This window comes from Streptomyces sp. AMJ-169, assembly GCF_055597585.1.
Map to the genome: position 1 here is coordinate 1 of NZ_JBVLTJ010000004.1, position 57,671 is coordinate 57,671.

The window sequence follows — 57,671 nt, forward strand, 5'->3', positions numbered from 1 at the left end:
GCCTTCAAGACCACAACCGGGTCTTGAAGGCCGACGTCACGCGAGCCCCCGAAATAACCAACAGCGTCCCAACTCTGGTCCCAGGGAACCCCGTTGGAACAGGTGACAGGCCCAGAGGGCGGCACATGAGAAGACCGCGCCCGGTCACGAGGGACCTGGCGCGGTCTGCCGTACGGCTCAAGCGGTGGGGCGCTGTGGCTCAACTACCCGCTGTAAACCCCCACTTCATACAGCGAGTACCCCCACTGAGTCCCCCGCTCCACCCCCTGCACGCGTACATACCGTGCCGGAGTGCTGGTGAAGCGGGCTGTGTCCAGGCCGCCGTCTCCGGCTGAAGTGGACCAGGCTGTCGTCCAGTTGGTGCCGTCGGTCGACAGTTCGATGCGGTAGGACTTGGCGTAGGCGCGTTCCCAGTCCAGGGTGACCCGGGTGATGCGGTGGGTCGAGCCCAGGTCCACCTGCCAGGACTGGGCGTCGCTCCAATCGCTGGCCCAGCGGGTCGAGTTGTCGCCGTCGATGGCCCGGGAGGGCTGGTAGCTGGTGAAGGGGTTGGACTCCGAGGAGGTGGCGGTCGCCGTGCCGGTGCGGGCGAGGTTGACGCCCGCCTGGTGGGACTCGGTCCGGCCCCAGGTGGTCAGGTAGGACTGGGCGCCCCGGAAGAGGTCGTCCACCGCGTCCTGGCCGCCCACCTTGCGGATGTCCTCGATCCAGTCGGGGATCATGCCGGAGTGGGCGGCGCCGTCGGTGTTGATGTCGAAGGTGCGCCGGCCGGTGGTCTGGCGGTCGATGACCGAGCCGCCGTCGACGCTGGTGAAGGGGTACGTCACCTTCGTCGCCGTGTCACCGCGCGGACCGGGGTGGTCGCCGACGCCGTTGAAGTCGGTGCCGAAGCCGTAGCCGACGCCGTACTTGTCGCGCAGGGCGTTCGTGCGGTTGGCCTCCTTCACGAACTCCTGGGAGCCGTGCATGTATTGGGCGACGAAACCGCCCAGCCCGTAGACGCGGTCGGTCCAGTTGAGGTCCATCCAGCTGTGCGAGGACAGGACGCCGGGGTAGGAGGCGGACTCGAAGATGTCGAGGACGCGGGCGGTCGCCTTGACGCTCATGTGGTCGACCTCGAGCATCATCTTGCGCTGCATCATCCCGCGCACGGCGTACTCGCCGAGTTCGGTCAACCCCCGTTTGTTGCACTGGGCGTTGTCGTCGTACGCGGGGACGTCGACGCCGTCCGGCAGTTCGTCCTCGGCCTTCGACGCCGCGCCGTTGATGGGGTTGTCGTGCATCGCGGTGGTGCACTTCTCGGTCTGCCAGAAGGTGCCCGTGGACAGGAACTGGCCGACGTTGATGGCCGTTCCGAGGCCGCCCTCGTCGAAGCGGACGCCGCACAGCGCGTTGTCGAACTTGTGGCAGAGGAACATCGAGCGCACGCCGAGCCCGTACAGCTCGTCCAGTCCCTTGTCGATGTCGGCCTTGCCGCACTGCGCGATGTCGAGGATCTGCTTGCAGCCGAACGGCTCGGACGTCTCGACGCCCAGGATGACCGCCAGCTTGCCCGCCTTGATGACCTCGCGGGCCTGCGCGCTGTCGGTGACGATGCGGAACCAGCCCTTGCCGGTGCCGCCGTACTGCTTGTCGATGTACGCCTGGAGGTCGTACGTCAGCTTCGCCTGGAGGCGGATCGACGTCATCTCGTCGCAGGAGCGGTCCTTGAAGAAGTACACCGAGCAGATCACGCCGTTGGTGACCAGGTCGTTGACCAGCACCCGCTGTCCGCCGCGCCAGGCGCGCTCGATCCAGGCGTAGTAGTTGGCCTGGTGCGTCATCGAGTCGTACGCCGGCCAGTCCTTGAACGTGGGCCAGCCGACCGGGTCGTGGCGGCCGTCGCCGCCGTGCGTGATGTAGTCGAAGATCGCGAGCGTGCCGTCGGGGTAGTGCTCGGGGCAGTCCTTGAGGGCGTCCGCTATCCCCGCGTCGGAGTAGACCTTGCCGCAGATCAGCCGGCCGCCGAACGCCTCGTTGGAGAAGAGGTGGTTGTGCGCGTCGACGAAGCCGCGCACCTCTCCGGCCGCGTTCGTGCCGGTGAACGGCTCGCCGGTCACGTTGATCTGCGCGTCCGGCGCGGGCCGGTTCGCCGGGTTCCACCAGTCGGCGGCGGCGGCCGAACTCGGCGCCGGGCCGAGGGACATGGTGAGCAGCAGCAGGAGCAGCGACAGCAAGGTCACGCTTCTGCGTCTGGGGTGCGCGGGTCGGGCCATGGTCACGTGGGTTGTGCCCCTCGGGTCGGCGGGATGGCGCGCGGTCGGGCGGGCAGCCGGGTTGCGGCGCTTCCCTCACCGTCTCCACGGGATGGTCACGACCGTCGCAAGATCTTGAGGGAGAGGATCGCGACAGGGCATACGGATAGTCAAGACACGGGAAAGCCACGGTGGCTTGAACTGCCTTGGGCGGAAGGGTTTTTGACCAACCGGGCCGCAGCCTCCCGGCCGTTCAGCCCCGGTAACTGCGCAGCTTCCGGTACAGCGTCGCCCGTCCGATTCCCAGCGCCACCGCCGCCCGCGCCTTGTTCCCCCCGTGCCTCTTCAACGCCGCCAGGATCGCGGTCCGTTCGGCGTCCTCCATCGGGCTCAGCGGCCGGTGCGCGGGCCCTTCCCGTACCGCGTCCGGCAGTTCCGCCCGCCGCACCGGTCCGGTGATCCGCCGCCGCTCGGCCACCGTCCTTACGACATGGGCGAGTTCGGTCACGTTCCCCGGCCAGGGGTACCGCTCCAGCGCCCGCAGCGCGTCCAGGCTCCAGGTGAGCGGCGGCTGTCCCGGGGCCGGACGCGGGGCGAGCGAGGTGAGCAACTCGGCGATGCCCTCGGGGCGTTCGCGCAGGGAGGGCCGGGTCACCGAGCGCGGGGCGAGGACGTCGAGGAGCCGCTGGAGGCAGGGGCCGGGGGGTGTGCCCGGGGTGTAGGTGACCAGCAGAGGGGCCGTGGGGCTGTGCTCCAGAAGGGAGTTGAGGACGGCGACGTCCGGCTGGGCGAGGCGTTCGGCGTGCCGGAGGATCAAGGGGTGACCGTCCGTCAGATCGTCCAGAACTCCCCCCAGTTCACCCTCCGCCGCGTCCACCGTCCGTGCGTCGGGGGCGAGTCGGCGGGCCAGCGTGGTCTTGCCGGTGCCGCGTTCGCCGGTGATGAGCAGCGGGGGGCGTGTCGAGCCAGGTGAGGGCGCCTGGTGCGGCGCGGGCGCCGGGTCCAGGACGGCGACGACTCCGACGGTCACCTCGTCGTGTCGTACCGGGATCAGCTCCACGTCCCGGGCGGCGAGGGTCAGGCGGCGGGCGCGGGGGTCGTGCAGGGCCGCGTGTTCGAGGTGGTGGAGGTCTTCGGGGGTGAGGGCGCGGGCGGCGAGGTCGTCGACGAGTCTGCTGTGGCCGCCGAACGCGGCGACCGGGCGGCCGGCGGCGCGGGCGGTCAAGTAGGCGTCGAGGAGGGCGTGTTCGGGGGTGGGCGTGCGGGTGGCCAGTTCCGTCTCGATGGCGGCGGCGGTCGCCTCGGCGAGGGCGGCGGCGGGGTGGGGCACGCGGCCGGCGCGCAGCCGGGTCGCCACCGTGACCGTGCCTGCCGGGCGCGCGCTGCCCCGCAGCCGCAGCGGGGCGCTGACCGCCGAGATCTCCTGCCAGGCGTCGAGGAAGTGTTCGGGGCCGTGCACCTCGGCGCGGCGGCCGGTGGCCAGGGCGAGGGCGGCGCTGTTGGGGCCGACGCGTTCTTCGGAGAGGTCGGTGACCGGGTGGGTCTGCTCGGGTCCGGTGGCCCACAGGACGCGCAGGCGGGCGTCGGTGAGGACGAGGGCCGCGTCCGCGTCGAGGGCGGGGGCGAGGCGTTCCAGGACCGGGCCCGCCGTCTCCAGCAGCGGTGGGCGGCCGGGGGGCGGCGGCGCGGCGGCCACGACGTCGTGCCGGACGCCGTGGAAGCGGGCTCTGCGCCAGGCCGAGGCGATGTCCTCGGGGACGTCCTCCGGCAGGGGGCGGCCGGCCAGGAAGCGGGCGCGGGCGTGGCTCAGGTGAGTGAGGGGCGGGGGGTGTTCTGCGGTCGTCATGGCGGGTCCACCGTATCGGGAGCGGTGTCTCAATCCGATACACCCATGACGCCCCGTCAAGGTCCACGATCTTGGAGGATCACCACCCCCACTTCCCCAGCAACCCCCGGAGCATCCCCGTGCACACCGTCGCCCCCGACGTCACCACCGACGTCCTGATCGTAGGCAGCGGCCCCGCGGGCGCCTCCGCCGCGCTGGCGCTGAGCACCTACGGCGTACCGAACATGGTCGTCACCCGCTACGCGAGCCTCGCGGACACCCCGCGCGCCCACATCACCAACCAGCGCACGATGGAGGCGCTGCGCGACCTCGGCGTCGAGCAGGACGTGATCGCGCGGGCGACCCCGCAGGCGCTGATGGGCAACACGACGTTCTGCACCAGCCTCGCGGGCGAGGAGCTGGGCCGGCTGCGGTCCTGGGGCAACGACCCCCTCGTCCAGGCGGCGCACGACCTCGCGAGCCCCACGCGGATGTGCGACATGCCGCAGCACCTGATGGAACCGCTGCTGGTGGACGCGGCGATCGCGCGCGGGACGGTGTTCCGGTACAGCACGGTCTACAAGTCGTTCACGCAGGACGCCGACGGCGTGACGGTCACCGTCGAGGACCGGGTGCGCGGCGACGAGTACACGATCCGCGCGAAGTACCTGATCGGCGCGGACGGCGGCCGTTCGAAGGTCGCCGAGGACGCGGGGCTGCCGACGGCCGGGCAGATGGGCGTGGCCGGCAGCATCAACATCGTCTTCGACGCGGACCTCACGCGGTACACCGCGTACCGCCCCTCGACCCTGTACTGGGTCCTCACCCCGGGCGCGACGGTCGGCGGCATCGGCGCGGGGCTCGTGCGGTGCGTGCGGCCGTGGCGCGAGTGGATGGTCGTGTGGGGCTACGACGTCTCGGCGGGCGCCCCCGACCTGACGTCTGAGTACGCCGAGTCGGTCGTACGCAAGCTCATCGGGGACGACGAGATCCCGGTGACGATCAGGTCGTCGTCGGCGTGGACGGTCAACGAGCTGTACGCGGAGCGGTATGCGAGCGGGCGGGTGTTCTGCGCGGGGGACGCCGTGCACCGGCATCCGCCGTCCAACGGGCTCGGTTCGAACACGTCGATCCAGGACTCCTACAACCTGGCGTGGAAGCTGAAGCTGGTCCTGGAGGGCGCCGCGGGCCCGGAGCTGCTGGACAGCTACACGGCCGAACGCGCGCCGGTCGGCCGGCAGATCGTGACCCGCGCCAACCGGTCGATCGGCGAGACCGCCCCCGTCTTCGCGGCCCTGGACCTGCTGACCCCGCAGACCCCGGAGCAGCTGCACGCCAACATCGCCTCCCGCAAGGACGTCGGCGCCGGCGACCGCCGGGCGGCGCTGCGGGACGCGATCCGCTTCAAGGCGTACGAGTTCAACGCGCACGGCGTCGACCTGAACCAGCGCTACGCCTCCGCCGCGGTCGTCCCGGACGGCACCCCCGACCCGGGCTTCGCGCGCGACCCGGAGCTGCACCACCAGCCGTCCTCACGGCCGGGCGCGAAGCTCCCGCACGCCTGGCTGACGCGGGGCACCGAGACGCTGTCGACGCTGGACCTGGTCGGCAAGGGCCGCTTCACCGTCGTCACCGGCATAGGGGGCGACGCGTGGGTGCGGGCGGCGCGGGCGCAGAAGACGGAGGTCGCCGCGGCGGTCGTCGGCCCGGGCCAGGAGTTCGAGGACCCGTACGGCGACTGGGCCCGGCTGCGGGAGATCGAGGACTCGGGTGTGCTGCTGGTGCGCCCGGACGGGTATGTGGCCTTCCGTCACCCCAGCGCGGCGGAGGACGCCGAAGGGCTGCTCTCCGAGGCGCTGGGCCGGATTCTCGGGCAGGTCTGAGGAGTCAGTCGTATGAACACGCAATCCACGCGCGGCCTCACCGAAGCGGTCGTCGACAGCTTCGCGGGGACGGCCGATCCCCGGTTGCGGGAGCTGCTGGGGACACTGACGCGGCATCTGCACGACTTCGTGCGGGAGACCGGGCTGACGCTCGAGGAGTGGGAGCGGGCGGTCGGCTTCCTCACGGCGACCGGGCAGGCGTGCACGGACACCCGGCAGGAGTTCATCCTCCTGTCGGACGTGCTGGGCGTGTCGATGCTGACGGAGACGCTCAACGCGACGGCGGGCGGCACCGAGTCGACGGTCCTGGGCCCGTTCCACATGACCGAGTCGCCGGTGCGTGAACTGGGCGCCGACATCGACCTGTTGGGCACCGGCGAGGCGTGCGTGGTGAGCGGCCGGGTGCTCTCGGCGGACGGCACCCCGCTGCCGGGCGCGGCCTTGGACGTGTGGCAGGCGAGCGCCGAGGGCTTCTACGACGTCCAGCAGCCGCAGGTGCAGCCGCCGGGCAACGGGCGGGGGCTGTTCACGGCGGACGGCGAGGGGCGGTTCTGGTTCCGCACGTGTGTGCCGGACGCGTACCCGATCCCGACGGACGGTCCCGTGGGCGCGCTGCTGAAGGCGACGGGGCGGCATCCGTACCGGCCGGCGCACATCCACTTCATCGCCTCCGCCGAAGGGCACACGCCGGTCACCACGCACATCTTCGTCGCGGGCGGCCGGTACCTGGACTCCGACGCGGTGTTCGCGGTCAAGGACAGCCTGGTGCAGGACTTCGCGCAGAGCAACGACCCTGAGCTGGCGAGGGAGTTCGGGATGTCCGCGCCGTTTCGGCACGCGCGGTTCGACCTCGTCCTCGGCGCGAGGTGAGCGGCGTGGAGTTCGTGCACGACATGCCGGGTTCGCGGGTGGTCCTGCGGCCCGGCGCGGCGCTGTCGGCGACGCCGGGCGAGGTCGGACGGCTGGGCCTGGAACGGGTGTTGGTGGTGAGCGGGCCGCGCGGCGCCGGGGTGGCCCGCGAGGTCGCGGACGCGCTGGGGCCGGCGTGCGTGGGGCTGCACGACGGGGCGCGGATGCACGTGCCGGCCGACGTCGCGGACCGCGCGGTGGAGCTGGCGCTCTCGCTGCGCGTCGACAGCTGTGTCGCGGTCGGCGGCGGCTCGGCGGTCGGCCTGGGCAAGATCCTCGCGCTGCGCCTGGGCCTGCCGCTGGTCGCGGTGCCGACGACGTACGCGGGCTCGGAGCTGACCCCGGTGTGGGGCCTGACGGAGCACGGCGTGAAGCGCACGGGCCGCGACCGCGCGGTGCTGCCGCGCAGTGTCGTGTACGACCCGGAGCTGACCGTCGGGATGCCGGTGGCGCTGTCGGTGACGAGCGGGGTGAACGCGATCGCGCACGCCGCCGAGGCGCTGTACGCGCCCGAGGTGTCGCCGCTGGTGCGGCTGACGGCACAGGAGGGGGTGCGGGCGATGGCGGGGGCGCTGGCGGACGTCGCCGCCGCCCCGGCCGATCTGGGGGCGCGGGGGCGGGCGCTGTACGGGGCGTGGCTGTGCGGGGCGGTGCTGGGGGCGACCCCGATGGGGCTGCACCACCGGCTGTGCCATGTGCTGGGCGGCGGTTTCGGTCTGCCGCACGCCGAGACGCACACCGTGCTGCTGCCGTATGTTCTCGCCTACAACTCCCCTGCCGCGCCGGACGCGCTGGCGCGGCTGGGGCGGGCGCTGGGGTCGGCGGAACCGGTCCTGGCGCTGTGGGAGCTGTGCGGACGGCTCGGGGCACCTCGGCACCTCGCCGGGCTCGGGCTGTCCGAGGGGGATGTGGAGCGGGCGACGGAACTGGCCGTGGGGACGGCCGGTCCGAACCCCCGTGAGGTGACCGCGGACGGTGTGCGGGGCGTGCTGATGAGCGCGCTGCGCGGGGACCGTCCCCGGGTGCCGTGAGCGGGTCCCGCTCGCTGACGTTTCGGATTTCTTTCTCAGGAAGGTGACACACATGGCCCTCGGACTGCTCCGGCTCCGACGGCAGAAGGAGGCCGCCGCTTCTGGCCTCAACGTCGCGCTGCCGCCCGGCGCGGGTTCGGCCGGCTGGACGGTCGTCGACCCCGTGGACCAGCCGATGGGCGGGGTCGACGTGACGATCACAGCGCTCGACTCGCATCAGGTGGCCGCGCGCGGCATCACCGATCCGTACGGCTACTTCATGGCCGTCCTGCCGCCCGGCCGCTACAGCATGCTCGCGATCGCCGAGGGGCTGAACCCGCACCGGGAGACGGTCGACGTGCTCGGCGGGGTCAGCCGCGATCCGGCGGTGGTACGGCTCCAGCCGGGCCGTCAGCTGCCGCTGCCGCCGCCCGGCAGCTGGGCGTTCGACCCGCCGCACACCGCGATCCGGTTCATCGCCAAGCATGTCGGGATGGCGCATGTGCACGGCCGTTTCGAGCGGTTCGACGGGGCGATACGGGTGTCCCCGGACATGTCCGAGTCGCTCGTGCAGGTCCGCATCCACGCGGCGAGCATCACGACCGGCAACCACACGCGGGACACGCATCTGCGGTCGGCGGACTTCCTGGACGTCGAGCGGTTCCCGTACATCGACTTCCAGAGCACCCGCTTCGCCTTCAAGGGCGGCAGCAAGTGGACCGTGCTCGGCTCGCTGAGCATGCACGGGGTGAGCCGCTCGGTGTCCCTGGACACCACGTATCTCGGTACGGTCAACGGCGGCTACGGCGAGGAGCTGCGCTGCGCGGCCCTCGCGACGGCGGAGCTGCACCGCGAGGACTACACCCTCAACTGGCGCTCGATGCTGGCGCGGGGGATCGCGGTGGTGGGGCCGACGGTGCAGCTGGAGCTGGACGTGCAGGCGATGTACCGGTCGCCGGACATGCCCACACCGCCGGAGTAGGCCCGCCGGACCGGGCGGCCCTGTCGGGCGGGGCCGCTCAGTTCACCGAGGTCTCCGGACCCGCGATGGGGTCCGCCCGGACCTCCGCGTGCGCCATGAAGTCGCTGACCATCCGCCCGAACAGGACGGCGAAGCGCTGCCGGTCCTCGGGCGACCAGTCGGCGAGGGCCTCGTCGATGATGCCGTGGCTGGCCGCGCGCACCCGGCGGGCCGCGTCCAGGCCCGCCTCGGTGAGGTGGACGCGCTGGGCGCGCCGGTCGGCGGGGTCGGGGGTGCGCACGAGGTAGCCGGCCCGCTCCAGCTGGCCGAGCTGCCGGGTGACGTGCGAGGCCTCCACGGAGAGGCGGGCGGCGAGCACGCCCGGGCGCTGCGGCTGCGGGTCGCTGGAGAGGTGCCGCAGGAGGATCGCCGCCGCGCGGTCGAGGCCGACGCCGCTGACGAGCATCAGCGCCTCGTGCATCCGGGTGCGCCCGGCGAGATGCGAGAGCCGGGTGAAGTGCCGCTCGATCTCGGCGACCGCAGGGGCGGCGTGGGCACGGCTGGAAGGCGACATGACCCCACTTTAGCATTTAGTTGCCTAACTTAAGCAATGCAAGTGCATCGATTCGGCCGGATGCACCCCCGCCGCACATCGGCCGCGTGTGGCTTATTGAATGATCGATTCATCCTCACTACCATGCGCCGATGGATTCATTCACCCATGCGCTACGCAGACGACTCCCCCTGTCGCTGCTGCTGGCCCTAGGGCTGACCCTCCCGTCGCTCCCCGCGGCAGCCGCCCCCACCCCCCTCCCCCAGGTCTGGCCGACCCCCCGGCACATGACGGCCGGCCAGGGCTCCACCCCCGTCCCCGACCGCGTCGTCGAGGTCGTCGGCGCCCACACCGACCCCGCCGCCCGCAAGGCCGTCGAAGCGGTCCTGCGCGCCGCGGGCGCCGGTCACATCGTCACCGTGACCGCAGGCCACCGTCCCCCGCCCGCCGCGCTGACCGTCTACGTCGGCGGCCCGGCCGAGAACCCTGACACCGCCGCCGCCCTGCGCCGCCTGCACGCCCCCACCCCCGCAGGGCTGCCCGCCGAGGGCTACGTCCTGGCCTCCGGGCACGGCACCGTCGCCCTGTCCGGCGCCGACGCGGCCGGCACCTTCTACGCCGCCCAGACCCTCCGCCAGCTGATCACCGGCAAGCGCGTCCCCGACGTCACCGTCCGCGACTGGCCCACGGCCAAGCTGCGCGGCGTCATCGAGGGCTTCTACGGCACCCCGTGGTCGCACGCCGAACGCCTGGCCCAGCTGGACTTCTACGGCCGTACCAAGCAGAACGTGTACGTGTACTCGCCGAAGAACGACGCCTATCTCCGGGCCCGTTGGCGCGACGAGTACCCGCCCGCCGCGCTGGCCCAGCTCAAAGAGCTGTCCGACCGGGCGCTCGCCAACCACGTCCGCTTCACCTACGCCCTCTCCCCCGGCCTGTCGGTCTGCTACTCCGCGCAGTCCGACATCGACGCGCTGGTGAAGAAGTTCGCCTCGCTGTACGCCATCGGGGTGCGGTCCTTCGCGATCCCGCTGGACGACATCAGCTACACCAAGTGGAACTGCGCCGCCGACGAGAAGCGGTTCGGCACCGGGGGCGGCGCGGCCGGCTCCGCCCAGGCCTACCTCCTGAACCAGGTCTGGGCGGCGTTCACGCCCGGCCGCTCGGGTCTGTCCCCGCTGGAGATGGTCCCCACCGAGTACTCCGACCTCGCCGACTCCCCGTACAAGAAGGCCCTGCGCGAGCAGCTGGACCCGGGCGTCGTCGTGGAGTGGACCGGCGTCGGCGTGATCGCCCCGACGATCACGGCGGCCCAGGCCCGGCAGGCGCGGACGGTGTACGGGCATCCGATCCTGATCTGGGACAACTACCCGGTGAACGACTACGTCACCACCCGCCTCCTGCTCGGCCCCTACGTCGGCCGTGAGCCAGGGGTCGCGGGCGAGGTGACCGGGGTGACCGCCAACCCGATGATCCAGGGCGAGGCCAGCAAGCTCGCGCTGTTCACGTCGGCGGCCTACCTCTGGAACCCGGAAAGCTACGACCCGGCGGCCGCGTTCACGGCGGCCGTGCAGGATCTCGGCGGCCCGGCGGCGAAGTGGCTGCGGATCTTCGCGGAGAACAACTACTCCTCCCGGCTGGACGCCACCGAGTCGCCCGCGCTGACGAAGCTGATCGCCGCGTTCCACACCGCCTACGAGCAGGACAAGGGCCTGGAGAAGGCGACGGCCGCGCTGCGCGGCTACTTCGCCGACATGGCCGCGACCCCGGCCCAGCTGCGCGCCCGCCTCGCCAACCCCGGTTTCCTGAAGGAGACTTCGGCCTGGCTGGACAAGCTCGGCGCCTACGGCCAGGCCGGTTCGACAGCTGTGGACCTGCTGCTCGCCAACAAGCGCGGGGACGCGGGCGCCGTGTCGACGTACTGGAACCGGCTCCAGGGCGAGCGCAAGGCGCTGGACGCGGTGCCGCAGCAGGTGTCGCCGGGGGTCATGGACCAGTTCCTGTACCGGACGGTCCTGGAGAACGCCCCCGACCCCGGCGTCGACGCCGCTTTCACGCCGACCGCCGTGTCGTTGAAGCCCGGTGGCTCGGCGACGGTGACGCTCACGCTGTCCGACGCGCGCTCCACCGCCGGACAGACCGTCGACTGGAAACTGAGCGCGCCCGATGGGGTCAGCGTCTCTCCGGCCAGTGGCAGCACGGTCGTTCCGGCCGGCGGGCACGCCACGGCGACGGTCGAGGTGACGGCCGCCCCGGACGCCTCCTTCGGGGTGCGGTCGGTGACGGTCTCCGGCGCGCTGAGCCGGGCCCTGCCGGTCCAAGTCACCGACGGCAGCGGCACGTATCGAGCGCTGACCGCCGACTTCAGCGGGGCGGCGGTGAGTTCGGTCGACCTCTCGGCCAAGCAGCACACCGACATCAAGGTGGGCGCCAACCCCGGTGAGGTCGTGGTCAGTTCGGACGGCCGCACCGCCTACGCGGCGAACCAGGGAGCCAACTCCGTCAGCGTCATCGACGTCCCCTCCGCGACGGTCACCGCCACCGTCCCGGTCGGCCGGGTCCCCTCCGGGCTCGCGCTGACGCCCGACGGCAAGACCCTCTGGGTCGCCAACTACACCGACGCGACCGTCCAGCCCGTCGACACCGCCACCCGCACGGCGGGCGCGACGGTCGCGGTCGGCAAGAACCCCGAGAACATGGCGATCACCCCGGACGGCGGCACGCTGTACGTCGCCGCCCTCGGCAGCAACACGGTCACCCCGGTCGACCTGACGACCCGCACGGCGGGCAAGGCGATCCCGGTCGGCCCGCGCCCCTTCAACGTCGTCGTCTCCCCCGACGGCAGGACGGCGTACGTCTCCAACTCCGGCGGCTCGACGGTCACCCCGATCGACACCGCCACGCACGAGACGAAGCCGACCCTGCTGGTCAAGGGCCAGGCGTACGGCCTCGCCCTCTCCCCCGACGGCCGCACCCTCTGGGTGAGCGCCAGCAACGGCGACACCGTCACCCCGGTCGACACCGTGACCGGCGCCCCGGGCACCCCGGTGACCGTCGGCAAGGCCGCGTTCGACGTGGCGTCCGACTGGAACGGCGGCACGGTGTACGTGACGACGGCCGACGCGAACCTGCTGGTCCCGGTGGACACGAAGACCGGCAGGGCGGGGACGGGGCTGGCGACGGGGGCGTATCCGCTGGCGGCGGTCATCACGGGGGTGCCGGTGAAGTAGACAGAGAAGCTCCCCCGGAAGAAACCTTCCGGGGGAGCCACCTTCAGTTCGCCCTAGCTGGCGGTCCGGCGGATCCGTCCCTCGTACCGCCGCTCCAGCTCCAGATTCCCCTCGAACCCCCCGGGCACGTTCGCCGACACGTACACCGGCGGACGGTCGCCGGAGGCGACCAGCTGGCCCGCCGCCTCGGCGACCGCCATCTGCACCAGCATCACCCCGGTCAGCGTGGACAGCGCGCACACCGCCCCGCCCCCCGGCAGCGGCAGCAGCGCGTCCCCGCGCGGCGCCGCGTTGTCGAGCACCACGTCCGCCAGGTCCGCCAGCTTCTTCCCGCTGGGGTGCTTGGCCGGGACGGTGTTGGTGTGCGCGAGGGAGGTCAGCGCGAGGAGCTTGTGCCCGCGCTCCTTCACCCGAAGGGCCATCTCCACGATCACGTTGTTGACGCCGGAGTTGGAGACGACGACGAACAGGTCCTGCGGCCGGGGCGCGGCGAGGTCGTACAGGCGCCCGGCGAGCCCCGGTTCGCGCTCCAGCAGCGGATCGTCGAGGCTGCTCGGGTCGGCCCCGCCGAAGAGGACGAGGTCGGCCATGCTGAGCCGGTTGGTCGGGACCAACCCGCCCGCGCGGCCGGCGAGTTCGAGGACGAGGGCCTGGGAGTGGCCGGTGCCGAACGCCTGGATGACGCCGTCGGCGCGGACGCAGTCGGCGATGAGCGCGGCGGCCCGGGTGACATCGGGGCCGGCGGTCTCGGTGAGGCGGGTGAGGACGGTGAGGCCCTCGTGCGCGAAGCGCGCGGCGGTCACCGGCTCGATCTCGTTGGCGGACTCGACGGTCACCTTGAACACTCCCCACTGGTGGATTGAACCACCCTGTAATACGAGATAGGTGAATCAATAAACCATAGACCCGGTGTCAGCGGCAATGAGCGGGTCCTGGTATTCATCCGACGCGCACAAAGGTGGCTGGTACCTTCTCCTCATGCCCACGACCGACGTCACCACGCTCATCCGCACCGAGCTGCCGAGACTGGCCGGCTCCCTGAGGAAGGTCGGCGAGCTGATCCTGGAAGATCCGGCCGCCGTCACCCATTGTTCGGCCGCCGAACTGGGCCGGCGCACCGGCACCTCGCAGGCGACGGTGACCCGTTTCTGCCGGGCCATCGGCCTGGACTCCTACCAGCACCTGCTGATCGCGCTGGCGCAGGAGCGCGGCCGGGACGAGGCCTCGGCGTGGGGCACCGCGGAGATCGGCCCGGACATCTCCCCGGACGACAGCCTGGAGCGGGTCGTGCAGGTGGTGGGCACCGCCGATCTGCGGGCCGTGCAGCAGACCGTGGACCGCATCGACCTGGACGCGGTGGAGCGGGCGGCCCAGGCGCTGGCGCGGGCCCGCCGGATCGACGTGTACGGCGTGGGCGGCAGCGGGGCGGTGGCGCAGGAGACGGAGACGCGGCTGTTCCGGATCGGCTGCGCGGTGCGCGCGTGGACCGAGGTGCACGGCGCGACGACGTCGGCGGCGCTGCTCACCCCGGCGGACGTGGCGATCGGGATCTCCCACTCGGGGACGACCCGGGAGACGCTGGAGCCGCTGGAACTGGCCAAGGAGCGCGGCGCGACGACGCTCGCGCTGACCTCCGACCCGCGCTCCCCGCTGGCCCGCGCGGCGGGCGTCCGCCTCATCTCGTCCACCTCGGAGACCAGCTTCCCCACCGGCATCATCGGCGCCCGCCACTCGGTCCTCGTCCTCATCGACTGCCTGTACGTCCGGGTCGCGCAGCTCACCTATCAGCGGGCGAGCGCGTCGCTGGCGCTGACCGACCACATCGCGGGACGGCACACGGTGAAGGCGCGGCGGCGGCGCTGAACCGCCCGTTCTGCATGAATGAGCCATCACAAGTACCCGCACATGGTTGATTGAACCATCCGGCGATGCCAGGATGAGGCACCTTTGATTCCCGTAGGAGCCCCATGCGTGTCCTCTCCGTCGCATCGACCGAGCTGTTCACCGGCACCGCCGATCATCCGCTCCAGGTGGTGGCCGTAGAGCTCGGGCACGAACCCGGCCGGTCCGTCCGGCTCTCCGTCACGGGCGGCGTCCGCAGCCCCGAGGCGGTCGACGTGACCGTCGGCGAGGACGGGACCGTACGCGCCGAGATATCCGTCGACGCCCAGGGCCTGGCCCCGGGCGAGCGGCGGCCGGTCACCGTGACCGCCGAGGACGCGGGCGCCGGGCGGCTCGTCCACCACTCGGCCGAGTTCACCGCCGCCGAGCCCGGCTGGACGATGTTCATGGTCAGCCACTTCCACTACGACCCGGTGTGGTGGAACACGCAGGCCGCCTACACCGAGACCTGGGACGTCGCCGACGACCCCGCCTCCAGCGGCCTTCCGGCCCGTACCTTCGACTCGCGCGGCCAGTCCGGGATGAGCCTGGTGCGCGCCCACTGCGACCTGGCCCGGCGCGACCCCGCCTACACGTTCGTGCTGGCGGAGGTCGACTACCTCAAGCCGTACTGGGACGCGTTCCCCGAAGAGCGGCCGTTCCTGCGGGAGTTGCTGCGCACCGGGCGCGTCGAGATCATGGGCGGCACCTACAACGAGCCGAACACGAACCTCACCGGCGCCGAGGCGACCGTACGCAACGCCCTGTACGGGGACGGGTTCCAGCGCGGGATCATGGGGGCGCGGGCCGACACCGCCTGGCAGCTGGACGCGTTCGGGCACGATCCGCAGTTCCCGGGGCTGATGGCGGACGCGGGGATCTCCTCCAGCTCCTGGGCGCGCGGCCCGTACCACCAGTGGGGGCCCGCGCTGTCCGTCTTCGGCGAGGAGCCGCGCGACCCCAGACGGATGCAGTTCCAGGCGGAGTTCAACTGGATCGCGCCGTCCGGGCGGGGGCTGCTGACGGCGTACATGGTCAACCACTACGGCGCCGGCTGGGCCATCGACAACGCGCCCACGCTGCCCGAGGCGGAGCAGGCCGCGCTCAAGCTGTTCAGGAGCCTGAGCAAGGTCGCGCTGACGAAGAACGTGCTGCTGCCGGTGGGCGGTGACTACGCGCCGCCGTGCCGCTGGGTGATGGGCATCCACCGGGACTGGAACGCCCGTTACGTGTGGCCGAGGTTCGTCAGCGCCGTCCCGCGCGACTTCTTCGCCGCCGTGCGCGCGGAGCTGGCGGCCGAGGGCCGGGTGGCGTCGCCGCAGACGCGGGACATGAACCCGGTCTACACCGGCAAGGACGTCTCCTACATCGACACCAAGCAGGCCCAGCGCTACGGCGAGGCCCTGCTGGCGGACGCGGAGGGCTGGGCGACGCTCGCGGCCCTGCTCGCCGGCCGCCCCTTCCCCGACGCGGCCCTCGACAAGGCGTGGCGCCAGCTGCTGTACGGGGCGCACCACGACGCGATCACCGGTTCGGAGTCGGACCAGGTGTACATCGACCTGATGACGGGCTGGCGGGAGCTGTACGACCTGTCGCGCGCCGTCCACACGGACGCGACCGAGGCGCTGGCCTCGCAGGTCGCCGCCCTCCCCGGGGACGCCCCCGACCTGATCGTCTTCAACTCCGCGACCTGGCAGCGCCGGGACGTCCTGACCGTCGCCGACCCCGGCCTGGTCCCGCTGGACCTCACCGGGCTGCCGCTGCCGGCCGTGCGGGAGGACGGCGAGCTGAAGGTCGTCGTCCCCGATGTGCCCGGGATGGGGCTCAAGGCGCTGTCGATGGCCGAGGGGTGCGTGACGGGGTGGACGCCGGGTGAGGGGAGCGTCGTCCGCAACGCGTTCTACGAAGTGACCGTCGATCCCGCGCGCGGGGGCGGCGTCAGCAGTCTGCGCCGGCTCGCCGAGGGCGGGCGGGAGCTGCTGCGGGCCGGGGACGTCGGCAATGAGCTGGTCGTGCAGGAGGAGTACCCGCGCCACCCCCGGTTCGGGGAGGGGCCGTGGCATCTCACGCCGACCGGTGTCACCGCCGCGCGCAGCCGCGATGTCACCGCTGACATCGATGTCGAGCACTCCCCGGCGGGGTCGCGTATCACCGTCCGGGGTGACCTGGGGCTCTTCCGCTACACGCAGCGGATCACGCTGTGGGAGGGCGTGGACCGGGTCGACGTGTCGACGACGCTCGACGGGTACGACGGCTCGGACCGGCTGATCCGGGTGCGGTGGCCGTCGGACGTGCGCGGCGGGCTGCCGGTGCACGAGGTCGCGGACGCGGTCGTCGGGCGCGGCTTCGGGTTCGTCGAGGTCGACAGCGAGGAGTTCCCCTGGACCCTCGACAACCCGGCCAACACCTGGTTCGGGCTGGGCTCGACGGCCCGGGTCGCGATCCAGGACGCGGCCGGGCTGCCGCTCGGGCTGCGCTCGGTCGGCGTCGCGGAACTCGTGTACACCGACTGGGACGTCGCCGGGCACCTGGGCACCCCGCTCGCGGCGGCGCTCGTGCGCGTGGGCGTGACGGCCACCTCGACGATCGCGGGCGGGCAGCGCTACGGCGACCTGGAGGTCGACTCCAACCTGCCGGACGTGCGGATCGCGGTCGGCGGGCCCGAGCGCAACGAGGTGGTCGCGCAGGCCCTCGGCCGGGACCCGGGCGCGGCGGGCGAACTGCGCCGCCAGCTGGCGGAGAAGGGGCTCGCGTCGGTGTGGGTCGCCCCGCGCGCGGCGCTGCGCGAGGAGTGGGTGCCCGGGGCCGACCTGCGTGACCTGGAGCGGCTGCCGCTGCTCGTCGTCGCGGGCCGGGACGCCGACGGGGACGCGGAGGCCGTGCAGGCCCTGATCGCGGACCTGGCCGACGGTGTCGTCCACGCGACCGGCGAGGTGCTGGCCGACGACGACGCCTGGGACGGGCGGGGGTTCGCCGTGCTGAACCGGGGGACGCCCGGGTGCGTGGTGACCTCCGCCGGTGATCTGTACATGTCCCTGATGCGGTCCTGCACGGGCTGGCCGTCCGGGATCTGGGTCGATCCGCCCCGGCGGACCGCGCCCGACGGCTCCGGGTTCCAGCTCCAGCGCTGGTCGCACACCTTCGAGTACGCGGTCGTCGCGGGCGAGGGCGACTGGCGGGCGCAGCGGCTGCCGCAGGCCGGGCACGCCTTCAACCGGCCGCTGACCGGGCGGTTGCGGCCCGGTGACGTCTGCGGGCCGCTGCCGCGCACGGCGACGCTGCTCGCCGTCGAGCCCGAGGGGCGGGTGCTGCTGGACGCGCTGAAACCGGCCGGTTCGCCGCTCGCGCGCGGCGGTTCACAGCCCACCGACCCCGGGCGCGGGGTCGTCGTCCGGATGCATGAGGTGGACGGGGCTCCGGTGCGGGCGCGGGTGACCGGGCCCGACCCCTGGGCGTCCGCCGTGCGGGCCGATGTGCTGGAGCGGGCGGGCGAGGAGCTGGCGCCCGACGGGGGTGTCGAGGTGGAGCTGGGCGGGTTCGAGGTGGCCACGGTCGTGGCAACGCCGTCGACCGCGCAGCCCGCCTGCGGCTCCGGGGTCGCCGCCGAGGAGCCCACGCAGCCGGTCGCGACCCGCTACTGGCTGCACAACTCGGGCCCGGCGCCGCGCGGGAACCTGCCGGTGACCGTGTACGTCTCCCCGACCGCGCTCACGGTGGAGGGGCCGGTCACCGCGACCGTGCGGGTCGCCTCGGAGCTGACCGACGCGGCCACCTGCGGGCGGGTCCGCCTCCGCGTCCCCTCCGGCTGGAGCGCCGAGCCCGCGATCCTCCCCTACACCCTCGCCGCCGGCGGCTACACCCTGTCCGAGGTGACGATCACCCCGGCCCCGGACGCGCCCCCCGGCCGCCACTGGCTCGCCGCGCAGCTCTCCTACGGGGGGCAGGTGTACGAGGACGTCGTCGCCCTCGACGTGCCGGGTGCGGTGCCTGAGGGTGAGCCGGACGGGCGGACCGGGCCGACTCTCGTGACCCGGCTGGGAGTTGAGCGGGTTTCCGTGCGGCGGGGTGAGCGGGTGACCGTGCCCGTCCAACTGCGCAACACCACGCGGGGGCTGGTCACGGGGCAGCTGTGGGCGGTGTCCGCGTGGGGGACGTGGGGCGGGGTCTCGCCGGGGCTGCAAGGGTTCGTGGTCGGTCCTGGGCAGGTGCTGGAGCGCGGGATCGAGGTGGACGCGGGGGCGGTGCCGGTGGGGTCGTACTGGCTGATGGCCAAGGTGGGGTGGCACGGGTGTGTCGCTTATACCGAGGCTGTGGTGCTGGAGGTGACGGAGTGAGCGGAGTCGTTCACGGGGCTCAGGGGAGAGGTGGGGCGCACTCCGGGGAGCCGGGCTCAGGGGAGCCGCACTGCGGGGAGCCGCACTCCGGGGAGCCGGGCTCAGGGGAGCCGCACTCCGGGGGGTTGCGCTCCGGGGAGTTGCACGTCCACCCGCCCTCACCCGGCCACGCCGCCACCGTCGCCGGCGACCCCGTCCCCCTCGCGCGGGTCGACGCCGTGCTGGCCGCCGTTCCCGCGCGGGACCCGGAGGGGCGACCCGAGGGGATCGCGCGAGCGGAGCGGCAGCGACGGCGGTGGGCTACCCAGGTGGTCGTCGTGGACGAGCTGGCGCGGCGGGAGTGCGCGGCGCGGGGGGTGCCGGTGCCCGAGCCGCCGCCGGGTGCCGGGCCAGGCGCTGCGGCGCTGCGGATGCCCTCGGTGTCCGGCGCGGACGTCGCGGGGCTCGGCAGCATCATCGCCGTCGCGCTCGCCCACTCCCCGGCCGCGCGGGCGCTGCTGGCCGCGCTGGAGGCCGGGCGGCGGGTGCCGGAGCGGGCCGTGCGGGAGTACTACGACCGCAACCCCGACCGGTTCCTGACGACGGACGCGCTGCGGCGCGGCGTGGACCCCTTCCACGGTGCGGGAACCCTCGATCTCGTGCCGTACGCCTCGGTCCGTGACGACGTCACGCGCGAGCTGCGGCGGGCGCAGGGCAGGCAGGCGTTCTTCGACTGGCTGGACCGGGCGCGGGCGGACGTGACGTACACGCACGGGCACGAACACCCCGGCGATCCGGCACATCCGGATCACGAGCACCGGCACTGAGACGGCCCCCGTGCGCCTGCGGCATGCGCGCCGGAGACGCACGGAACAGAAACGCAACACGGTTACCCATTGACCTCCGATGAATTCTGGTCCACCTTTTCATCATTCGGAGTCCAACTTGGTGATTTGAACCAGCCCCGTGTGGGCTCGGGAGGGCAATCATGCGCGTGAGAAGAGTGACCGGATGCGTGGCGGGTGCGATCGCCCTGGCACTGACGGCGGCCGGGTGCGGACTCTCGGGGGGCGGCTCCGACGGCGGCGCGAAGGCGGGCGGGTGCAGCGTCGACAAGGGCAACGTCGGGTCGGGCAAGCTGACCGGTGACGTGAAGGGGCAGATCACCTTCCAGACGACGAACCTCAAGAAGGACTTCAGCGCCTACTTCAACGGCGTGATCGCGGCCTTCGAGAAGGCCAACCCCGGCGCCAAGGTCAAGTGGATCGACGACCCGGGCGACGCGACGTTCACCCAGCGCCTGGTCGCGGACGCACAGGGCTGTACCCTGCCGGACGTCGTCAACATCAACGTCAACACGGCGCTGGCGCTGACGAAGACCGGCTACCTGCTGGACCTCGACACCAAGGCGCCGGACGCGGGCAAGCCGTTCACCGAGGGCACCTGGAAGTCGAGCACCTACGCCCAGGCCGACGGCACGAAGGTGCACAGCGTGCTGCCCTGGTACTCGGGCGGGATCGTGCAGACCTTCAACACGGAACTGCTCCAGAAGGCAGGCCTCGATCCGGCCAAACCTCCGACCACCATCCTCGGGATGTTCGCCGACGCGGAGAAGATAGCCAAGGCGTCGGGCGGCGACTACTACGCCCTCCTCGCCAACCCGCAGCTGCGCATCCCGGCCGACTGGCAGCAGATGGGCATCAAGGTCCTCTCGGACGACGGCAAGCAGTTCACGTTCGCGAGCGACCCGCGCACGGTCCAGTGGGTCGAGGGCATGACCAAGCTGTACAAGGCGGGCGCGATGCCCCGCGACTCGCTCTCCTCCAACCAGGACCCGTCGACGGTGTACGGCCAGGGCAAGCTGGTGTACGGCTCGACGAACCCGAACTACCTGCGCTTCATCGAGCAGAACAACCCGAGCGTCTACAAGAAGACGGGCGTGGCCCGCTACATGCTGGACGGCCTCGGCCACACCGTCGGCGCCCCGCAGTACATCGGCGTCGCGGCCACCAGCAAGCACGCGGCGACGGCGCTGGCGTTCGCCCAGTTCCTCACGAACGCGCAGAACCAGCTGACGTGGGCGAAGGACCCGAACGTCGTCATCTTCCCGTCCACGACGGCCTCGCTGGACGACCCGTTCTTCCAGAACGTCACGGGCGACGACCCCTTCGCGCAGGCCCGCAAGCTGGTCGCCGAGGACCGCAAGACCGCCACGGCCGACGAGATCGCCCTGACCCCCGGTGAGCTGAACGCGGCCTCGGCCCAGATCCAGCTCGCGATGCAGGGCAAGAAGAGCGCCCAGGACGCCCTGAACGAAGCCCAGAAGAAGATGAACGAGCTCATCAAGCAGGGTAGTTGAGCATGGCGGCCAAGACCCTGACCCCGGTGCCGGCGACGGCACCGGGGGCGGTACGACGGTTGTTGCGTGCCTTGAGGCCCGGACCGACGGCCGAAGCCGGCGGCGCCGCCCTCTACCGGCGCTGGTGGCTGCCGTGGCTGTGGATGTCCCCGGCGATCCTCGGTGTGACCGTCTTCGGCGTGTACCCGTTCCTGAACACGCTGCTGCTGTCCTTCACGAACGCCAAACCCCTCGGCGGGGCGGCGGACTTCGTGGGCCTGGACAACTACACGCGGATGCTGGACGACCCGGACTTCTGGCTCGCGACCCGCAACAGCCTGCTGTACGCGATCGTCGTCGTCCCGCTGATGGTGCTGCTGCCGCTGATGCTGGCGGTGCTGGTGGAGAAGAACCTGCCCGGCATCGGGTTCTTCCGGTCCGCGTTCTACACGCCGGTCCTCGCCTCCAGCGTGGTCGTCGGCCTGAGCTGGCAGTGGCTGCTGTCGGACCAGGGGCTGATCAACACGTGGCTGGAGAAAGCCCACTTGATCAAGTCGGCGGTCCCCTTCCTCTCCGACTCCTGGCTGATCCTGTTCTCCGCGATGGGCCTGACGATCTGGAAGGGCCTCGGCTGGTACATGATCTTCTACCTGGCGGCGCTCGGGAACGTCCCGAAGGAGCTGCACGAGGCGGCGTCCGTGGACGGCGCCGGCGCGGTCCGCCGCTTCTGGAACGTCACCGTGCCGGGCGTACGCACCTCGATGATGCTGGTCGGCACGCTCACCGGCATCGGCTCGCTGCGCGTGTTCACCGAGATCTACATGCTCGGCGGCTCGACCGGCGGCCCCGGCGGCGCCGACCGCACGCTCCCCTTCTACATCCGGGACGTCGCCCTCGACCCGCTCACCGGCAACGCCGGCTACGGCTCGGCCGTCAGCGTCGCCCTCTTCGCACTGACCCTGGGCCTCACGCTGCTGTCGCAGCGGCTGACGAAGGAGGACGAGGCATGACGACGGCTGTGGAGAGGGGGAGTTCGTCCGGGAGCGGATCTTCCGGGGGCGGGGCTTCCAGGGGCGGGGCTTCCGGGGGCGGGGCTTCCGGGAGCGGGGCTTCCGGGGGGCGCCGGCGTCTCATGCCGCGCTGGCGGGACTACGGGCGGCCGCGTGAACTGATCGTCCGCTACCTGCTGTTGCTGTTCGTGCTGGTCATCACGATCGGCCCGCTGGTCTGGCAGCTGCTGTCGTCCCTGAAGGGGGCCGGCGAGGACGTGTTCGGCGCGGGCGCGAGCCTGATCCCCCGCCATCCCACCCTGCACGCCTACCGGGAGATCTTCGACCAGGTCCCGGTCTGGACGTACATCCGCAACAGCACGATCGTCGTGATCCTGTCCGTCAGCAGCCAGTTGCTGTTCTCCACCCTCGCCGGCTACATGCTGTCCAAGCCGGCCTGGAAGGGCCGGGGCCTGGTGTGGGTGCTGCTGATGGCGTCGATGATGTTCCCCTTCGAGTCCATCATGGTGTCGCTGTTCCTCAGCATCCGCGACCTGGGCCTCGTCGACCACCTCGCGGGCGTCTGGCTGCCCGGCTTCGTCGCCGCCATCAACGTCCTCATCATGCGCGCCGCGTTCCTCGCCGTCCCGCGCGAGATCGAGGACGCGGCGATGCTGGACGGCGCGGGCGAGTGGAAACGCTTCCGCCACCTGTATCTGCCGTCGGCGTACGGCGCGATCCTCGTCGTCACCATCAACACGTTCATCAGCGCCTGGGACGACTTCCTGTGGCCGCTGATCGTGCTGCGCACCGAGGACCACTTCACCCTGACCCTCGGCCTCTCGCGCCTTCAGTCCTCGTCGTTCGGCTACGACCAGCGCATGGTGATGGCGGGTTCGGTGATCTCGGTGATCCCGGTGCTGGTCCTGTTCGTCATCACCCAGCGCTGGTTCTACAAGGGGGTGTCGTCGGGAGCGGTCAAGCTCTAGACCGCCTTGACGACGAGGGGTACGACGCCCAGCGCCTCCCGCGCTGACCTCGCCACCCTGACCTCGGTCTCCTGAGCGACGAAGCCCTTCAAATCGGCGCCGACCAACTCCAGTTGGCCGGCGCCGAGCCGCATCCGGACGGTCCGGGTCTCACCCGGGGCGAGCTCCACCGAGGCGAACCCCCGCAGTTCGAGCGTGCGCGGCCAGACGAGCGTCCGCAGCGGCCGGATGTAGAGCTGCACGACACAACGCCCGTGCCGTTCCCCGGTGTTGGTGACGTCGGTCGCGACGGACCCACCGTCCAAGCGCGACTCCCCCAACGCGAAGTCCGTGTACGACAGCCCGTGCCCGAAGGGGTAGAGCGCCCCGGCGTCGGTGTCGACGTAGGCGCCGTACTCGGTGTCCTTGTGGTTGTAGTAGACGGGGAGCTGGGCGGCCGACCGGGGTACGGAGACCGGGAGCCGCCCGGCGGGTTCGGCGTGCCCGAGGAGGACTTCGGCGATGGCCTCGCCGCCCCAGGGCCCCGGGTACCAGGCGGTCAGCAGCGCCCCAGCGCGTTCGGCCGCCTCGGGGACGGCGTGCGGGCGCCCTTGGAGCAGGACGACGGCCGTGGGGGTGCCGGTCGCGCTGACGGCCTCCAGCAACGCCCGCTGTGCGGCGCCGAGTTGGAGGTTCGCCAGGTCGGCACCCTCGCCGCAGGTCATGTCGTCGCGGGTGGACAGGGCGGCGCCGTTGGCGTCGAACTCCGTGTCCTGACTGCGGGCGCTGCTGCCGCCGAGAACGAGCACGGCGAGGTCGGAGGCCGCCGCCGCCGCGACCGCCTCGGGGATACCGGCACGGTCGTCACCGGTGAGCGCGCAGCCCTCGGCGTACCGGAACTCGGTGCCGGGGGCGCGACGGCGCAGGGCGTCGAGGACGGTGGCGCCGGTGCGCTGCGGGGCTGTGTAGTCGCCGAGTTGGTGGGCCGTGGTGGCGGCGTGGGGCCCGAGGACGGCGACACGGGAGACGGACTGCCGCACCGGCAGAACGCGCTGATCATTGTGCAGAAGGGTGATCGAGGCGCGGGCGAGCGAGGTACTGAGCTCGGCCCCGCCTTGGGGGAACTCGCCTTGCGCGTAAGGGTTTTCGAAGAGGCCGAGGCGGAACTTCAGGCGCAGTACGCGAGTTACGGCGGCGTCGACGGCCGCCTCGCTCACCAGCCCTCGCTCGACGGCCTCTTCGAGCCGCGTGAAGCCCTCGTCCCAGAGGCTGAGGTCGACTCCGGCGCTCAGCGCGAGGGCTCCGGCGGAGACCGGGTCACCGGTGATCCGGGCGAGCCGGTCCACAGCGAGCCCGTCAGCCATGACCAGGCCGTCGAACTTCCAGGTGTCCCTGAGGAGTTCGGTGAGGAGGGGCTTGTTGCCGGAGCAGGGGAGGCCGTCGAACTCGTTGTAGGCGGACATGACTCCGGCGGCGCCCGCGCGGACACCGGCGTGGGCGGCGGGGAGGTGGATCTCGTACAACTCCCTTGGTCCCAGCTCGGATTCGGCGGAGTTACGGCCACCGATGGTGGCGCCTTGGCCGGCGAAGTGTTTGAGGATCACGGGGGCTTTGTGGGGGGCGAAGGGGTGGGGGTTGGGGGTGAGGGTGTTGTGGGTCGGGGTGTTGTCAGTGGGGGTGTTGTCGGTGGGGGTGCCCTGCATGCCTCGTACGAGGGCTTCGGTCAGGCGGGCGGCCAGGTACGGGTCTTCGCCGAAGCACTCCTCGGTGCGGCCCCAGCGGGGGTCGCGGGCGATGTCCAGGGCGGAGACGAGGGCCAAGTGGCCGCCCCTGGCCCGGAGTTCGGCGGCGGCGTGGGCGGCGGCGCGTTCGTACAGCTCCGGGTCCCAGGTGGCGCCGACGGCGAGGTTGACGGGGAGGACGGTCCCGTCGAGGGCCATGTGGCCGTGGGGGACTTCTTCGACGAAGAGGGCGGGGATGCCGAGGCGGCTGCTGTCGATGACGTGTCGCTGGACGAGGGCGGCGAGTTCGGCGCTGCTGTCGGCGTCGGGCCCACTGCCGTACTCGACGCCGGACCAGGCGTCGGCCCGCATCAGCCCGTACAGCGCCCCCAGCCCCGAGAACCGGTCCGTCTCGGCGCGGAGGGCGTCGGTGAGCTCGTAACTCCCGCCCGGGGTACGGCGGTAGGCGTCCCAGCCGTACATACGCTGGTTGAGCTGACCGACTTTCTCTCCGAGGGTCATGCGGGAGAGGAGGTCGGCGATTCGGGACTCGGTGGGGGCGGTGGGGTCTTGGTAGAGGGGGGTGGGCATGGGGTGGTCCTTGGGGGTTGGGGGTTGGGGGTTGGGGGTTGGGCGGTGGTGGGGTTCTGGGGAGGGGCGGAGTTGCGGAGGCGAGGGCGGCCGGGGTGGGGTGGGATAGGGGGCTCTGGGCCGGGGTGAGGTGAGGGGGCTTTGGGCCGGGATCAGAGCTGGGGCGTTCGCGGGCGGGGGGGCTCGGGAGTGGTGGGGAGGGGGCCTTGGGCTGGGGTCAGAGGTGGGGTACTTGCGGGCGGGGGGCTCGGAAGCAGTGGACAAGGGGGCCTTGGGCCGGGATCCGAGCTGGGGTATTCGCGGGCGGGGGCCTCGGACGGGGTGGGGTGAGGGGGTGAGTCGGGTCGGGCGGCGTGTTCCTGGATGCGCGTACTCCCAGACGCGCATGCTTTCCGGACCGGCGTGTTTCTGAACGCGTGTGTTCCCGGACGCGCATGCTTTCGGATCGGCGTGTTTCTGGACGCGCGTGCTCCTAGACCAGCGCGTTGCCGAACCCGCGTGCTCCCGGACCCGCGCGTTTCTGAGCTCGTGTGCTTCCGGACCGGTGCGTTTCCAGACCGACGTGTTTTTGGGCTCGTGTGCTCCCGGACCGACGTGTTTCCGGATTCGCATGCTCTCGAAGCAGCGCGTTCCCGTAACCCGCGCGCTCCCGGACCGACGTGTTTCTTGGCTCGCGTGCTCCCGAACCGGTGTGTTTCCGGACTCGCGTGCTCTCGAACCAGCGCGCTCCCGTAACCCGCGCACTCCCGGACCGACGTGTCTCTGGGCTCGCGTGCTCCCGAACCAGCGCATTGCCGAACCTGCGCCTCCGGACTCGTACGCTCCCGGACCAGCACGTTCTCGAACCCAGCACACTCCCGAACCCGCACGTTCTCGAACCCAACACACTCCCGAACCCGCATGTCCCCAGAGGCGCACGTCCCCGAGCCGCACGCTCCCAACCCAGCGAGCCCAAGCCGATCCCGTAGGACACGAGGTCGGCCAGGGCGCCGAGCCGGTGCGCGGACCGCCGCCGAGAACCGGCGCACACCTTCGCCCCTTTCTCAGCCCACCACCCCCAACCGCGCCAACGCCACCGCCCCCGCACTGCCGTCCGGCACCGGGGCGAGGGTGAGGCCAAGGTGGCTGGTGCGGTGGACGAGAGGTTCGAGGAGGGGACCGCCCGGAGCCAACAGCCCGCCGGTGACCACCAGCGTCTCCCCCTGCCGGGGCGCCAACGCCGTCACGGTGTCCACCAACGCCGTCGCCGCCTCATCCAGAATCGCGACAGCCACAGCATCCCCTTGTGCCGCCGCTTCGGTCACCAGCGGGGCGTGAGCCGCGAGGTCCGTCGGGGCACGGTCCATGACGGCGGGGAGAAGGTGAGCACGGTAGGCGGCACGTTGGGAGAGGCCCCAGCGGGGAGTGTGGCCGGAGGGGGCATTGCCAGAGAAGACATCCCCCGCAGACCCGTTCCCGCCTCCGACAGCAGAGGCATTTCCGGCAGGGACATTCCCAGCAGACCCGTTGCCAGCAGCAGAGGTGTCCCCGGCGGAGGCGTCCCCTTCAGGCCCGTTCCCGACAGCAGAGACGTTTCCGGCAGAGGCGTTCCCAGCGGACCCGTTCCCGACAGCGGATGCGTTCCCCACGGGAGCAGCCCCCGCAGGCCCGCTCCCAGCAGCAGAGGCACCCCCAGCAGGAGCATTCCCAGTAGACCCGCCCCCGACAGCAGAGGCGTCCCCCGCAGACCCGCCCCCGACAGCAGACACGTCCCCCGCAGACCCGCCCCCGGCAGAGACCCTCCCTCCAGAGCCCTCCCCCGCAGCAGAAGCATCCCCGCCAGAGCCGCCACCCCCAAGAGCACCCCCGCCAAAACCACCCCCGCCGGCGACGTACCCCCCAGAGCCACCCCCACCCCAGCCACCCCCATACCCCACCGGCGGCAACACCCCCTCAGGAATCCCCAGCGCCCTTCCCACCAGCACCGCCAACCGCGTCGCCTCCCCCCGCCCATCCGCCGCCCTCAACGCCGCCCGCACCGCCCGCCGCCCGATCCAGAACCCGCTCCCGTCATCCCCGAGCAGCCACCCGTCCCCACCGGACGTCGCCACCAGCACCCGCCCCCGCACCCGCGCTGCCACCGCCCCGGTCCCGGCGACCAGCGCGAGCCCATCCTCCGGATGCCCGGGCGCACCCGCGAACGCCGCCTCGATGTCGCTGTGGATGGTGACCGAGGCGGGGGCGATCCCAAGCTGCCCGAGCGCCGCGACGAGAGCGGTACGGGCCCGACTCCGACCGACGTCCTCACCGGGCCGACTCTGCCCTACGACACCCTCGGACCCCTGACCGGCCACTCCCCCAGAACTCGGGTCCCCCACCCCCTCGGCACCGCCCCTCCCCAAAGCCGCCCCAAGCCGCCCCCCACCATCCCCACCAGGCCGCACACTCGCCGCCCCCGCGAACCCGCCCGCGACAGCCACCACCCGCCCCCGAACCCCCTCCGGCACCGCCATCCCGATCGCCTCGGCGAGATGATCAGTGAGCCGGGGGACCGGAACGGTCAGGGCGTTGCCGGGCCCGGAGACGCCCTCGCCGAGGACTCGGCCGTCCCGCGCGTCCGCGAGCACCGCACGCGTACGGGTGCCGCCCGCGTCGACGCCCAGCACCAGGGGGGCGTCCGCATTGGCGGAGTCTTGGTTCAAATCACTATTCATCGGCACCCATGGTGGTTGATACATTCGCCGCAGACAAGGCCCACAGGCAAAGACCGCAGCTGAACCGGCAGGACACAGCGGCGGACCCCGGCCGCGGCCGGCGCCAGGGCAGGCGCGGGCCGACATGGGCCGGCACTTTCGAGGAGGACGCCATCAACACACCACCGCCCGTTCCGGAGCTCCGCTTCGGCGTCAACTACACCCCACGCCGCGGCTGGTTCCACGCATGGCACGACTTCGACGCGGAGCAGACCCGCGAGGACCTGGTCCAGATAGCCGCACTGGGCCTGGACCACATCCGTGTCTTCCACCTCTGGCCCCTGCTCCAGCCGAACCGTACGTTCATCCGTCCGGCCGCGGTGGATCAGCTGGTCCGCCTGGTGGACCTGGCGGCGGAGTTCGGCCTGGACGTCCTGGTGGATGGTGTTCAGGGCCATCTGTCGAGCTTCGACTTCTACCCGGAGTGGACCCGCAGCTGGCACCACCGCAACGTCTTCACCGACGCGGAGGCGATCGAGGCGCAGGCACAGCTGCTGCGCACGCTGGGCCACGCGCTGGCGGGCCGCCCGAACCTGATCGGCCTCCAGCTGGGCAACGAGCTGAACAACCTGGTCGAGCACAACCCGGTGACAGTGGACGAGGTGGACCACTACCTGGACACCCTGCTGGCCGCCGCACGGGAGGGCCTCGGCGCCGAGGGCCTGGTCACGCACTCCGCGTACGACGCGGCCTGGTACGGCGACGACCACCCGTTCACCCCGCAGGCCTCGGCCCGCAAGGGCGACCTGACGACCGTCCACCCCTGGGTCTTCTCCGGTGACTGCGCCCGCCGTTACGGCCCGCGCTCCCCGGAGGTGCTCCATCTCGCCGAGTACGGGACGGAGTTGGCGAAGGCGTACGCCACCGACCCGGACCGTCCGGTGTGGGTGCAGGAGACCGGCGCCCCGGAGCCGCACATCCCGGCCCCGGACGCCCCGCACTTCGCCCGCGAGACCCTGCTGAACGCGGCGAGCTGCGCGAACCTGTGGGGGGTGACGTGGTGGTGCTCCCACGACGTCGACCGCTCCCTGGCCGACTACCCCGAACTCGAATACACGCTGGGCCTGTTCGACTCCTCCGGCCGGCCGAAGCCGATCGCGGAGGCGATCGAGGAGACGGTGACGGAGCTGCGCTCGCTGCCCATGACGGCCCCGCCCCGCCCGGCCGCCCTGGTCCTGGACTGCACCCCGGCGACCCGCTCGGTCTCGGGACCCGGCGGCGCGTTCTTCGAGACCTGGATGCGCCTGCGCGCGGAAGGCGCCCGTCCGACGGTGATCCTCGCCCAACACGCCGAGGACAGCGCCTACTTGGCCAAGCGGGGCATCACGGAACTGATCGTCCCGGAGTAGCCGGACCGGCCTGACCCGGAAGCCGGGCCGGCCCGTCCGACGCGATCAGGAACAGCCGGCACAGGACGCCGAGCAGGACGCCGAGCAGGACGCCGAGCGAGTCACCGGGGGCGCCGCCACACCCCCGCTCACCTCACCCCGGCCAACACCTCAGCAACAGCCCGCAAGTTCACCTTCCCCCGCCCGTACGACCACACCGCCCCCTCGTCCCCGACACCAGGCAGCCCGGTCGCCACCCGCACGGCGTCCGGCCTGGCAGCCACCAGCGCGTCCCGCACCCCCCGCTGCCACGCGTACAGCTCGGCATCACAGGTCGCGACCACCAACGGCCGCCCCGCCGCAGCCCGCAGCGCCTCCCGCACGACGCCCCGCGCGTCCTGCGGCTCCCCCGCGAGCGCCGTCCCCGCGGCCCCCGCGTCGAACGCGCGCAGCTCCGTCAGCAGGTCCTCCCCGCCCCAGTTGAGCGCCGGATGCGGCCGGGGGAACAAGTCGACGACGTACGCGTCCCGCACCGGCTCCGGCAGCCCGCCGCCGGCCCGCACCGCCAGCCGCGCGGCCCGCGCCCCCGCCTCCGCGTCCCACGGCTCGACCCGCTCCGCAGCGCGCGGCGCACTGTAGCGCCGGATCAGCCGCCGCACCCGCGAGGCGGCCTCGACCACGCGCTCCTCGGCGAGTTCACCGGAGACGAGCGCGTCGAGGATCGCGTCCCGGCAGCCGACGGTGGTCTCCAACTCCGGTACGGCGACGATGACTTGGTCCGCCCCGGCGGCGAGCGCGAGCCGGGCGCCGGCGGCCTCCCCGTACCGGTCCGCGATCGCCTTCATCTCCAGCGCGTCACTGACCAGCACCCCCTCGAACCCCAGCTCCCCGCGCAGGAGTTCACCGAGGATGCGGGGGCTGAGGGTGGCGGGGAGTTCAGGATCGAGGGCCGGGAAGACGACGTGCGCGCTCATCAGCATGGGTACGCCCGCCTCGATCGCGGCACGGAAGGGTTCGAGGTCGAGATCCGTCAACTCCCTCGGGTCCACGGCGAGTTCATGATGACTGTCGGTGACCGTACCGCCGTGCCCGGGGAAGTGCTTGGCGCACGAGGCGACCCCCCGCGCCTCGGTCGCCGCGATCCACGCCCGCAGATGCCGCGCGACGGCCCCGGGTTCCGAGCCGAAGGCGCGGGTGCGGACGATGGGGTTCTCGGGCCGCCGCTGAAGATCGGCGACGGGCGCGTACGACGCCGTGATCCCCAGCGTCGCGAGATGCCCGGCGAGCGCGTCGGCGCAGGCCGCGGTGAGGGTCTCGTCGTCGGCGACGCCGAGCGCCCAGTTGCCGGGGACGTCGGGGGCGCCGGCGGTGACGAGGTGCCCGATGCCGCCGCCCTCGTTGTCGATCCCGACCAGCAGATCGGGCCGCAACTCCCGTAGCTCGTCGGTGAGTCGGCGGACCTGTTCGGCGTCCCGGATGTTCCGGGTGAAGAGGATGACTCCGCCGAGCCCCCGGTCGATCAGCTCTTTGAGGGCGTCGGGCACGGAGGTGGTACCGGCGAAGCCCGCGACCAGACAGCGGTGGGCGGCCTCGTCCAGGGCGGCATGGGGCGCAGGGTGCGCGTGAGGGGTCACCCCGGGAATAATCTGGCTCATTCAGCCGAAAGTCAACCATCACATGGATGACCCATTCAAACGACCGGCCGAGATCCACCACGAGTGGACCCCGACCGGCCGTGGTTCAGGGGGAGCGCCGAGGGAAGGGGGCTGGGCAGCCGACTCCAGCTCGGCAGCGCCCCAAAGGGGCGCGGGGCTGTATCCGATATGCGGCTACCGCCGCGTGCGCGCGACCAGCCACGAAGGCGCCGCACCCACCCACCGGCCTATCCCGGCACCCCCTCCGCAGGACTCAGCGCCCCGCAGCCTTCCGCCGAGCCCGGTTAGCGAAGAACACCGCCCCCGCACCCAGCACGACCACCGCAGCCGCAGCCCCAGCGATCGGCCCCGTCGACGAGCTAGCCCCCGTCTCCGCCAGCGGCGGCGTAGACGCACTGGGCGTCGGCGCCGGAGTGGTGGGCGGCGTCGAGGACAGCGGCGGCACCTTCGGCGTGGTAGGCGGCGTCTCACCGGCCGGAACGGTCGGGGTCACCGGCGGCGGGGTCGACTCCGAGGCCGGCGGCGTGCTCGGCGACTCCTCCGGCGTGCTCGGCGTCGGCGCGGGCGGCGTCGTCTCCTGCTTCGGCGCACACTCCTTGTCGCCACCGTTCCACGCGGCGATCAGGTGGTTCGGGGTCGCGATGCCCTCGGGCTGGTAGGGCGCGGGGCCGTGCCCCTCGCCGGCGGCGCCGTCGTACGTGACGTCGTCACCGTAGAGGTCGATCTGGCCGTAGCAGTCGGGCGTCTTGACGCTGAGCTTCTGCCAGGTGCGCCCCTCGTCGCTCTGGCCCGCGACATCGTCGGCGCCGAGGTAGACGGTGGCCTTGTCGACGAGGGTCTGCTTGCCGGAGGTGGGCCAGTTCGGGCCCTCGGTGGTGTACTCGGCGAGCGAGACGGGGTACTTGCAGTCCGCGCCGATCTGCTGGCCGGGGGCGAGCCGGACCTCGACCTTGTCGAGTCCGGAGGGGAAGGCGCGGAAGCCGCCGGCGGAGGTCCAGTCGCCGCCGTCGAGGCGGTACTGGATGGTGCCGGACGGGCAGCCGGTGGCGGCGCTCGCCGGGGCGGCCCCGAGGAGCGGCGCGGCGGAGCCGGCGAGTGCGGTTGCTGCAAGCAGCGCCAGGGTTCTGGAGTACTGCGAACGCGACAAGGTGACCCTCAATGCGGTGATGTGTGGGAGGTGACACGGGCGAACGGCCGGCGCGGGCGGGGGGAAAACCGCGGAACCTGCGCGACGACGCGACTCGCCGCCCCTCGCCCGCCGCTCGCTGCGGTGAGCTCGGCGAAGGTGGTTGAATACTCGTCTATTTTCGCAACGCCCGTCAATTCAGCACCAGTTCTCCACTCTCGAATTGGGTAAGAACACCCATGGACAGCCCCGAGAGCACCGCCAACGCGGCCCGGAGGGCACCAACTCGGTCTTCTCCAGGCCGCGTTGAATCAATTAGGCGACAAATTCATTTCACCTCCGGCAACCCCGCCCCCGCACACCGCACATCCTCCGAAGGCACCGCCCCTTCCAGCAGATACGCCGCGACGGTCCCGTCCACGCACGCGTTCCCCCGGCTCGCGAACACCCCGTGCGAGTAGTCGTCGTCGAGCGTGACCAGCCGCGACCCGGGCAGCACTCGCCGCATCGCATACGCCCCCGCGATGGGCGTCACGGGGTCGTGCGCGGACGCGACCAGCAGCGGCGGCGTGTCCGGGCCGCCCAGCCTGGTGCGGTGGGCCGGCCGGTGGGCCCAGTACGCGCAGGCCGCGGCCTCCAGTCCGGTCAGGACCGGCGCGGGCGCGAGGCCGTACAGCCGCCGCCGGTCGGCCAGGACCCGCGCGGGCGTCGGACCGGGGCCGTCCGCGCACTTCACGATCCGGTTGGCGGCCTCGTAATTGCGCGACTCGGGGCTGTCGGGGCGCGCCGCCGGACGCAGCCCGCCGACCCCGCCGTCCCGCAGATATCCCCGCAGCCCGTCGGCGAGCGGCGCCCACCGCTCGGTGCGCCCGAGGGCCCGGTAGACGGCGCGGTCGAACTCTGCGGCACCGAACCCGTCGACCGGCCGGGCGGCCAGCCCGTCCCGCACGCTCAGATATGAGTGACGTATTTCTCCGATAGAGACCCCCAATCCGAATCGCCCCGAATGCCCCGCAACCCACCCGAAGAACGTCTCGCGCCGCCGCAGAAGTTCCCGCGCCTGGATCACGTCGAAGTCGTGCCAGTCCCACGGCCCGACGACGCTGTCCAGCACCATCCGCCCGGTCCGCCCGGGAAACAGCGCGGCGTAGGCGGCACCGAGATAACTCCCGTACGACACGCCGAGAAAGTTCGTCACCGGCTCCCCGAGCGCGTCGCGCAGCGCGTCCATGTCCCGCGCGGTCTGCTCGGTGGAGAGGTACGGCAGGACGTCTCTCTCGTGCGCGGCGCAGTCGGTTGCGAGGGCGCGCAGCCCGGCGAGGTAGGCGCGCCCCGAGCGCGGATCGGCGCCGGGGCCGTCGAAGAGCCCGCCCATCGGCCCGCAGTCGACGGGTGAACTGGCGCCCACGCCCCGGGGGTCGAAGCCGATCACGTCGTACGCGCGCCGCACGCTCTCCGGCAGTCTGGCGCGCTTGGTCACGGCGTAGGACAGTCCCGACCCGCCGGGGCCGCCGGGGTTGACGAGCAGGGCGCCGCGCCGTTCGCCGGAGGCGGGGACGCGGGACACGGCGATGTCGATACGGGGGCCGTCGGGGTGGGACCAGTCGAGGGGGACGTTCAAGGTCGCGCACTCGACGCGGTCGGGGGCCGGCGGCGTGGGGACGGAGGCGGGGCAGGGGCCGAACTCCACTGCCGCGAGCCGGACTTGAGGGGCCGGCAGTTCGGCCGCGGACGCGGGGAGGGGGCCGGACAGGAGCGCCAGGGCCGCGAGCGGGGCGGCGGAGCGCATACGGAAGGTCAAGGGAGTCCCTTCGGGAGCCAACGACGTGACAAATGAAAATCATTATCGATAACGTGTGCGTGTCACAACCGGGGCGCCTCCCGCCAAGGCTTCCTCCGGCATGCCGGAAGCGGGCCGCGAAGGCTCGCACCGGCCTGCCCGGCGGCCGGACGCAAGGGCGCCCGCACATCTCAACCCCGTCCCTGGAAAGGGGAGTTCGTGGCTCATCTGTTGGTGGTCGAGAGCTGGGTCGGCTCGATGAGCAGGCTGCTGCCACGGGCGATCCGGGAGGGCGGGCACACGTTCACGTTCCTCACCCGCGATCTGCACCACTACCTGCGCTCGGCCCCCGAAGGCACGGCGCATCCGCTGCTCGGCGCCCGGGAGATCGTCACCGCCGACACCAACGACACCGAGGCCCTGCTGGACCAAGTGGTCTCGCTGCACGGAGTGTTCGGCTTCGACGGGGTCATCACGTCGTGCGACTACTACCTCCCGGCGGTCGCCCGGATCGCCGCCCGTCTGGGCCTGCCGGGTCCGGGCGCGCGGGCGGTGCAGGACGCGTGCCGCAAGGACGCCACCCGCCGGGTGCTGTCCGACGCGGGGGTCCCGGGGCCGCGGTTCGCCGTGCACGCGGAGTGGGCCGAACTCGCCCGCGCGGCACGGGAGATCGGCTATCCGCTGGTGGTCAAGCCGGTCGACCTGTGCGCGGGCATGTTCGTGCGCCGCGTCGACGACGAGGCGCAACTCGCGGACGCCTTCCGCGCGTTGGCGGGTTTCCCGGTCAACGCCCGTGGCCAGCGCCGTGATCCGGCGGTGCTGGTCGAGGAGTTGCTGACCGGTCCCGAGGTGAGCGTCGAGACCGTCTCGCACGCGGGGGCGGTCCATGTGGTGGGCGTGACCGACAAGAGCGTCGGCGGGGCGCCCGCGTTCATCGAGACGGGCCACATGTTCCCGGCCGCCCTCTCCCCCGCCGACGCGGCGGACGCCGAGCACACGGCGCAGGCGGCGCTGAAGGCGCTGGGCCTGGTGGACGGCGTGGTCGCGCACACGGAGATCAAGCTGACCCCGGCGGGCCCGCGCGTCGTCGAGGTCAACCCCCGCCCGGCCGGCAACCGCATCACCGAACTGGTCCGGCACGTCACGGGCATCGACCTGGCCGCCGCCTTCGTCGACGTCACCCTGGGCAGGGCCCCCGATCTGCGCCGCGCCGACACCGGTCTGTCCAGCGCCGCGATCGGCTTCCTGGTCCCGGAGACCTCGGGCACGCTCGACGCGCTCGACGCCCAATTCGTGGACAGGGAAGGTCTGTTGGAGATCGAGCTCGCCGAGCCGGGCCGCCAGGTCAAGGCGGCCGGCAGCAACAACGAATACCTCGGCCACGTCATGGCGGGCGACCCCGACGGCCTCGGCGCCCGCACCCGCGTGGAGGCCGTCCTCACCGGCCTCCAGGCCCGGATGGTGATCCGATGACCGCCCGGACCGCCGCCCTCGGCCTCGACGCCCTGCTCGGCCAGGCCCTACGGGGCGAACTCGGCCCGGACCCGGCGGCGGTCCGCGTCGCCGTCGCCTTCCGCACCCAGCAGGCCGTACGCCACGACGGGCGCGGCACCGGCTACCGCAACGAGGTGCTCAGCCTGCGCGTCGCCGAGGCCGTCGGCTCCTGCGCCGTCGAACCCGGCGCGCTGCCCGAACAGGCCCTGGACGACTGCGTGGGCGCCGACGTCGCCGCCCTGCTGACCCACCCCCTGCTCCCGGTCCGGGTCGCCGCCCTGGACGCCTACCTCATGCACGTAACTCCCCACGCGGGACAGGCGGTTGCCCTCCCGGCCGGCACCTCCCTGGAGAAGTCTCAGGCGCGCGCACAGGCCGTCGTGGACCTGCTGGACGTCCCGCGCGGCGCGTCGGTACTGGTCGTCGGGGTCGTGAACTCCCTTCTGGAGAGCCTGCGTTCACGGGGGCTGCGGTACGTGCCGTGCGACCTCAAGGGCGGTACGACGGAGTGGGGCGAACCGGTCGTCACCGACGCGCTCACGGCGGCCGGGGAGTGCGACGCGCTGCTGGTCTCCGGGATGACCCTCGGCAACGGCACCTTCGACCCGCTGCGCGAACTGGCGGCCCAACTGGGCCTGCCCCTGGTCATGTTCGCCCAGACCGGCAGCGCGGTCCTCCCCCGCTTCCTGGGCCACGGGGTCAGCGCGGTGTGCGCGGAACCGTACCCGTTCTTCTGGCTGGACGGCGGCCCCGGCACCGTCCACCGCTACCGGACCGGAGACCCCAGATGATCTCGACCGCCGTGCGTACGACGGCCAGGCCCGAGCTGCTCGAACTGCTCGGGCGGACGCCGGTCGTGCGGATCACCGCCGAACTGCCGTGCCCGCAGCCGGGGTTCTGGGCCAAGCTGGAGGGGCTCGGGGCGGGCGGGATGAAGGCGCGGGCCGCCGTGTCGATGCTGCTCGGCGCCCGGGAGCGGGGCCAACTGCGGCCCGGGGCACCGGTGGTGGAGTCCACGTCGGGCACGCTCGGCGTCGGGCTCGCGTTCGCGGGACAGGCGCTCGGCCATCCGGTCGTCCTCGTCGGCGACAGCGAACTGGAGCCGTCCATGCGGCAGTTGCTGCGCTCGCACGGGGTCAGGCTCGAACTCGTGGACCGGCCCGCGCCGGTCGGCGGCTGGCAGGCCGCGCGGCTCGCCCGGCTCCAGGAACTGCTGGCGCTGCTGCCCGACGCGTACTGGCCCGACCAGTACAACAACCCCGACAACACCGCCGGTTACGCCTCCCTGGCGGCCGAACTCGCCGTCCAGCTGGACCACTTGGACATCCTGGTGTGCAGCGTCGGCACCGGCGGGCACAGTGCCGGGATCATCGCGCCGCTGCGCCGGCACTGGCCCGCGCTGCGCCTGATCGGCGTCGACGCGACCGGCTCCACCATCTTCGGCCAGCCCGCCAGACCCCGCCTGATGCGCGGCCTCGGCAGCAGCATCCACCCGCGCAACGTGGCCTACGACGCGTTCGACGAGGTCCACTGGATCGGCCCCGCCGAGGCCGTCGACGCCTGCCGGCGGCTGGCCCGGTCCAGTTTCGTCAGCGGCGGCTGGAGCACCGGCGCGGTGGCCCGGGTCGCGGCCTGGGCGGCGCGGGTGCACCCCGGCGCGGTCGTCGCGGCCGTCTTCCCCGACGGCCCGCACCGCTACCTCGGCACGGTCTACGACGACGACTTCACCGCCGCCCACGGCCTCGCCCCGGAATCCGCCGCCGCGCGCCCCGTCGAGATCCCGCACCCGCACGCGGCCGAGGCCACCGGCTGGGCCCGCTGCACCCGCGTCACCGACCCCCTCACCAGGGAAAGGACCCCGTGAAGGCCACCCTGCGCACCACGCGCCTCCACCTCACCGAGCCGCTGCGCATCTCCCGCTCCACCATGTCCGCCCGCGACGCGGTCTGGCTGACGATCGAGACCCCCGACGGACTGCGCGGCCACGGCGAGGCCGTCAGCAGCGTCTACTACGGCCTCGACGCGCCGACCCTGCACCGCCTGCTGTCCGCCGTCGACCTGACCCGCTACCCCGACCCCGAAAGCGCCCTGTACGACGACGAGTTGACCGGCGCCGGCACACCCCCGGCGGTCACCGCCGCCGTCGAGTCGGCCCTGTTCGACCTCGTCGGCAAGCGGGCCGGGAAACCCGTGCACGCCCTCCTCGGCGCACCGCGACCGCCACGGGCCGCGACCGCGCGGACGATCGGCATCACTTCACTGACCGAAGCCGCCGCGCAGGCACGCCAGTTGGCGGCGAAAGGCTTCACGGCCATCAAGGTGAAGGCGGGCGCCCCCGACCCGGACGAGGACCTGGAACGCGTCCGCGTGATCCGGGACGCGGCGCCCGGGGCGCGGCTGCTGCTCGATCCCAACGGCGCGTGGAGTCCCGCCCAGGCGCGGGAACTGCTGTTCAGATACGCCGAGTTGGGGGTCGAGGCGGTGGAGCAGCCGGTGCCGCCCGGCGATCCGGAAGGGCTCGGGGCGCTGGCGGCCGGGTCGCCGGTGCCGGTGATCGCCGACGAGGACGCCGTACGGATCGAGGACGTGCGGCGGCTGGCGGGGCGGGTGCAGGGGGTGAACGTCAAGCTCGCCAAGTGCGGAGGTGTGCGGGGCGCCCTGCGGATCGCGGAGCTGATCGAAGGGAGCGGTACCTCGCTGATGCTGGGGTGTCTCACCGCGAGCAGCCTGGGGCTCGCGCCGGCCGTGCAACTGGCGGACCGGGCGCGGTGGGTGGACCTGGACGGGCATCTGCTGCTGGCCCGCGACCCGTGGCACGGGATCGGCGGCACGGACGGTGTCGTGCGGGCAAATGACTTTCCCGGCCTGGGAGTTGCGGAGGCGGCACATGCGGACGTGGCGTGAGATGCGGCGATTCCCGCTCGCCGTACGGCTGTTGCTCGTCAACCAGCTCGGTGTCAACACCGGGTTCTATCTGCTGATCCCCTATCTGGCGACCCATCTCGGACAGAACCTGGGCCTGTCGGCGGCCGTCGTCGGAGTGGTCCTCGGGGTGCGCAACCTCAGCCAGCAGGGGCTGTTCATCATCGGCGGCTCCGCGGCGGACCGGCTCGGCGCGCGCGGGGTCATCATCGCCGGATGCGCGCTGCGGACGGTCGGGTTCGCGCTGTTCGCGCTCGGCGACAGCCTGCCCGTGCTGCTCGCGGCGTCGGTCCTGAGCGGCTTCGCCGGGGCGCTGTTCAACCCGGCCGTACGCGCCTATGTCGCACAGGAGTCGGGCGAGCGCAAGGCGGAGGCGTTCGCGCTGTTCAACGTGTTCGCGACGGCCGGCGCGCTGATCGGACCGCTGCTGGGCAGCGCGCTGCTGCTGGTGGACTTCCGTACGTCCGCGCTGACGGCCGCCGGGATCTTCGCGGTGCTGACCGTCGCGCAGGCCATGGTGCTGCCCGCCCGCGAGGTACCGCCGAGCAAGGGCACGGTCCTCGGCGACTGGCGTGAGGTGCTGGGCCAACGGGCCTTCCTCGCCTTCGCGTCGGCGATGGTCGGCATGTTCACCCTGGAGAACCAGCTCTATCTGCTGCTGCCCGCCGGGGCCCGCGACGCGACCGGCTGGGACGGCGCCGCCGGGCTCGTCTTCGTGGTGGGCACCCTCGCCAACCTCGCCCTCCAGCTGCGGATCACGAGCGCCCTCAAGTCCCGTGGGGACAGAGGGCGTTGGATAGCCGTCGGGCTCGGGGTGATGGCCCTGTCCTTCGTCCCGCCCGCCGTGGTCGCCGGGGTATCCGGGGGGCCGGTCGCGCTGCGGGTCCTTCCGGTACTGGCCGGGACGCTGCTGCTGTACCTCGGTGTCATGGTCGCCCAGCCGTTCGTCATGGACCTCATCCCCCGTTTCGGCAGGCCCGAGTTGACGGGGACGTACTTCGGCATCTTCTACGTCGTCTCAGGGATCGCGGCGGCCGTCGGCAACGCGGTCGTCGGCTGGGCCATGGACGCCGGGGAGCGCGGCGGCACCGACTGGCTGCCGTGGGTGTGCTGTGCGGGGTTCGGACTGCTGTCGGCGGCCGGGGTGGCGTGGCTGCGGCGGCTGGGGGCACTGCCCGGGGAGGCTCGGGCGGCTGTGGCGGCGGGGGTTTGAGCGATGAGTGACTTCCTGACCGAGCCGGCTGCTTCCGCGAGCAACTCGGCGGCCTCCAGCGACAACTCCGCCGTCTCCGCGAGCAACTCGGCGGCCTCCATGGGCAATTACCTCACCGACAACCCCGCCCTCTACGAAGCCCGCTTCCCCGACCCCGAGCACCTCGCCGCCCGCTGGGCCGAAGACTGCCTGCGCCGCCACAACTCGGGCCCCCGCGTCCTGGACCTGGGCTGCGGCACCGGCCGCGACGCGGCATGGCTGCACCACAGCGGCCGTACCGTCACCGGCGCCGACCTGTCCGAGACGATGCTGGCGCACGCCAGATCCGAACACCCCGGCCCGGCTTACGTCCAAGCCGACCTGCACCGCTTCGACCTGGGCCGCTTCGACGCCGTGACGTGTCTGGACAGCGCGCTGCTGTACTGCCACACCGACGACCAGCTGCACGGCTGCCTCGGCTCCGTGCGGCGGGCGCTGGCGCCGGGCGGGCTGCTCGTCGCCGAGATGCGCAACGGCGCCTACTTCCTGGGCCGCACCGACCTGTTGGACACACCGGCCGTCAACTCCTTCGGCTGGCAAGGGGTCCGGTACCGCTCGACGACGACGCTGGCCGTGGACCGCACGGCCCAGCTGCTGCGCCGGCTGCGGATCTGGGAGACCGCGGTCGGCCCGGTCGAACAGCGGTCCGCGTGGCGGCTGTTGTTCCCGCTGGAGCTGCGCCACCGGCTGGCGGCGCACGGCTTCGAGGTGCTCGAACTGCACGACGGACCGGGCCCGCGCACCGAACCGCCTTGGCGGGACGGCCTGTTGCCGGGAACGGCGGCGGACGCCGACCGGCTGCACGTGGTCGCCCGCCGCACAACTCCCTGAACTTCACGATGACTTGAGGACACCTCCATGCATTCCCCTCTGGGCCGCAGAAGCTTTCTCACCGCGGCCACAGCCGCCTCGGCCGCACTCGCCCTGACCGGCTGCGGCACCGACAACCCCCCTGACAGCAAGGGAACTTCCGGTACCCCCCGGCGCGGCGGCCGGCTGCGGGCCGCCTTCGCGGGCGGCGGCGCGAGCGAGACCCTGGACCCGCACCTCGCCAACCTCTTCGGCGACGTCGCCCGCGCCAAGGCGCTGTACGACAAGCTCGCCGACTACGGCGCCGACCTGTCCGCCCAGCCCCGGCTCGCGGCGAAATGGGAGCCGAACAAGACGCTGGACCGCTGGCAAGTCACCCTGCGCGAGGCCGAGTTCCACAACGGGAAGCCGGTCACCGCGCAGGACGTCCTGTACAGCTACCGCCGGATCACCGACCCGGCGAAGGCGTTCCGCGCCAAGGCCTCCCTGGAGCCGATCGACCTGACCGCGAGCCGGGCCACCGGCACCCGCACGATCGAGTTCGTCCTGAAGCGCCCCACGGCCGAATTCCCCAACGTACTGGCCGCGTTCGGGGCGTACGTCATCCCCGAGAACGCCACCGACTTCGACGAACACCCCATCGGCTCGGGCCCGTTCAGGTTCACCTCCTTCGCCCCCGGCCGCTCGGCGCTCTTCCGCCGCCACGACGCCTACTGGGAGGGCGCGCCGCACCTCGACGAGCTCGAATTCGTCGTCGCCAACGACGAGTCGGCCCGCGTCAACGCCCTGCTGGGCGGCCAGATCGAGTACGCGCACGAGCTGAACCCGACCACCGCCCGCGCACACGAGGGGCACGGGCAGATCGAGATCGTGCGGCTGCGCGGCAGCGCCATGCAGGCGTTCGCGATGAAGACCGACCGGCCGCCGTTCGACGACCCGCGCGTACGCCAGGCGTTCTTCCTCATCGCCGACCGGCGGGAGCTGGTCAACGGCGCGCTGTCGGGCGCGGGCGTCGTCGGCAACGACCTGTTCGGGAAGGGGTACGAGTACTACGCGGCCGATCTCCCGCAGCGCGCCCAGGACTTGGGCAAAGCGCGGGCCCTGCTGAAGGCGGCGGGGGCCGACGGGCTGAAGGTCACGCTGGACACCTCCGACGTGGCCGCCGGCTTCACGGAGGCCGCCGGGATCTTCCGCGACCAGGCCGCGCAGGCGGGCGTGACGGTCGAGGTCAAGCGGGGCAGCAAGGACTCCTACTGGAGCGACATCCTCAACTCCGGTGTGCTGGCCTGCTATCGCTCCGGCGCGATGCCCATCGAGGCGCACTTCTCGCAGCGGCTGCTGACCGACTCGACGACGAACGCGACGCATTGGCGACGCAAGGACTTCGACGCGCTGTACCGGCAGGCGCAGTCCACCAGCGACGTGGCCGAGCGGTCGGCCCTGTACGCCCGGATGCAGCGGCAGTTGTACACCGAGGGCGGGTTCCTGGTGTGGGGGTTCGCGGACTGGATCATCGGAACGGGCCGCCAGGTCAAGGGAGTTGTCGCCCAGGCACCCGCCAACACGCTGGACTGGGCCCGGTTCGACAAGGTGTGGCTGACAGCGTGACGCTCTCGTTCGTCGTACGCCGGCTGCTCCTCGGGGGCGCGCAGACGGTGGCCGTCGTGCTGCTGGTCTTCGCGCTCACCGAGGCGCTGCCGGGCGACGCGGCGGTCGCCCTCGCCGGTGACCAGCCCGATCCGGCGCGGATCGCGGCGATCCGCGAGGCGATGCGCCTGGACCGTCCGGCCGGGGAGCGGCTGGCCGGCTGGGCGGGCGGGCTCCTGCACGGCGACCTCGGCACGTCCCTGGTCTCGGGCCGCCCGGTCACCACGTATTTGACGGACGGCTTCGGTCCGACCCTGCTGCTGGCCGCGCTGACACTGGTGCTGCTGGTCCCGGCCGGGTTCGGGCTCGGCGTTCTGATGGCCCGTCATGAAGGCGGCCTTGTCGACCGGTTGGCGAGTGCGGTGACCCTCGGGGTGTACGCCGTACCGGAGTTCGCGCTGGGGGTGCTGCTGGTGACGGTGTTCGCGCTGCGGCTCGGCTGGCTGCCGCCGACGGCCGTCGGCTACGGCACGGACCTCCTCGCCCGTCCGGCGGTGCTCGTCCTGCCGGTGCTGGTGCTGCTGGCCCGGCCGGTGTGCTCGCTGTCGCGGCTGGTGCGCGCGGGCATGGTGGAGGCGCTGGCCTCGCCGTACGTGGCGCACGCCCGGCGGTACGGGGTTGCGGCGGCGCGCGTGCGGTACGCGCACGCCCTGCCGAACGCGCTGGCGCCGGCCGTGCAGCAGCTGGCGCGGACCGTGGACTGGCTGCTGTGCGGGGTGATCGTCGTGGAGGCGCTGTTCGTCATCCCCGGCCTCGGGACGGTATTGCTGAACGCCGTCGCCGAGCGGGACGTGCCGGTGGTCCAGGGGCTCGCGGTGGTGTTCGGGGTGGTGACGGTCGTGGTCAACCTGGGGGCCGACCTGGTGGCCCACCGGTTCGCGCCGAGGGCGGAGGCGGCGGCATGAAAGGACGTTTCACCTCTGGAGCACGCCGCCTCCCCGGGACCCGCTTCATCCTGGCCGCAGCCCTCCTCACCCTCCCCCTCCTCCTCGCCCTCCTGGGCCCCGCCCTCACCGGCGACCCCGGCCCGCGCGGCACCTCGTTCACCCTCGGCGGCGGCCACTTGCTGGGTACCGACTTCGTCGGGCGGGACGTCGTACGGCAAGTGCTGCACGGCGGGCGGCCGGTCGTCGTGACCGCGCTGGCCGCCACCGCGCTCGCGTATCTCGTGGCGCTCCCGGTCGGGCTGGTCTGCGCGCTCACGCGCCGGCGGTGGCTGGAGGAGCTGCTGATGCGTCCGCTGGACGTGCTGCTCGCCGTGCCGTCGCTGCTGCTGATCCTGCTGGTGGCGGCGGTGTTCACGCCGGGCGGCGGCGGGCTCGCGCTGCTGGTGGCGGCGGTGAACGTGCCGGACGCGGCGCGGATCGTGCGGACGGCGGCCGGCAGTGCCGCATCGGGTCCGGCCGTGGAGGCGCTGCGGATGCAAGGGGAGAGCTGGTGGCGGATCGCCGTCGGGCACGTCGCCCGGTCCGCCGTACGCGTCCTCGCCGCCGACGCGGGGACGCGGCTGACCGGTGTGCTGTATCTCGTGGCGACGGCCGCTTTCCTGGGCGTCGGGGTCGCGCCGGACGCGGCCGACTGGGCGGTCATGGTGGACCGCAACCGTACGGGTCTGTTCGTGCAGCCGTGGGCGGTCGTCGTCCCCGCCCTGCTGATCGTCGCCCTGACGACCGGCACCAACCTCCTCTTCGACGCCGCCCTCGGAAAGCCGCGGAAGATCAAGCCGCCGAAACCCAACTCACGTAAGACTGGAGCCCCTTCATGACCCTCGCCGCCGAACTCCGTGACCTCCGCGTGGAGATCGGCGGCCGGGCGATCGTCGACGGCGTGTCCCTGCGCGTGCGGCCCGGTCAAGTCACCGCGCTCGTAGGGGCGTCGGGCAGCGGCAAGACGACGACGGGGCTCGCCCTGCTCGGCGAGTTCCCGCCCGGAGCGGCGGTCACCGGCGAGATCCGCCCCGCCGCCCGCGCCGGATACGTCCCCCAGCACCCGGCGTCCGTCCTCAACCCGGCCCGCCGCGTCTCGGCCCTCCTGACCGACCTGGCCCGGGACAGCCCGCGCGCGGAACGCCGCCCGCGCGTACTGGAAGCCTTGAAGGACGCCCAACTCCCCGAGGGCGAAACCCTGTCGCGCCGCTTCCCGCACCAGCTCTCCGGCGGCCAGCAGCAGCGCGTCACCCTGGCCCAGGCCCTCCTCCCCGGCGCCCGCCTGGTCGTCGCCGACGAACCCACCACCGGCCAGGACCCGTTGACGAAAGCCCGGGTCGTGACCGAGCTGGCGGCGCTCGCGGCGCGCGGCATCGCGGTGGTCCTGCTCAGCCATGACCTGGACGTCGTCCGGGCGTTGGCGGACGAGGTGCACGTCATGCGCGCGGGCCGCGTGGTCGAGTCGGGCCCGCCGCGGCGGCTGTGGGAGCACCCGGAACACCCGTGGACCCGCGAACTCCTGTCCGCCGAGCCTCCGTTGCGCCTCCCCGAGCCGGACGGCTCCGAACCAGTCCTGGAAGCAACGGACTTGACGATCCGTCACAGAAAGACCCCGTCCGTACGCATCCCCCGCCTCGCCCTCCACCGAGGCGAATGCCTTGCCGTCGTGGGCCGTTCGGGCAGCGGCAAGACGACACTGGCGCGGGCGCTGGCCGGCCTGCACCGCGCGTACGAGGGCGTCGTACGCATGGACGGCAGCCCTCTCCCCCGCAGTCTCCGTGACCGGTCCCGGGAGCAACTCGCGGCTGTGCAGTACGTGTTCCAGGACGCCCGGGGCGCCTTCGACGAGCGCCGGGCCGTTCTGGACCAGGTCGCGCGGACGGCCGTGCGGCTGCGTGGGCTCGACGCGAGGGCGGCGGAGGATGAGGCCCGGGAGACGCTCGCTGCGCTGGGGCTCGTCGAGGAGCCCGGTCGGCGTCCGCGTCAGCTGTCCGGCGGTGAGCTTCAACGGGCCGCTCTGGCAAGGGCGTTGCTGGCCCGTCCCCGGGTTCTCCTGTGTGACGAGATCACCTCGGCCCTGGACCCGGTGACCCGCCGCGCCCTCCTCGCGACCCTCGCCGGGCTGCTGCGCACCCGCCCCGACCTGACGCTCGTCCTCATCACCCATGACCTGGACACGGCCGCCCTGGCGCACCGGATCGCGGTGCTCGACGCGGGCGAGATCGTCGAGGAGGGACCGGCGGAGCAGGTCCTCCGGCGGCCACGGCATCCCTTCACGGCCGAGCTGACCGGCGCTCAGGGTCTGCGGACGAGGTCGCGTTCGAGGTCGTCGAGCGCCTGACGGGCGGCGGCGAGCCGCGCCTCCAGATCGGGCGCCGGTGCCCGCTGCTCCGCGTCGGCGCGGTTCTCCAGCTCCCGTGCCTCGTCCAGGGACGTGATGACCACGCCGATCAGGACGTTGACCAGGACGAACGAGCCGAGCAGGACGTAGGAGGCGTAGTAGACGAGGCTCCAGCGGGAGATCTCCAGGCCGCCTTGGACGGCGTCGCCGATGCCGTCCAGGGTCATGAGGAGGAACAGCGTGAGGACGGCGCGGCCGATGGAGCCGTAGTGCTGGGGGTCCGCGCGGCCGAAGAAGACCCAGCCGACCATCGCGTAGACGTACAGCAGCAGCGCGCCGACCAGCAGGAAGCTGAGCGTGCCGGGGAGGCTGCGGGCGACGGCGACGAGGACGATCCGCAGCTGGGGCAGGAAGCGGGCGGTGCGCAGGACGCGGGCGAGGCGCAGCAGCCGCAGGACGGTGGTGTTCTCTCGGATGACGGGCAGGTACGTGGTGAGAACGACCGCGAGGTCGAAGAGGTTCCAGGGGTCCTTGAAGAAGTCCCGGGGGCGGTCGGCGTGGGCGCCGAAGCGGATCAGGATCTCGGCCGTGAAGACGGCGAGGCAGGCGTGTTCGGCGAGTTTGAGGGTCCGGTGCCATTCGGCGACCACCCCGGAGTAGGTCTCCACGCCGAGCAGGGCCGCGTTGAGGAGGATCACCGTGAAGACGGTGAGGGCGAACCAGCGGGATTCGGCGATCGTACGGCAGCGCTCTGCCAGGTCCTGGCGGGTGGTGGTCCGCGGCGCCGCCTCGATCACCCGGTCGTGCGTGTGGTGCATCCTGCTGCCCTTGCTCCTTCGTCCTGCGTGCGACGGCGCCGCGCTCAACCCGCCCTGGGGCAGGGCGGGTTGAGCGTTCGCCTGGGATACTTCTACAGGACCGTAGAGCCGGATCGGTCAGCGGGCCGCCAAGCTCTTCAGGAAGTCGGCCGGCGGGGCGAAGAAGTGGGTGCCGGTGACGGCCTCCGAGAAGTCGAGGAGGGGGTCGGGTCCGGTCTCCTCCGTGCCGAGGAACATGCGGCGCAGCATGGTCTCGGGGACCTCGGGGTCGTGGGCGTAGGCGATGAAGTACGTGCCGAACTCGCCGTGTCCGGGCCGGCCGAACGGCATCGCGGCCCGCAGGATGCGCCGTTCCTCCCCGTCGGGCCCGGTCAGGGTGTTCACGTCGACGTGCGAACCGGGCCGCTCCAGCTCGATGTTGGTGGCCTTGGTCCGCCCGATCACCCGCTCCTGCTCCTCGGCGGGCAGCTTCTCCCAGGCCTCCACGTCGTGCAGGAACTTCTGGACGACGGCGTACGATCCGCCCGTGAACGCCGGGTCCTCCGCGCCGACCAGCGCCGTCTCGGCTGCGACCTTGCCGACGGGGTTCTCGGTGCCGTCGACGAAGCCCAGCAGGTTGCGGGCGTCGTAGTAGGCGAACGCGTGCACCTCGTCCTCCAGGGAGGTGACCTCCCGCAGCCGCCTGGCTATCTCGGTGGCGAGCGCGAAGCACAGGTCGGGCCGGCTGGCGCGGAGGTGGAACAGCAGGTCGCCGGGGGTGGCGACGGCCCGGTGCCGGGGTCCTTCGAGCGGCTGGAACGGGTGCAGCGCGGCGGGCCGCGGCCCGTCCCCGCACACCCGCTGCCACGCGTCGGCCCCGATCCCGGCGACGCACGACAGCCGCCCCTCGGGGTGCCCGAACCCGACCGACCGCACCAGCCCGGCGAGCCCCGCCAGCACGTCCCGTACGACGGGCTCGCCGCCCGGGGCGACGCTCAGCACCAGGAACACGGCGGCGGACGCCGGTTCACCCACGACGGCTTGCGCCAGCTCACCGGGCGAGCGGGGGGCGCGGGCGTTCTTTGTCATCGGGGCGTTCACCTCATCCGGAGCCGCTGTCACGGGAACGGCCCCCGCTCCCGCTGCCGCTGCCGCTGTCACCCCCGCCTCCGCAGTGGCCCCCGACTCCGAAGCAGACCTGGACGACATGGCTCCCCTCTCTGGGATCTCCCCGAGATCCGGTGGTTTCCGGTGTTGTTCACATGTGCCGAAGCCGGCCCTTCCGGGCCCGTCGACCGGTGGACCGCCGCTGTCGATCACCATGCCCGGCGGGGCGGCGCTCGATGCGGGGGAACGGCGACCGGTCCGACACATCACCCTCCGCGATCCCCTGTCCGACGCCAACGGCGCCCGCAGGTCGCACGGTTGCTCAAACGGCGCCCCCGCCCCCAGTTGTGGAGAGCTGTGAATATGACAGGCGGAAGTTACGAATAAACTCGGCAGCCTCCATGGAGGAGGGAGCACCCGTGAACGACCCGACCGAACCGGACGGCCCGGCCGACCCCGTCACCCCCGCCGCCCCGGAAGCCCTCCCCCCGGACGACTTCCCCGACGGCAAGCCCCCGGTCAGGCGCAGCCGTATCGCCCTGGTGACCGTCTCCGCGGCGACCCTCGCCGTGGCCGCCGGCGTGATCGTGGGCGTCTCCCTGTACCAGTCCCCCACCCGCAGCGACCAGGTCCGCGACGATCTGCGCGCGGGCGTCCCCGACGCGGTCGCCTCCAGCGCGGACAGCGCCGCCCCCGAGGTCTCCGCCTCCCCTTCCGCCTCCGCGAGCCCCTCGGCGTCCGCGTCCGCCTCCGGCAGCGCCTCGCCGTCCCCGTCGTCGAGCGCGTCGCCCCCGGCCGGCCCGCCGAGCCCGGCGCCGACCGCCTCGGCGGCCCCCGCCCCGAGTCCGAGCGGCACCGCCGCCGAGGCGCCCCGCGTCCTGCGGCCGGGCGACACCGGCGCTCAGGTCGTCGAACTCCAGCTGCGCCTGCGCCAGTTGGGCCGCTATGACGGCGAGGCGGACGGCGTCTACGACGAGGACGTCCAACAGGCCGTCCGCACCTACCAGTTCACCCGGCTCATCCTCGACGACGAGTCGGGTGTGTACGGCGCGGCCACCCGCAAGTCGCTGGAGTCGGAGACCCGCAAGCCCTAGGACACCGACCGCAGATAGGCGCCGAGCCGCGCGATCGCCGAGGGGTTGCGCGGGCTCTCGACGAGGTCGACGTAGTCCAGCACGAAGATCCGCTTGTTCTTCACGGCGGAGACGTTCTTCAACGGCCCGTAGGACAGCAGGAATTGCTTCTTCTTCTCGGCGCTGACGTCCCCGTAATCGCAGATCACGATCACATCGGGATCGCGGTCGACGACCGTCTCCCAGCCCACGGTCGTCCAGGAGTCCTGCACGTCGTGCATGACGTTCTCGCCCCCGGCGGCGCTGATGATCTGGTCGGGGGCGGCGTACCGGCCGGAGGTGAACGGCTGGTCCTGGCCGCTGTCGTAGAGGAACACCTTGGGCCGCGTGGCCGGTGCCTTGACGCCCGCTATCTCCTTCTTGAAGGAGGCGATCAGCGTGGCCGCCCGCTCCTCGACCCCGAAGAGCCTGCCGAGGTTGGTGAGGTCGGTGTAGAGCGCGTCGATGGGCGGCATGATCCCGCGCGAGGTCTCGGTACGGCCGTTGCGGCAGGACTCGGTGAGGATGTACGACGGCACGCCGAGCTTGGCCAGGGCGTCGGGGGTGAAGCCGCTGTCCTCGCGGAAGCCGTAGTTCCAGCCGGCGAAGACGAGGTCCGCGCGGGCGTCCAGGACGTTCTCCTTGGTGAGCTGGTCCTTGGAGAGCCACTTGACCTTCTGGTAGCCGTCCTTCCAGGGCACGCCGGTGAGGTCGCCCTTGTCGTCGGGCATCGCGAACCCGGCCATGCGGTTCTCCAGGCCGAGCGCGAACATCAGCTCGGTGATGCCGACGTCGTTGGTGACGACTCGCTCGGGCACGTGGTCGTAGGTGACCTTCTTGCCGCAGTTGGTGATCGTGACGGCCTTCGAGGCGGCGGGCGCGGAGGTCTTCTCCACGGAGGCCCCGCAGCCGGTGACGGTCAAGCACAGGGCGACGGCGGCGAGTTGACGCACAGTGGGCACAGGGGGTTCCTTACAGACGGTCGAAGAGGAGCTGTACGGCGCCGGTGACGGGGTGGCGCACGGGGTGGGCGCGGACGCCGAACACCTCGGCCAGCAAAGTGGGTTGGAGGACTTCTTCGGGGGTACCGGACGCGACGACGCGGCCCGCGTCGAGGACGTACAGCCGGTCGCAGTACGCGGCGGCCAGGTTGAGGTCGTGGAGGGCGGCGAGGACGGTGAGCCCGGCGTCGCGGACGAGGGACAGCACCTCCAACTGGTGGGTGATGTCGAGGTGGTTGGTGGGTTCGTCCAGGACCAGGACGCGCGGCTGCTGTGCCAACGCCCGGGCGATGAGGACGCGTTGGCGTTCGCCGCCGGACAGGGCGAGGAAGCCGCGGTCGGCGAGATGGCCGACGCCGGTCGCCGCCATCGCCTCCGCGCAGATCCTCAAGTCCTCGGCTGCGCCGCGCCGTTCGTGCGGGAAGCGGCCCATGGCGACGACCTCGGCGGCCGTGAAGTCGAACTCGGCGCCGGACTCCTGCGGCAGCGCGGCCAGCACACGGGCGGCGGCGCGCGGAGCCATCGTCCGCAGGTCCTCGCCGTCCAGCCGGACCGTGCCGGCGGCCGGCCGCAGCGCCTGGTACACGCATCTCAACAGGGTCGACTTGCCACTGCCGTTGGGGCCGACGAGCCCGACGACCGCGCCGGGGCCCGCGGTCAGCCGTACGTCGTCCACGAGCCGTCTCCCGGCCGCTTCGACGCGTACGCCGTCCAGGTCGAGCCGCATGCCGGTCACCACTTTCCGCCGAACGCGTGGCCGCCGCGCCGCATCAGGAGCAGGAACGCGGGGACGCCGACCACCGCGGTGATGACGCCGACCGGGAGTTCGGCCGGCGCGAGGAGCAGCCGGGAGAGCACGTCGGCCCAGACCAGCAGGACCGCCCCGGCGAGCGGGGCGAGCGCGAGCACACGGCGGTGATCGGCGCCGACGGCCATCCGCACGAGGTGCGGCACCATCAGCCCGACGAACCCGATCGCCCCGCTGACGGCGACGACGGTCCCGGTGACGGCGGCCGTCACGACGAACAGCTCCCGCCGCAGCAGTTCGGGCCGCACGCCCAGCGCGGCGGCCGTCTCGTCCCCCATGGCCAGCGCGTTCAGCGCCGCCGCCCGCCGCCGCAGCCAGGCCCAGCCGGCGACGACGGTCACCCCGGCGATCGGCACCTGCGCCCAGGTCGCCCCGCCCAGGCTGCCCAGCAGCCACATCATCGCCGAGCGCGCCGCCTCGCCCCGGGCCGCGCCGAACACCATGACGGTCGTCAGCGCCTCGAAGCCGTACGCCAGCGCGGTGCCGGTCAGGATCAGCCGCAGCGGGGTCAGGCCGCGCGGGGTGCGGGCGACGGCGTAGACGAGGCCCATGGCGAGCAGCGCGGAGGCGAACGCGGACACCGACAGGGCCCAGACGCCGAGGCCGGCGAAGGCGCCCAGGAGGATGACCGCGTTGGCGCCGACGGCCGCGCCGGAGGAGATGCCGAGGACGAAGGGGTCGGCGAGGGCGTTGCGGACCATGGCCTGGACGGCGACCCCGACGGAGGCGAGCCCGGCGCCGGCCACCGCGCCGAGGACCACGCGGGGCAGTCGTATCTCCCAGACGATGGTGTAGTCGGCGGCGTCGCGCGCGTGCACGGTCCCGCCGGTCAGGCCCGCCCACAGCAGCCCCAGTGCCTGTCCGGCGCCGATCCCGGCGGCGCCGAGGAGGACCCCGGCGAGCAGCGAGAGGGCGAGCAGCAGGGCGAGGGCGACGGTCAGCAGGGACAGGGGAGTTCGGCGCACGGCGGTCCTTGTGGTGAGGCCGCCTTGAGTCAGCGCAGGAGACCCGGCCGTGTCACCGGCCGGGCGGGTCCCCTTCTCGCAGTCCACGGCGAGCAGTCGTACGGGTCGCGTGCCTGCCGTGGGCGATCGGGCTCACGCGGAGAAAGGGTTCTCCGCGCACACCGTTGCGGGTCAGCGCCGGACTCTCACCGGACTTCCCCCACGGAAGGCGTCCGAAGCCTAACAAAGGGGGTCGGCTCAGTCGGCGTCGAGGTAGTCGCGCAGCGCCTGGGAGCGGGAGGGGTGGCGGAGTTTGCTCATCGTCTTGGACTCGATCTGCCGGATCCGTTCGCGGGTGACGCCGTAGACCGTGCCGATCTCCTCCAGGGTGCGGGGCCGGCCGCCGAAGAGGCCGTAGCGCAGGGAGATGATGCCGGCCTCGCGGGCGGTCATCTGGTCCAGGATGAGGCGCAGGGCGTCCTGGAGGAGGCCGAAGGAGACCTGTTCGTCGGGGGTGGGGGCGTCGGCGTCGACGATGAGGTCGCCGAACTCGGTGCCGCTGTCGTCGGCGAGTTGGGTGTCGAGGGAGACGGGTTCCCTTGTGTAGCCGTCGAGTTCGGACAGCCGCTCCAGCGATACGCCTGCGCGTTCGGCGAGTTGCTCGGGGGCCGGCTCGGTCCCGGTGTCGCGGACGAACTCGCGGCGCACGCGGGCGACCCGGTTGATGATCTCGACGGCGTGCACGGGGACGCGGATGGTGCGGCCCTGGTCGGCGATGGCCCGGCTGACCGCCTGTTTGATCCACCAGGTCGCGTACGTCGAGAACTTGAACCCTTTGGTGTAGTCGAACTTCTCGACCGCGCGGATCAGTCCGGTGTTGCCCTCCTGGATGAGGTCGAGGAAGGCGAGGCCGCGGCCGGTGTAGCGCTTGGCGACGGAGACGACGAGGCGGAGGTTGGCTTCGACGAGGTGGTTCTTGGCGCGCTGTCCGTCGGCGGCGAGGATCGCCAACTCGCTTGATTCATAAGGGTGGTCGGCTTCGGTCAGCAGTTGCTCGGCGTACAGCCCCGCCTCGACGCGCTGGGCGAGGTCGACCTCCTGTTCGGCGGTGAGGAGGCGGACGCGGGCGATGAGGCGGAGGTAGTCCTTGACGGGGTCGTCGGAGGCGCCGGGGACGGCGAGGCGGGCGGCGGGGGCGTCGTCGTCCTCCTCGGCCGCCGCCGGAACCAGGGGGTTCTCCGGTCCCGCCGAGTCCTCCGCTTTCTCTGTTCGCTCCGATTTCTCCAGTTCGAGCAGGCTCATGAGGTCTCCAGGAGGGGGCGGAGGAACCGGCCGGTGTGTGAGGCCGGGTGGGCGGCGACCTGTTCCGGGGTGCCCTCGGCGACGACCTGTCCGCCGCGGTGTCCGCCGTCCGGGCCCATGTCGACGATCCAGTCGGCGCACTTGACGACGTCCAGGTTGTGCTCGATGACGACGACGGTATTGCCGCCGTCCACCAGTTTCTGAAGGGCCGTCAGGAGCCGGTCGACGTCGGCGACATGGAGTCCGGTGGTCGGCTCGTCGAGGACGTACAGGCTGCGGCCCCTGGTCCGGCGCTGGAGTTCGGCGGCGAGCTTGACGCGCTGGGCCTCGCCGCCGGAGAGGGTGGTGGCGGGCTGGCCCAACTTCACGTAGCCGAGGCCGACTTCGTCGAGGGTGCGCAGATGGCGGGAGATGATCTGGTGCCCGTCGAAGAAGGCGCGGCTCTCGGCGACGGTCATGGCGAGGACGTCCGCGATCGACTTTCCCTTGTAACGGACCTCCAGGGTCTCCCTGTTGTACTGCGCGCCCGCGCAGACCTCGCACGGCACGTACACGTCGGGCAGGAAGTTCATCTCCACCTTGATCGTGCCGTCACCGAGGCAGTGTTCGCAGCGTCCGCCCTTGACGTTGAACGAGAACCTGCCCGGCCCGTATCCGCGCACCTTCGCCTCCGGCACCTGCGCGAAGAGCTTGCGCAGATGGTCGAACACCCCTGTGTACGTGGCCGGGTTGGAGCGCGGGCTGCGGCCGATCGGGGACTGGTCGACCTGGACGACCTTGTCGATGTGCTCGACGCCGGTGATCGTCCGGTGCCGGCCCGGGACGGTGTGCGCGCGGTGGATCCGCTGGGCGAGGGCGCTGTGCAGGATGTCGTTGACGAGCGTCGACTTCCCCGATCCGGAGACGCCGGTGACGACCGTCAACAGGCCTATCGGGAAAGCCGCGTCGACGTTCCGCAGATTGTGCTCGGTCGCCTCGTGGACGGTGAGCCGCCGCTCGGCGTCGGGCGCGCGGCGGGCCGCGGGGACGGCGATGGAGCGCCGCCCGGAGAGGTAGGCGCCGGTCAACGAGTCGGGGTGGTCGAGGAGTTCGGCGAGCGGGCCCGCGTGCAGGACGTGTCCGCCGTGCGCGCCGGCGCCCGGGCCGATGTCGACGACCCAGTCGGCGGCCTTCAGGGTCTCCTCGTCGTGCTCGACGACGATCACCGTGTTGCCCCGGTCCCGCAGCCGCTCCAGCGTCGCGATCAGCCGCTGGTTGTCGCGCTGGTGCAGCCCGATGGACGGTTCGTCGAGGACGTACAGCACGCCGGTGAGCCCGGTACCGATCTGCGTCGCGAGCCGGATGCGCTGGGCCTCGCCGCCGGAGAGGCTCGCCGCCGGCCGGTCCAGGGAGAGGTAGTCGAGCCCGACGTCCAGCAGGAACCGCAGCCGCTCCCCGATCTCGGCGACGACGGCTTCGGCGATGCGGCGTTCGCCGTCGGTGAGGCTGTAGCTCAACTGGTGGACGAATTCCCTGAGTTCGTCGAGGGGCAGCGCGCCGGCCTGGGCGATGCTGCGCCCGCCGACGGTGACGGCGAGCACGGCCGGGGCGAGGCGGGCCCCTTCGCACGCCCCGCAGGCGACGTCGCGGAGATACCCCGCGAACCGGTGCTCGGCGCCGTCCGCCGTGCGCCGTTCGATGTGCGGGAGGACGCCCTCGTAGCGGATGAGGTGGGAGCGTTCGCGGCCGAAGCGGTTGTGGTAGGCGAGGTGGAGGCGGTCGTCCGAGCCGTGCAGGACGATCTCCCGCACGGCGGCGGGGAGTTCGCGCCAGGGAGTGGCGACGCTGAACCCGCGCGCCTTCGCGAGGGCATCGAGGAGGCGGGTGAAGTAGTCGGCGCCGCTGGTGTTGCTCCAGGGCGCGATGGCGCCGTCGGCCAGGGACTTCGTGTCGTCCGGTACGACCAGCTCCGGGTCGACCTCGGTGCGGAACCCCAGTCCCGTGCAGGCCGGGCAGGCGCCCCAGGGGGCGTTGAAGGAGAACAGGCGGGGTTCGAGGGTGTCCAGCGGAAGGTCGTGGGCGCGGGGGCAGGCCATCTTCTCGGAGAACAGGATTTCGCGCTGCGGGTCGCCGGGTTCCCTGTCGACGAACTCGACGCGGAGGGTGCCGCCGGCGAGGCCCAGGGCGGTCTCCACGGATTCGGTCAGCCGCTGCCGTATTCCGTCCTTGACGCCGAGCCGGTCGACGACGACGTCGATGTCGTGTTTCTTTCGTTTGTCGAGAGCCGGAAGGGCGCTGAGCGAAAGGACTTTCCCGTCGACCCGCACCCTGCTGAACCCGTCGCCGGAAAGCTGCCGGAAGACCTCCGCGTGTTCGCCCTTGCGGTCGCGTACGACGGGGGCGAGGAGCTGGAAGCGGGTGCCGTCGGGTTCGCCGGTCAGCCGGTCGACGATGTCCTGCGGGGTCTGGCGGCGGACGGGGTCTCCGCATTCCGGACAATGAGGCCGTCCGATGCGGGCGTACAGCAGCCGCAGATAGTCATAGACCTCAGTGATGGTCCCGACGGTGGAGCGGGGGTTGCGGCTGGAGGTCTTCTGGTCGATCGCGATGGCGGGGGAAAGGCCTTCGATGGAGTCGACATCGGGCTTGTCCAATTGGCCGAGAAACTGTCGCGCATAAGCCGACAGCGACTCCACATACCGCCGCTGCCCTTCGGCGAAAATAGTGTCGAACGCCAAACTCGATTTCCCCGACCCCGACACCCCCGTGAACACCGTCAGCCCATTCCTGGGCAGCTCCACAGAGACATCCCGAAGATTGTTCTGCCGAGCACCTTTGACCACGAGAAGTTTCCGCACTCTGCAACGGTAACACCGCCGAAGCACGGGGTCGGGGCCGAGATGAAGGGGATTTCTGTGTGGCGAAAGTCGCGCTTGACAGGGGGTTGGGGGTGTGAGCAACGGAATTCAGAAAGGGGGTGCGGGGAGCTTGCGTAAGGGGTGGAGGTGTGAGCAACGGATTCGAGAATTACCCTCGGCATATCGGGCGGGCGCGCCATTGGGGGTGCGGGCCTGCGGCCGGCGCGTGGCGGGTCGCGGCGGCTGCGACCTGGCGGGCGAGGCCGCTCTCCGCCGTGCCCTTCAGGGTCGCCGGGCCCAGTACGTCGGTCGGCGGGAGGCGGGTGAGACGGCTATGCGTGTCTCGCCCGGGGGTGGGAACGGGGCGCCTGCGAGATGGCTCCACAGTTCACGGGCGTGCGCAAGCGTGGAGTCCGTAGGCATCGGCGACGGGTCCTCTCATCCGGTGACCGGGGTGGAGGGCAACCTAGGCGCCCGTCTTGGTGCCGCCACCGAGATCCCGCGCTCAGCCTTCCAGCCACTCCAGCACCGCCCGCGCCGCCGTCCCCGTCCCCCCGCGTCCGAAACGGGTCATCAGCGCGCGGGAGCGGGACGGGGTGCGGGGGAGGGAAATCGTGGCTTGGGCGAGGAGGGCGGTCAGGTGGGGGGTGGTGGCCGGGTTTCGGAGAGCTGTTTGCAGGGTCGTCATCGTGGCTCGCTCCGGGGTGGTCGAGGGGAGGTCCAGGCCCAGGTCCCGCCAGCTGATCCGGGCGTCGCAGTGGCCGTGGGTGACCAGGAGGTCCGCTTGGAGGGCCTGGGTGTTGTTGGCCGGGGGGAGCCAGAGGGTGGGGACGCCGGTGGTGGCGGCGTCGTAGATGTTGCCGAGGCCAGGGGTCATCAGGGCGTAGGCGGAACTCGACAGCGCCTGGAGAAGGGCCTCTTGGCGGTGCGTCACGAATCTCGTGGCCGGCGGGGGATCACCCAGGGCGTTCACCGTCGCCGCGCTGGTCGCGATCAGCAAGGGGGTCGCCGGGGGGAGCGCCTGGCGTACGGCGGTCAGGACGAGGCGGGCGTAGGCATGGGCGTCGTCCGGGGTCCAGTAGGGGTTGTGCAGACCCCCTAGGTTGACGACGACCTCTTGGCCGCCCGGCGCCCAGAGGGGGCCCTCTTCGACCGTCGGCGGGACGATCACCGTACGGGCGCGCAACTCCGGTTCGGCGGCGAGGCGTTCGCGGACGCCGTAGTAGTCCTGGGCGACGTACAGGACCGTTTCGTCCCGGACCACGGGCGGCAGGGTCGGCCAGTACCAGGCCAGGGCGTCGTAGACGGCGACCCGGAGCCCCGCGCGCAGCGCCAGCCGGGCGAGCGGGAAGTCCATGGCGGTCAGGAAGGCGTCGTAGCGGCCGGCGAGCGCCTGGAGGCGGGGCAGGAAGGCCGGCTCGGGGAGGCCGGTGAGGTCGTGGACGGTGGTGTACGGGGGGAGGTGCTGGAGGTCGAGGGTGTGGCCGGTGCCTATGTAGGCCGTGCTCGCACCCAGGGAGGTGAGTCCGGCGGCGAGGGCCGCGGTGGCCGCCGCCGGGCCGAAGCCGAAGGGTTGGGCGTTGAGCAGAATGCGCGGGCCGTCCGCCATCACGCCCCTCCCGTTGTCAGTGGGGGTCCGTACGCTGAGTGGACATGGCGTGACTGTACGTCGACCGACCGCACTTCATTGGGGGGCCTCGATGAATTCACCCGCCCGTGCCAAGCTCACCGGTACGCTCCCGGTCCCGGGCGCGAGCCTCTACTACGAGGTGCGCGGCGACACCGGCCCGCCGCTCCTGCTGCTGGCGGGCGGCAATTCGGACGCCGCCGTCTTCACCGGCCTCGCGGACGCGCTGGCCGCCGACCACCGGGTCATCTCCTGCGACCCGCGCGGCAATTCACGCAGCGCCCTCACCGGCCCGCCCGTCGACCAGCGCGTCGAGGAGCACGCGCGGGACATCGGCCGGCTCCTGGACCACCTCGTGGCGGACGCCGGGCCCGTACGGATCTTCGGCAGCTGCTCGGGGGCCCTGGCCGCGCTGGAGTTCACGTGCGCGTGCCCGGAACGGGTCGCCGGGGCCGTCGTCCATGAGCCGCCCTCCCTGGGTCTGCTGCCCGACGCGGAGGAGCACTTGGCGCTCATCACGTCCGTGGAGGCCACGCTGCGGCGGGAGGGGGAGGCCGCCGCCATGGCCGAGCTGTCGGCGCTCTTCGGCGACCGTCCGGCGCCCGAACTGCCCGGGGAGCACGACAACACGGGCTTCTTCCTCGCGCACGTGATGCGCCCGAGCTCCACCCACCTCCCGGACCTCACCGCCGTCGCCCGCGCGGTCGACCGCCTCGC

Annotated in this window: 41 protein-coding genes and 1 pseudogene (1 of these 42 running past the window's edge); 24 read left to right on the top strand and 18 right to left on the bottom strand. The window is 72.2% G+C overall.

Annotation, left to right across the window (positions count from 1 at the left end):
- Positions 1-203 precede the first annotated feature (203 nt).
- Together ACYUD3_RS11085 and ACYUD3_RS11090 are read right to left on the bottom strand one after the other, a co-directional pair.
- Positions 204-2,255, bottom strand: coding sequence for a discoidin domain-containing protein (locus tag ACYUD3_RS11085; RefSeq protein WP_470967445.1), 2,052 nt, complete (start codon positions 2,253-2,255; stop codon positions 204-206).
- A 232-nt stretch (positions 2,256-2,487) separates the two neighbouring features.
- Positions 2,488-4,080 carry a helix-turn-helix domain-containing protein gene (locus tag ACYUD3_RS11090; protein ID WP_470967448.1) on the bottom strand — a complete coding sequence of 531 codons (1,593 nt, stop codon included), beginning with the start codon at positions 4,078-4,080 and terminating at the stop codon, positions 2,488-2,490.
- Positions 4,081-4,199: 119 nt separating this feature from the next.
- Between ACYUD3_RS11090 and ACYUD3_RS11095 the strand changes: the two genes are divergently transcribed.
- The 4 genes from ACYUD3_RS11095 to ACYUD3_RS11110 are packed head-to-tail and all read left to right on the top strand — an operon-like array spanning position 4,200 to position 8,843.
- Entirely contained in the window at positions 4,200-5,942 is a 1,743-nt protein-coding gene (locus tag ACYUD3_RS11095) for an FAD-dependent oxidoreductase (RefSeq protein WP_470967450.1), read from the top strand.
- Positions 5,943-5,954: 12 nt separating this feature from the next.
- The gene (locus tag ACYUD3_RS11100; RefSeq protein ID WP_470967452.1) at positions 5,955-6,812 is read left to right on the top strand and encodes a dioxygenase family protein; all 858 of its coding nucleotides are present in this window, start codon (positions 5,955-5,957) and stop codon (positions 6,810-6,812) included.
- Between the two features lie 23 nt (positions 6,813-6,835).
- Positions 6,836-7,882 carry a maleylacetate reductase gene (locus ACYUD3_RS11105; protein ID WP_470968467.1) on the top strand — a complete coding sequence of 349 codons (1,047 nt, stop codon included), beginning with the start codon at positions 6,836-6,838 and terminating at the stop codon, positions 7,880-7,882.
- A 52-nt stretch (positions 7,883-7,934) separates the two neighbouring features.
- On the top strand, positions 7,935-8,843 hold the full coding sequence (locus tag ACYUD3_RS11110; protein ID WP_470967455.1) for a YceI family protein: 909 nt from the start codon (positions 7,935-7,937) through the stop codon (positions 8,841-8,843).
- Positions 8,844-8,880: 37 nt separating this feature from the next.
- Here ACYUD3_RS11110 and ACYUD3_RS11115 read toward each other — a convergent pair whose 3' ends face one another.
- On the bottom strand, positions 8,881-9,396 hold the full coding sequence (locus ACYUD3_RS11115) for a MarR family winged helix-turn-helix transcriptional regulator (protein ID WP_470967457.1): 516 nt from the start codon (positions 9,394-9,396) through the stop codon (positions 8,881-8,883).
- Positions 9,397-9,527: 131 nt separating this feature from the next.
- On the opposite strand from ACYUD3_RS11115, the gene ACYUD3_RS11120 reads away from it, so the two are divergent.
- Positions 9,528-12,605, top strand: coding sequence for a beta-N-acetylglucosaminidase domain-containing protein (locus tag ACYUD3_RS11120; RefSeq protein WP_470967459.1), 3,078 nt, complete (start codon positions 9,528-9,530; stop codon positions 12,603-12,605).
- Between the two features lie 53 nt (positions 12,606-12,658).
- Here ACYUD3_RS11120 and ACYUD3_RS11125 read toward each other — a convergent pair whose 3' ends face one another.
- Positions 12,659-13,441, bottom strand: coding sequence for a sugar isomerase domain-containing protein (locus ACYUD3_RS11125; RefSeq protein WP_470967462.1), 783 nt, complete (start codon positions 13,439-13,441; stop codon positions 12,659-12,661).
- A 142-nt stretch (positions 13,442-13,583) separates the two neighbouring features.
- On the opposite strand from ACYUD3_RS11125, the gene ACYUD3_RS11130 reads away from it, so the two are divergent.
- The 6 genes from ACYUD3_RS11130 (at position 13,584) to ACYUD3_RS11155 (ending at position 23,115) form a co-directional block, all read left to right on the top strand.
- Positions 13,584-14,468, top strand: coding sequence for a MurR/RpiR family transcriptional regulator (locus tag ACYUD3_RS11130; RefSeq protein ID WP_470967464.1), 885 nt, complete (start codon positions 13,584-13,586; stop codon positions 14,466-14,468).
- Between the two features lie 104 nt (positions 14,469-14,572).
- Positions 14,573-18,820 (top strand): glycoside hydrolase family 38 N-terminal domain-containing protein, encoded by a 4,248-nt coding sequence (locus ACYUD3_RS11135; protein ID WP_470967466.1) that lies wholly within the window; start codon positions 14,573-14,575, stop codon positions 18,818-18,820.
- Positions 18,821-18,945: 125 nt separating this feature from the next.
- Complete coding sequence (locus ACYUD3_RS11140) at positions 18,946-19,626, top strand: peptidyl-prolyl cis-trans isomerase (protein WP_470968470.1); 681 nt, start codon at positions 18,946-18,948, stop codon at positions 19,624-19,626.
- Between the two features lie 161 nt (positions 19,627-19,787).
- The gene (locus tag ACYUD3_RS11145) at positions 19,788-21,158 is read left to right on the top strand and encodes an extracellular solute-binding protein (protein WP_470967468.1); all 1,371 of its coding nucleotides are present in this window, start codon (positions 19,788-19,790) and stop codon (positions 21,156-21,158) included.
- Between the two features lie 2 nt (positions 21,159-21,160).
- Complete coding sequence (locus tag ACYUD3_RS11150; protein ID WP_470967470.1) at positions 21,161-22,147, top strand: carbohydrate ABC transporter permease; 987 nt, start codon at positions 21,161-21,163, stop codon at positions 22,145-22,147.
- 122 nt (positions 22,148-22,269) lie between these two features.
- Positions 22,270-23,115 (top strand): carbohydrate ABC transporter permease, encoded by an 846-nt coding sequence (locus ACYUD3_RS11155; RefSeq protein WP_470967472.1) that lies wholly within the window; start codon positions 22,270-22,272, stop codon positions 23,113-23,115.
- Here ACYUD3_RS11155 and ACYUD3_RS11160 read toward each other — a convergent pair.
- The 3 genes and pseudogenes from ACYUD3_RS11160 to ACYUD3_RS11170 all read right to left on the bottom strand — a co-directional run.
- Positions 23,112-25,406 carry a glycoside hydrolase family 3 N-terminal domain-containing protein gene (locus ACYUD3_RS11160; protein ID WP_470967474.1) on the bottom strand — a complete coding sequence of 765 codons (2,295 nt, stop codon included), beginning with the start codon at positions 25,404-25,406 and terminating at the stop codon, positions 23,112-23,114. The genes ACYUD3_RS11155 and ACYUD3_RS11160 overlap by 4 nt on opposite strands.
- Positions 25,407-26,449: 1,043 nt before the next feature.
- On the bottom strand, positions 26,450-26,680 hold the full coding sequence (locus tag ACYUD3_RS11165) for a hypothetical protein (RefSeq protein ID WP_470968534.1): 231 nt from the start codon (positions 26,678-26,680) through the stop codon (positions 26,450-26,452).
- Positions 26,681-27,337: 657 nt separating this feature from the next.
- Positions 27,338-28,099, bottom strand: a pseudogene (locus tag ACYUD3_RS11170) (BadF/BadG/BcrA/BcrD ATPase family protein); the annotation flags it as partial.
- Positions 28,100-28,110: 11 nt separating this feature from the next.
- On the opposite strand from ACYUD3_RS11170, the gene ACYUD3_RS11175 reads away from it, so the two are divergent.
- Positions 28,111-29,487 (top strand): glycoside hydrolase 5 family protein, encoded by a 1,377-nt coding sequence (locus ACYUD3_RS11175; RefSeq protein ID WP_470968473.1) that lies wholly within the window; start codon positions 28,111-28,113, stop codon positions 29,485-29,487.
- Positions 29,488-29,615: 128 nt separating this feature from the next.
- Here ACYUD3_RS11175 and ACYUD3_RS11180 read toward each other — a convergent pair whose 3' ends face one another.
- The 3 genes from ACYUD3_RS11180 to ACYUD3_RS11190 form a co-directional block, all read right to left on the bottom strand.
- Positions 29,616-31,100, bottom strand: coding sequence for a glycoside hydrolase family 3 N-terminal domain-containing protein (locus ACYUD3_RS11180; RefSeq protein ID WP_470967476.1), 1,485 nt, complete (start codon positions 31,098-31,100; stop codon positions 29,616-29,618).
- 274 nt (positions 31,101-31,374) lie between these two features.
- A complete protein-coding gene (locus ACYUD3_RS11185) occupies positions 31,375-32,268 on the bottom strand; it encodes an LAETG motif-containing sortase-dependent surface protein (protein WP_470967478.1) in 894 nt (297 codons plus the stop codon).
- Between the two features lie 307 nt (positions 32,269-32,575).
- The gene (locus ACYUD3_RS11190; RefSeq protein WP_470967480.1) at positions 32,576-34,048 is read right to left on the bottom strand and encodes an alpha/beta fold hydrolase; all 1,473 of its coding nucleotides are present in this window, start codon (positions 34,046-34,048) and stop codon (positions 32,576-32,578) included.
- A 198-nt stretch (positions 34,049-34,246) separates the two neighbouring features.
- Here ACYUD3_RS11190 and ACYUD3_RS11195 point away from each other — a divergent pair, with 198 nt between their 5' ends.
- From ACYUD3_RS11195 to ACYUD3_RS11240, 10 genes are all read left to right on the top strand, one after another.
- Positions 34,247-35,500 (top strand): ATP-grasp domain-containing protein, encoded by a 1,254-nt coding sequence (locus ACYUD3_RS11195; RefSeq protein ID WP_470967483.1) that lies wholly within the window; start codon positions 34,247-34,249, stop codon positions 35,498-35,500.
- Positions 35,497-36,312, top strand: a complete 816-nt coding sequence (locus tag ACYUD3_RS11200) for a Rossmann-like domain-containing protein (protein ID WP_470967485.1) — start codon at positions 35,497-35,499, stop codon at positions 36,310-36,312. The genes ACYUD3_RS11195 and ACYUD3_RS11200 overlap by 4 nt, the downstream gene beginning before the upstream one ends.
- Positions 36,309-37,385, top strand: coding sequence for a PLP-dependent cysteine synthase family protein (locus ACYUD3_RS11205; protein ID WP_470967487.1), 1,077 nt, complete (start codon positions 36,309-36,311; stop codon positions 37,383-37,385). The genes ACYUD3_RS11200 and ACYUD3_RS11205 overlap by 4 nt, the downstream gene beginning before the upstream one ends.
- Positions 37,382-38,425 (top strand): mandelate racemase/muconate lactonizing enzyme family protein, encoded by a 1,044-nt coding sequence (locus ACYUD3_RS11210; RefSeq protein ID WP_470967490.1) that lies wholly within the window; start codon positions 37,382-37,384, stop codon positions 38,423-38,425. The genes ACYUD3_RS11205 and ACYUD3_RS11210 overlap by 4 nt, the downstream gene beginning before the upstream one ends.
- Complete coding sequence (locus ACYUD3_RS11215; RefSeq protein ID WP_470967492.1) at positions 38,409-39,656, top strand: MFS transporter; 1,248 nt, start codon at positions 38,409-38,411, stop codon at positions 39,654-39,656. Before ACYUD3_RS11210 ends, ACYUD3_RS11215 begins: the two co-directional genes overlap by 17 nt.
- 99 nt (positions 39,657-39,755) lie before the next feature.
- Positions 39,756-40,526 (top strand): class I SAM-dependent DNA methyltransferase, encoded by a 771-nt coding sequence (locus tag ACYUD3_RS11220; RefSeq protein WP_470968477.1) that lies wholly within the window; start codon positions 39,756-39,758, stop codon positions 40,524-40,526.
- 27 nt (positions 40,527-40,553) lie between these two features.
- Positions 40,554-42,113, top strand: a complete 1,560-nt coding sequence (locus ACYUD3_RS11225; protein ID WP_470967494.1) for an ABC transporter substrate-binding protein — start codon at positions 40,554-40,556, stop codon at positions 42,111-42,113.
- Positions 42,110-43,057 (top strand): ABC transporter permease, encoded by a 948-nt coding sequence (locus tag ACYUD3_RS11230; protein WP_470967497.1) that lies wholly within the window; start codon positions 42,110-42,112, stop codon positions 43,055-43,057. The genes ACYUD3_RS11225 and ACYUD3_RS11230 overlap by 4 nt, the downstream gene beginning before the upstream one ends.
- Positions 43,054-43,917 carry an ABC transporter permease gene (locus ACYUD3_RS11235; RefSeq protein WP_470967499.1) on the top strand — a complete coding sequence of 288 codons (864 nt, stop codon included), beginning with the start codon at positions 43,054-43,056 and terminating at the stop codon, positions 43,915-43,917. The genes ACYUD3_RS11230 and ACYUD3_RS11235 overlap by 4 nt, the downstream gene beginning before the upstream one ends.
- Entirely contained in the window at positions 43,914-45,419 is a 1,506-nt protein-coding gene (locus tag ACYUD3_RS11240; protein ID WP_470967501.1) for an ABC transporter ATP-binding protein, read from the top strand. Before ACYUD3_RS11235 ends, ACYUD3_RS11240 begins: the two co-directional genes overlap by 4 nt.
- On the opposite strand, the gene ACYUD3_RS11245 is transcribed toward ACYUD3_RS11240, so the two are convergent.
- Positions 45,374-46,237 carry an ion transporter gene (locus ACYUD3_RS11245; RefSeq protein WP_470967504.1) on the bottom strand — a complete coding sequence of 288 codons (864 nt, stop codon included), beginning with the start codon at positions 46,235-46,237 and terminating at the stop codon, positions 45,374-45,376. The genes ACYUD3_RS11240 and ACYUD3_RS11245 overlap by 46 nt on opposite strands.
- Positions 46,238-46,354: 117 nt before the next feature.
- Entirely contained in the window at positions 46,355-47,305 is a 951-nt protein-coding gene (locus ACYUD3_RS11250) for a Dyp-type peroxidase (RefSeq protein ID WP_470967506.1), read from the bottom strand.
- A 437-nt stretch (positions 47,306-47,742) separates the two neighbouring features.
- On the opposite strand from ACYUD3_RS11250, the gene ACYUD3_RS11255 reads away from it, so the two are divergent.
- The gene (locus ACYUD3_RS11255; RefSeq protein ID WP_470967508.1) at positions 47,743-48,417 is read left to right on the top strand and encodes a peptidoglycan-binding domain-containing protein; all 675 of its coding nucleotides are present in this window, start codon (positions 47,743-47,745) and stop codon (positions 48,415-48,417) included.
- Here the strand turns inward: ACYUD3_RS11255 and ACYUD3_RS11260 are convergent.
- The 6 genes from ACYUD3_RS11260 to ACYUD3_RS11285 form a co-directional block, all read right to left on the bottom strand.
- Entirely contained in the window at positions 48,414-49,388 is a 975-nt protein-coding gene (locus tag ACYUD3_RS11260) for an ABC transporter substrate-binding protein (protein ID WP_470968479.1), read from the bottom strand. The two genes, ACYUD3_RS11255 and ACYUD3_RS11260, sit on opposite strands and share 4 nt — an antisense overlap.
- Positions 49,389-49,407: 19 nt before the next feature.
- Complete coding sequence (locus ACYUD3_RS11265) at positions 49,408-50,163, bottom strand: heme ABC transporter ATP-binding protein (RefSeq protein WP_470967511.1); 756 nt, start codon at positions 50,161-50,163, stop codon at positions 49,408-49,410.
- A gap of 5 nt (positions 50,164-50,168) precedes the next feature.
- Positions 50,169-51,209 carry a FecCD family ABC transporter permease gene (locus ACYUD3_RS11270; protein WP_470967514.1) on the bottom strand — a complete coding sequence of 347 codons (1,041 nt, stop codon included), beginning with the start codon at positions 51,207-51,209 and terminating at the stop codon, positions 50,169-50,171.
- Between the two features lie 237 nt (positions 51,210-51,446).
- Positions 51,447-52,490: an RNA polymerase sigma factor gene (locus ACYUD3_RS11275; protein WP_470967517.1), complete on the bottom strand. Its 1,044-nt coding sequence runs from the start codon at positions 52,488-52,490 to the stop codon at positions 51,447-51,449.
- Positions 52,487-55,327 carry an excinuclease ABC subunit UvrA gene (uvrA, locus tag ACYUD3_RS11280; protein WP_470967520.1) on the bottom strand — a complete coding sequence of 947 codons (2,841 nt, stop codon included), beginning with the start codon at positions 55,325-55,327 and terminating at the stop codon, positions 52,487-52,489. The genes ACYUD3_RS11275 and uvrA overlap by 4 nt, the downstream gene beginning before the upstream one ends.
- Positions 55,328-55,832: 505 nt before the next feature.
- On the bottom strand, positions 55,833-56,936 hold the full coding sequence (locus tag ACYUD3_RS11285; protein ID WP_470967523.1) for a hypothetical protein: 1,104 nt from the start codon (positions 56,934-56,936) through the stop codon (positions 55,833-55,835).
- A gap of 91 nt (positions 56,937-57,027) precedes the next feature.
- On the opposite strand from ACYUD3_RS11285, the gene ACYUD3_RS11290 reads away from it, so the two are divergent.
- Positions 57,028-57,671 carry the 5' portion of an alpha/beta fold hydrolase gene (locus ACYUD3_RS11290; RefSeq protein ID WP_470967525.1) on the top strand. Its footprint extends 187 nt past the window's final position, so 644 of the gene's 831 nt are visible here — the first part of the coding sequence; its start codon is at positions 57,028-57,030; the stop codon falls past the right edge of the window.

Coding starts and splice junctions, on each gene's coding strand:
- ACYUD3_RS11240 (WP_470967501.1), top strand. CDS start 43,914: ATGACCCTCGCCGCCGAACTCCGTGACCTCCGCGTGGAGATCGGCGGC.
- ACYUD3_RS11105 (WP_470968467.1), top strand. CDS start 6,836: ATGCCGGGTTCGCGGGTGGTCCTGCGGCCCGGCGCGGCGCTGTCGGCG.
- ACYUD3_RS11135 (WP_470967466.1), top strand. CDS start 14,573: ATGCGTGTCCTCTCCGTCGCATCGACCGAGCTGTTCACCGGCACCGCC.
- ACYUD3_RS11285 (WP_470967523.1), bottom strand. CDS start 56,936: ATGGCGGACGGCCCGCGCATTCTGCTCAACGCCCAACCCTTCGGCTTC.
- ACYUD3_RS11235 (WP_470967499.1), top strand. CDS start 43,054: ATGAAAGGACGTTTCACCTCTGGAGCACGCCGCCTCCCCGGGACCCGC.
- ACYUD3_RS11145 (WP_470967468.1), top strand. CDS start 19,788: ATGCGCGTGAGAAGAGTGACCGGATGCGTGGCGGGTGCGATCGCCCTG.
- ACYUD3_RS11220 (WP_470968477.1), top strand. CDS start 39,756: ATGGGCAATTACCTCACCGACAACCCCGCCCTCTACGAAGCCCGCTTC.
- ACYUD3_RS11245 (WP_470967504.1), bottom strand. CDS start 46,237: ATGCACCACACGCACGACCGGGTGATCGAGGCGGCGCCGCGGACCACC.
- ACYUD3_RS11130 (WP_470967464.1), top strand. CDS start 13,584: ATGCCCACGACCGACGTCACCACGCTCATCCGCACCGAGCTGCCGAGA.
- ACYUD3_RS11090 (WP_470967448.1), bottom strand. CDS start 4,080: ATGACGACCGCAGAACACCCCCCGCCCCTCACTCACCTGAGCCACGCC.
- ACYUD3_RS11120 (WP_470967459.1), top strand. CDS start 9,528: ATGGATTCATTCACCCATGCGCTACGCAGACGACTCCCCCTGTCGCTG.
- ACYUD3_RS11215 (WP_470967492.1), top strand. CDS start 38,409: ATGCGGACGTGGCGTGAGATGCGGCGATTCCCGCTCGCCGTACGGCTG.
- ACYUD3_RS11115 (WP_470967457.1), bottom strand. CDS start 9,396: ATGTCGCCTTCCAGCCGTGCCCACGCCGCCCCTGCGGTCGCCGAGATC.
- ACYUD3_RS11100 (WP_470967452.1), top strand. CDS start 5,955: ATGAACACGCAATCCACGCGCGGCCTCACCGAAGCGGTCGTCGACAGC.
- ACYUD3_RS11160 (WP_470967474.1), bottom strand. CDS start 25,406: ATGCCCACCCCCCTCTACCAAGACCCCACCGCCCCCACCGAGTCCCGA.
- ACYUD3_RS11250 (WP_470967506.1), bottom strand. CDS start 47,305: ATGACAAAGAACGCCCGCGCCCCCCGCTCGCCCGGTGAGCTGGCGCAA.
- ACYUD3_RS11110 (WP_470967455.1), top strand. CDS start 7,935: ATGGCCCTCGGACTGCTCCGGCTCCGACGGCAGAAGGAGGCCGCCGCT.
- ACYUD3_RS11200 (WP_470967485.1), top strand. CDS start 35,497: ATGACCGCCCGGACCGCCGCCCTCGGCCTCGACGCCCTGCTCGGCCAG.
- ACYUD3_RS11155 (WP_470967472.1), top strand. CDS start 22,270: ATGCCGCGCTGGCGGGACTACGGGCGGCCGCGTGAACTGATCGTCCGC.
- ACYUD3_RS11085 (WP_470967445.1), bottom strand. CDS start 2,255: ATGGCCCGACCCGCGCACCCCAGACGCAGAAGCGTGACCTTGCTGTCG.
- ACYUD3_RS11265 (WP_470967511.1), bottom strand. CDS start 50,163: ATGCGGCTCGACCTGGACGGCGTACGCGTCGAAGCGGCCGGGAGACGG.
- ACYUD3_RS11275 (WP_470967517.1), bottom strand. CDS start 52,490: ATGAGCCTGCTCGAACTGGAGAAATCGGAGCGAACAGAGAAAGCGGAG.
- ACYUD3_RS11150 (WP_470967470.1), top strand. CDS start 21,161: ATGGCGGCCAAGACCCTGACCCCGGTGCCGGCGACGGCACCGGGGGCG.
- ACYUD3_RS11225 (WP_470967494.1), top strand. CDS start 40,554: ATGCATTCCCCTCTGGGCCGCAGAAGCTTTCTCACCGCGGCCACAGCC.
- ACYUD3_RS11205 (WP_470967487.1), top strand. CDS start 36,309: ATGATCTCGACCGCCGTGCGTACGACGGCCAGGCCCGAGCTGCTCGAA.